Origin of the sequence: Pseudoxanthomonas sp. Root630 (assembly GCF_001427585.1) — a bacterium.
Classification (GTDB): domain Bacteria; phylum Pseudomonadota; class Gammaproteobacteria; order Xanthomonadales; family Xanthomonadaceae; genus Pseudoxanthomonas_A.
Genome location: NZ_LMGY01000003.1, coordinates 57407 through 113140, shown reverse-complemented (window position 1 = coordinate 113140; position 55734 = coordinate 57407). Strand labels below are relative to the sequence as shown.

Below are 55734 nucleotides of genomic sequence, written 5' to 3'. Positions count from 1 at the left end.
TCTGATGGTCCATGACGCGTCGCAGCCTTTGCCGGAGGCCTTGGATAATCCGCAGGTCTTGCCCATATTCACGAGAACCAAGTCCACCTGAGTCCAAGCACCTGGTCCACATGCAACCCGATGATGAGCTGCCAGCACTTCCTCCCGAGCTAACGGAGGAAGAGAAGGATCGCCGGACCCGCGAGGGCTTGGCCGACGTCGACGCTGGGCGGACGATCCCGCACGAGGAGCTGCTGCGATGGGTCAGAGGGCTGTCGAAGCCTTCTTGAGCGTACCCATTGGCTCGGGAGCGTGGAAACCGGGAACACGCCGGATGCCTCAATTGGGAAACAGCTTGTTGCCAAATTGCCTCGGGGCCACCACGTCCTGCTGCTGACCAAGCTCAAGACCCAGCCGAGCGACTGCGCTACGCCGAGATGGCCCTCGCAGCGGGGTGGCGCGGGGCTACGGCTCAAGACGACGGCCCACCAAGAATGCGGCGTGTTTAGGGAGCCTTTTTTCGGACCTGAGGCATCTTGTCGGGAGCAGCCTTAGTTGGAGGCAAGTTGCCGGCACGTATTTGGGGTCCGAACCGACCATCGGTGGATCAACCGGCACCAAGCACGGGGCAACTTGCTTGGCGGTTCTCAGATCACGGGGCAACTTGTAGGAGCCTCAACAAATCTGGGGCGGTTGTTGGACCCAAATGAGGCGATTGCTGGGCGTAGAGGGGGCAGATTCGCTGCGGCAATCACCTAGCAAGCGGGTCCACCAGCCCAGTTCACCCCACAAGCCATTTCGCATAATGCCTATTATGTAAAACTACTGATGCTGCTGATACCAAGCCGCAGCACCCAGCAATCCCAGCTGTCCATGCTCCACACGCCACACCGGTACCTGCTCCAGGCGTTCGGACATCACGCCTTTGTTGAGGTAGCGCGCCAGGAAGTGGCCGTCGTGGAGGAATTGGGGAATGTGCGCGGTGACGCCGCCGGCGAGGTATACGACCTTGGCGCCGAAGATGATCGCCAGGTCGCCGACCAGGCTACCCAGCCAGCCGCAGAACATCTGCAGCGTTTCGAGCGCGAGGCCGTCGCCGGATTCCGCGGCAGCGACCAGCGCGCCCGCGTCGGCATGGACGGCGGTGCCGCCTCGCAGTTCGCACAGGCAGCGGTACAGGTTCATCAGGCCAGTGCCGGACAGCACGTGCTCATTGTTGAGATGGCGGCGCTCGCGCAGCAGCCGGCGCACCACGTCCATCTCAAGATCGTTGCCTGCAGCCAGCGCTGCCTGGCCGACTTCCGTCGCCAGTACGCGTGGTGGATGGCCTTCCATCCATAGCGCCGCGCCCAGGCCCGTGCCGGGACCGATCACCAGCGCCGGCGAGTTCTCGCTGCTTTCGGTGACATGGGTCAGCGGCGACAACGTGTCGCGCGCAAGGACGGGCATTGCGTTGGCGACGGCTTCGAAATCATTGATCAGTCGTACCCACGACAACCCGGCACCCAGGCGTGTCTGTTCAACCGAGACCGCCCACGGCAGGTTGGAGTTGATCAGCCGATCGCCCTCCAGCACGCCAGCGATCGCGACCACGGCGCCCTGGCAGACGCCATCCGCAGCGTAGTCGCGCAGGATCGAGGCGAGGTCCGGATGGTCGGCGCAGGCATACCGGCGGTAGTCGTGGACCTGGTCAGCGTCGGCGCCGTCGGTCCAGCCCAGGCGCGCATAGGTGCCGCCGACGTCGGCAACGATGATCCGGACACGGGCATCTTCCGGAATACGACCCTCAACCACGCCTGCCGGCACCCTGCCCGTCATTACCGTGCCCGCCATCCGAATGCCACGCTGCCCAATGCCGAAGAAACACCGCAAGGATATCGTGTCCCTGCCATGGCGTGGTGCCGCACGGATGAAGCCAAGCCTTGACCCTACGCCAAGGTATGTCCGCCAGCGATGGCGTATCATCCCGCCATGGCCCGATTCGCGCCCCTGTTGCGTGCCCTGCTCTGCCTGCTCCTGCTGGTGAACGGCAGCGTGTCCGCGCACATGGCCGCAAGCAGCGCGCTGGAAGGCGCACCTGCGGCCGCGATGGTCGGCGACGATACGCCCGCGCCGCCGTGTCATGACGACATGGACGACATGGATATGGCGGGCATGCAGGACAGCGGCGACCACCACCCGCAGGGCGACTCACCGGACTGCTGCAAGGCCGGCACCTGCGATGGTTTCTGTGCCCAGCATGCGTCAGCGCTGGTCTGGCCCCTCTGGCCCGGCGCCAGTGCGCCGCTGCAGGCCGGCGCGCCCGACTACACCGCGGACGGCCACGCCTCCGCACGCCTCTCGCACCGGCATCGACCTCCCATCCTGGTCGCCTGACGCCGCACCCGCGGCGCCGCCCGACTTCCGGTCGCCTGGCGCGCACCGGTTCGCGAAAACCACGGAAACCGTCGCACGGGCCACGTTCCCCGCGCCGGATCCACAGGATGAGCTTGCATGAAACACGATGACCCCACAGCGGGGCGCCTGGGCGCGTTCCGCCCCACGCGCCGCCAGTTCGTCACCGGCCTGGCCACCGGCGGTGCCGCGCTCGGCCTCGGCCTGGCACGCCCGCCCGCCTCCGCAGGAACACCCGCGCGCCGCGGCGGCGCCGCGCTCGTCACCGGCACCGATTTCGCGCTGAGCATCGGGGCGATGCCGGTCGACGTCACCGGCCGCACACGGCCTGCGATTACCGTCAACAACAGCCTGCCCGCACCCACGCTGCGCTGGCGCGAGGGCGATACGGTGACGGTGCGCGTCAGCAATCGCCTGCGCGACATGACCTCGATCCACTGGCACGGCATCCTGCTGCCGTCGAACATGGACGGCGTGCCGGGCCTGAGTTTCAACGGCATCGCACCGGGCGAAACCTTCCAGTACCGCTTCCAGGTGAAACAGTCCGGCACCTACTGGTACCACAGCCATTCCATGTTCCAGGAACAGGCGGGGCTCTACGGCGCACTCATCATCGATCCACGCGACCCGCCGCCGTATCACCACGACCGCGAACACGTCGTACTGCTGTCGGACTGGACCGACCTGGAACCCGCGGCACTCTACCGGCGCATGAAGAAAATGCCGGAGCACGACAACTACTACCAGCGCACGCTGGTGGATTTCGTCCGCGATGCGAAGCGCGACGGGCTGACGGAGACGATCGGGGACCGCGGCATGTGGGGCCGCATGCGGATGACGCCCACCGACATCTCCGACATCAACGCGCACACCTATACCTACCTGGTGAACGGCGCGGCACCGTCCGGCAACTGGACGGGCCTGTTCAAGCCGGGCGAGAAGGTGCTGCTGCGTTTCATCAACGGCAGCGCGATGACCTACTTCGACGTGCGCATCCCCGGCCTGAAGATGACCGTGGTCGCCGCCGACGGGCAGTACATCCATCCCGTCAGCGTGGACGAATTCCGCATCGCGGTGGCGGAGACCTTCGACGTGATCGTGGAACCCGCCGGCCAGGACGCTTTCACGATCTTCGCGCAGGACATGGGCCGCACCGGCTACGCACGCGGCACGCTGGCCGTGCGCGACGGCCTGGAGGCACCGGTCCCGCCGCGCGATCCGCGCCCGCTGCTGACGATGGCCGACATGGGCCACGACATGGGCGGACACGGTGCCAGCAAGGGCATGGAAGGTGGCTGCGGCGCCATGATGGGCGAAGGCGGTTGCGGCGCGAACATGGGGGCGATGGACCACGGCGCCCATGGAACCGCACCGTCCGCACCGAACCATCCGGCCAGCGAATCGGGCAACCCGCTGGTGGACATGCAGTCCTCCGCCAGCGATCCGAAGCTCGATGATCCCGGCATCGGTCTGCGCGACAACGGTCGCCAGGTGCTGACCTATGGCGCGATGCGCAGCCTGTTCGACGATCCTGACGGCCGCGAGCCGGGCCGCACCGTCGAGCTGCACCTCACCGGGCATATGGAGAAATTCGCCTGGTCGTTCGACGGCATTCCATTCGCCAGTGCCGAGCCGCTGCGCCTGACGTACGGCGAGCGCATGCGCATCGTGCTGGTCAACGACACGATGATGCAGCACCCCATCCACCTGCATGGTGTCTGGAGCGACCTGGAGAACGCTGACGGCGGCTTCCATCTGCGCAAGCACACCATCGACATGCCACCCGGCACGCGGCGCAGCTACCGCGTGCGCGCCGATGCGCTGGGACGATGGGCCTTCCACTGTCATCTGCTGTACCACATGGAAGCGGGCATGATGCGGGAAGTGAGGATCGAAGCATGAAGACCCTCTCCCCTGCTCCGATACAGTTGGTTTCCGCGCTCGCCTTCGCGCTGGGCCTGGCGACGCCCGCTTTCGCACAACATCACGACCACGCGCAGCACGCGGCAACGGAAGCGCCCAAGCAGGACGAGCACGCCCATCACGACCACGCCGCTATGTCGCAGGCCGAGCCTGCGACGGCGACACCGCGCGAACCGGTCCCGCCGATCACCGCCGACGATCTGGCGGCGGCATTTCCCGATATCGATCACCATGCCATGCAGCACGCCCCGGCATTCAACCGCAAGGTGACGTTCAACCGCCTGGAAGCGTGGGAGGCCGACGAAGGCACCGGTCAAGCCTGGGAAGGCATGGCGTGGTTCGGCACCGACACCGACCGCCTGTGGCTGCGCAGCGAGGGCGAGCGGATGGGTGGCCACACCGAGAGCGCCGAACTCGAAGTGCTGTACGGCCGCAGCGTTTCGCCGTGGTGGGACGTGGTGGCCGGCATGAAGCACGACTTCAAACCCGGCGATGGACGCAGCTGGGCGGCGTTCGGGGTGCAGGGCATGGCGCCGTACCGCTTCGAGGTGTCGGCAACCGCGTACATCGGCGAAGGCGGCCAGATCGCGGCGAACGTGGAAGCCGAATACACGCTCCGGATCACCAACCGCCTGATCCTGCAACCGCTCGTGGAAGTGGACATGGCGGCGAAGGACGATCCTGACCACGGCATTGCCCGGGGTTTCACCGGTGTCGAGGCGGGGCTTCGCCTGCGCTACGAAGCGAGCCGCCGCTTCGCGCCTTACGTTGGCGTCGTGCACGAACGCGCACTCGGCGACACCGCGGATCTACGTCGAGCCGAAAGCGAATCCCCGCGCGATACCCGCATCGTCGCGGGCATCCGGATCTGGTTCTGAGGAAAACGCCATGACCTGTCGCACTCCCCTGCCCCACCTCGCGGCGTTACTGCTCGCCACCACTCTCGCCGCCTGCACGCAGGCGGTACCCACGCCGATGGACAGCGCACCCGCCGCAACGCCCGCACCGGCAGCGCAACGCAAGGCCTCGGAGGTGCAGACGCCGAAGATCACCGTGCATCGCGACGCGTACTGCGGGTGCTGCCATCTCTGGGTCGAGCATCTGCGCAAGGAAGGCTTCGACGTGGAAGATCACGTCGAAGAAGCCATGAGCCCGGTGAAGGAGCGGCTCGGCATCCTGCCCGCGCATGCGTCCTGCCATACCGCCGAGATCGGGGGTTACGTGATCGAGGGCCATGTACCGGCATCGGACATCCACCGCCTGTTGCGCGAGAAGCCGGCCCTCCGCGGCCTCGTGCTGCCCGGCATGCCGATGGGGTCGCCCGGGATGGAGGTGGAAGGCGTCGATGCCCCCTCCTACACGGTGCTCGCACTGCACCGCGATGGCAGCACCGCGCCTTACGCGGAGCATTCGCCCTGATCCGGAAAGGGCGGCACGCGCGCCGCCCCCCCTTGACTCTGGAGCGTACTCCAGGGTGCAGACTGCCGGTACTTCGAGGAGTCCCCGCATGAACATCGGACAATTATCCCGCCGCACCGGCGTCCCCATCGACACCGTGCGGTACTACGAGAAACAGCAGCTACTCCCGCCGCCGACACGAAGCGCCAGCGGCTACCGGCACTACGAAGCCGACGACGTGCTGCGGCTGACCTTCATCCGCCGTGCGAAGACCCTCGGCTTCACGCTGGAGGAGATCCGCGACCTGCTCGCGCTCAGCCGCGCTCATGACGGCGACATGGCCGCCGTCCGCGCTGCCGCGGCCGACAAGCTGGCCGACGTGGAGCAGCGCCTCGCCGAACTGGCGCGCGTGCGCGATGGTCTTCGGACGCTGGTCGATGCCTGCCCCGGTCACGGCGCACTGGACCAGTGCCCCATCCTCTCAGCGCTGGGAGGCGAAGCGTGAGCGGCTCGCATCATCACGGGCATCACGTCGTGACGCCCGAGAAGGCGGCGTGCTGTGGCGGCCACCAGCACGCATCGGCCACGGACGACACCCTCGCCACCGATCCGGTCTGCGGCATGCGGGTGGACCCGGCCACTGCGCTGCACCATGCCGAACATGACGGTGCGTCGTACCACTTCTGTTCCGCCGGGTGTCGCGCCAAGTTCGTTGCCGACCCTGCGCGCTATCTGCAACCTTCGATATCGACGACGCCCGCCGTCGCCCCACCAGGCACACAGTACACCTGCCCGATGCACCCGGAGATCGTGCGCGATGCGCCCGGCACCTGCCCGCTGTGCGGCATGGCGCTGGAACCGATGCTGCCTTCGCTGGACGACGAAGAAAATCCCGAGCTGATCGATTTCCGCCGCCGCTTCTGGTGGACGCTGCCGTTCAGCGCAGCGACCTTGCTCTTGGCCATGGGCGGCATGTACCTCACCGTCATCCCGCCGACCGTGCGTACGTGGCTGGAATTCGCGTTCAGTACGCCGGTCGTGCTCTGGGCCGCGTGGCCTTTCTTCCAGCGTTGGGCGCAGTCCATCCGTCATCGCAGCCCCAACATGTGGACGCTGATCGGCACCGGCGTGGCGGCGGCCTACGGTTACAGCGTGGTGGCCGTGCTGGCGCCACAGGTTTTCCCGCCCTCGTTCCGCGAGCACGGCCACGTCGGCGTGTACTTCGAAGCCGCTGCGGTGATCGTCTCGCTGACCTTGCTGGGTCAGCTGCTGGAACTGAAGGCACGCTCGCAGACGTCCGCCGCCATCCGCGCCCTGCTCGGCCTGGCCCCCAAGACGGCACGTCGCGTGCGCGACGACGGCGATGAAGAAGACATCGACTTGTCGCACGTGCACGTCGGCGACCGGCTGCGTGTCCGGCCCGGCGAAAAGGTACCGGTCGATGGCGTGGTGCTCGAGGGTCGCAGCCACATCGACGAATCGATGCTGACCGGCGAACCCATGCCGGTGGAACGCGGCCCCGGCGACCGGGTGATCGGCGCCACGCTCAATGGCGCGGGCAGCCTGGTGATCCGTGCGGAGAAGGTCGGCAGCGACAGCGTGCTGGCGCAGATCGTGCAGCTCGTCGCACAGGCCCAGCGCAGCCGCGCGCCGTTGCAGCGGCTGGCGGACCGGGTGTCGTTCTGGTTCGTGCTCGCGGTGCTCGGCGCAGCGCTCGCGACGCTGCTGGGCTGGGGTTTCTTCGGGCCGGAACCGTCGTGGACGCACGCCGTGCTCAATGCGGTCTCCGTGCTGATCATCGCCTGCCCCTGTGCGCTGGGCCTGGCCACGCCGATGTCGGTGATGGTGGCCAGCGGCCGTGCCGCGCAGGCAGGCGTATTGTTCCGCGATGCGGAGGCGATCGAGACCCTGCGCAAGGTCGATACGCTGATCGTCGACAAGACCGGCACGCTGACCGAAGGCCGCCCCGCGTTCAAGGCGGTGCATGCGCTGCCGCCATTCGACGAAGACACCGTGCTGCGCCTGGCGGCGAGCCTGGACGCCGGCAGCGAGCATCCGCTGGCGGACGCCGTGGTGCAGGAAGCGCGTCGTCGCGGGATGGCGCTCTCGCCTGCACAGGATTTCGAATCCAGCAGCGGCATCGGCGTCCGCGGACGCGTCGACCGCCATCGCGTCGCCTTCGGCAACACCGTGTTGATGCAGGAAGAAGGTGTATCCGTCCGCCCGCTGCAGGACGATGCTGACCGGATTCGCGAGGAAGGCGGCAGCGTGATGTTCCTCGCCGTGGATGGCATGCCCGCCGGAAGCATCGCGGTGGCCGACCCGATCAAGGCCAGCACGCCGGACGCCTTGCGTGCGCTGCGCGATGGCGGGCTCCGCATCGTCATGGCCACGGGCGATGGGGAACGCACGGCACGCGCTGTCGCGGCGCGCCTCGGCATCGATGAGATCCATGGCGACGTGCGTCCTGCGGACAAGGCTGCGCTGGTGGCGCGGCTGAAGCAGGAGGGCCGGCATGTAGCGATGGCCGGCGACGGCATCAACGACGCCCCTGCCCTCGCCGCCGCCGATGTCGGCATTGCCATGGGCACGGGCACGGACGTGGCCATGTCCAGCGCGCAGGTGACGCTGGTGAAAGGCGATCTGCGCGGGATCGCACGGGCCAAGGCGTTGTCCGAGGCCGCGGTGCGCAACATGCGGCAGAACCTGGCGTTCGCGTTCGCCTACAACGCGCTGGGCGTGCCGGTCGCGGCGGGCGTGCTGGGCCTGTTCGGCGGCCCCCTGTTGTCGCCGATGTTCGCGGCGCTGGCGATGAGCCTGAGTTCCGCTTCCGTGGTCGGCAATGCCCTGCGCCTGCGGCGCGTGCACCTGCCCGGCGACTGAAACGCATGCGGCCGCCCGAAGGCGGCCGCATGTGACCCGTGTGGATGCTTACTTGACCTTCGCGTAGGTGGCCTTGAAGGCCACGCCGCTCATGATCCCGCCCGCATGGCATTCGAAGTTGGTGGCGCTGCGGAACTCGTTCTTCTTGAAGTAACTGACGATGTCGATGACCGCGTTGGCGCCGCGGTCCTTGGCGCCCTCCTGCAGGGCCTTCAACGCCGACAGCGCCACCCAGCGGCAGGATTCGGCATCGGACTTGCCCACGCCATTGGTCTTCTTGTTGGTCACGTCCTCGCCGAAGCGCGACACCACGGTCGGCGTCTTCTGGCCGGCCAGGTAGAAGCGCACGCTACCGTCGATGCCGGCCGCCCTGGCTTCCGGTGAGTTCACCAGTTCCTGGAACGGCAGTTCGACGCGGGTGTCGGCCGCGTTCGCGTGCGGGGTCAGCACGGCCATCGTCAGCAAAGCTGTGGTCAGAAGTCGTTTCATGGTGTTACTCCTTTGTGGGAAAAGAATGGCGCGCTCGCTTCATCTTGCAGGACGCCAGCCGCGATGTTCGGATACCGTGCAGCAGCTGCCGCACGATATCGGTCATTGGATCGGCGGGACGTCCTCTTCCGGGCCGATCTCGATTGCGGCTTGGTCGTCCGCATACTCGATCTTGAAATCGCCCCGACGCAGCCAGGTGGCCGTGTCGGCGGCCAATGCATCGCTGATCTTGCTGAGCGACGAGCACCCGTCGCGGAACATGGTCATCGTGCGCCGATAGGGCTGGTACTGGCCGATGAGCTTGCCGTCTTCGTAGAGCTCGGCGCGGATCATCGCCCACTTGGGGCCCGAGAAGCCGCCACCGTCAGCCGTGCGCATGTGCATGATGCGCACGCGCAAGGTCCTTCCCGGCACCGTGTCGAGGGACGCGTCGGTCAACTCGACCTGCCCCTTGGCATACTCCACGAGATGCGCGGGATACTCCTTCATCCAGGCGCATTCCTCGAACTCGGGATAGCCCTTGTAGCCCGCCCGCAACTCGATCTGGGGCGACGTGCGGATGATGTCGTCGGCAAGTGCTTGGAGGGATACGCTCACCAACCCCAGGCCCAACAACGCGTGACGCAATTTCATGGCGCATCCGCCTCCGCACGGTGGAACACGGGCGACATCTGAATGTCCTGGGCAAGGTTGCGGATCCAACGGTTGTAGTTCCCATGGATTTCGGGTGTGTTTCCCTTGACCCGATAGTTCATCTCCACGCTCGATACGTATTCGATCTTGAAGCCGTTGTTGTCGTAACGAACGGCCACCACGACCTCATGGGTCCGCGGCGCGTAGCGCAGGGTGACGCGCCCCGGCTCGCTTTCCACCATGGTCCAGCCGCGCGTCTTGCCCGCATGGAGGATGGCCGCCTTGATCCGTGCGGCACTGGGTGGAATCCCGTTCGTCGATTCAACCCGCTCGTAGACGGGGATATCCATCGGATCATGCTTGCCAGCGAACCCAGGTGCTGCGGCGAAGGCAAACACGGCCGCGAGCAGCAGCGAAACGAAACGCTTGTCCATCTTTCCCCCTGTGGATGTGGAACGTCAGTCTTTCCAGCGCTTGAAGATGATCGATGTATTGATGCCGCCGAACGCGAAGTTGTTGTTCATCACGTAGTCGGTCTGCAGCTCGCGCCCTTCCCCGGTGATGTAGTCCAGGTCGGCGCAGCGCGGATCGCGCGTCTCGAGGTTCAGCGTGGGGGCGAACCAGCCCTCGCGCATCATCTGCAGCGTGATCCACGCCTCGTAGGCACCGCACGCCCCCAGCGTGTGGCCCACGTAGCTCTTCAGCGAACTGATCGGCATGCGGTTGCCGAACACCGCCGCCGTCGCCGTCGTCTCGGCGATGTCGCCGTGGTCGGTGGCCGTGCCGTGCGCGTTGACGTAGCCGATCACGTCCGGCGACAGGTCCGCGTCCTCGAGTGCGAGGCGCATCGCCTGCGCCATCGTGTCGGCACTGGGCTGGGTGACATGCTGCCCGTCGCTGTTGGTGCCGTAACCGACCATCTCACCCAGGATGGTCGCGCCGCGCGCCAGCGCGTGCTCCAGCTCTTCCAGCACCAGCGTGCAGGCGCCCTCGCCCAGCACCAGGCCGTCGCGGTTGGCGTCGAACGGCCGCGGCGTGCTTTCCGGCTCGTGGTTGCGCACGCTGGTGGCGAACAAGGTGTCGAACACCGCGGCCGCGGTCGCATCCAGCTGTTCCGCGCCGCCGGCGATCATCGCCACCTGCTTGCCGTTGCGGATCGCCTCGTAGGCCGAGCCGACGCCCTGGCTGCCGGAGGTACAGGCGCTGGACGTGGTGTAGACGCGCCCGGTCAGGCCGAAGAACACACCGATGTTCACCGGCGCGGTGTGGCTCATCATCTTCAGGTACGTGGTGGCGTTGATGCCTTCGGTGGTATGCGCGTTGAGCATGCGGCCGAAGTCGCCGATGGCTTCGTGGCTGCCGGCCGACGAGCCGTACGACACGCCCACCTTGCCGCTTTTCAGCACCGGGTGCCCCAGCAAACCGGCCTGTTCAAGCGCCAGTTCGGTGGCGCGCACCGCCATCACCGCCACGCGGCCCATGCTGCGGGTGGTCTTGCGGTTGTAGTGGGCGGGCAGTTCGAACGGCTCGGCCGGCGCCGCGAGGCGCGTGTTGAGACCTTCGTACTTGCCCCAGTCTTCCATGTGGCGCACGGCATTGCGGCACTCGCGCAGGCGCAGGTGCACGCTCTCCCAATCGTGTCCCAGCGGGCTGATGGCGCCTGCGCCGGTGACCACCACGCGTCGATCGATGCGACTCATCCGACCAACCCTCCGTTGACCGAGATCACCTGGCGGGTGACATAGGACGCCTGCGGCGACATCAGGAACGACACCACGGCCGCGACTTCTTCCGGTTTGCCCACGCGCTTCATCGGGATCATCTTCAAGGCTTCGTCCACCACTTCGCCGCTGACCATCTCGGTGTCGATCAAGCCTGGGGCGACGCAGTTGACGGTGATCTCGCGGCTGGCCAGTTCCAGCGCCAACGCCTTGGTCGCGCCGATGATGCCGGCCTTCGCCGCGCTGTAGTTGACCTGCCCGCGATTGCCCACCAGGCCCGACACCGACGACAGCGTGACGATGCGGCCGGGCTTGCGCCGGCGCACCAGCGGCATCACCAGCGGATTGAGGACGTTGTAGAAGCCGTCGAGGTTGGTGCCGAGCACGGCATCCCAGTCCTCGCCGCTCATCGCGGGAAAGGCGGTGTCGCGCGCGATGCCCGCGTTGCAGACCACGCCGTGGTACGTGCCGTGTTCGGCGATGTCGGCTTCGAGCGCCTGCGCCGCAGCGGCGCGGTCGGCCACGTCGAAGGCCAGCACGCGGGCTTCGCGCCCGAACGCGCGCACCTGCGCGGCGACGGCTTCGGCTTCCTCCACCCGGCTGCGGCAATGCACGACCACGTCGAATCCATCCTGCGCCAGCCGCAGCGCTATCGCGCGGCCGATGCCCCGGCTCCCCCCGGTGACCAGGACCGTTGTCTCTCCCCTCATTACTGCGCACTCTCCAGATAGGCCATCGCGTCCGGCGGTTCGAACACCGAGACATTGGCGGTTGCCAGTTCTTCGCCGTCCCCCAGGATGCGGCAGCTGAACATTCCCAGCCCATTGTCGCCCAGCAGCTCGCGCCGCGCCTCCACCCGAAGTAATGCCCCGGCGCGGAACCAGGACACCCGGCTTTCGTACCGGCGCGTACCCAGCAGGAAGCCGATCGAGGGCTCACGTCCGGCCCGCCGCGCATGGCAGCCCGCCCAGGCGGCAATGGTCTGGGCCATGTATTCCACGCCGACCCAGGCAGGGACGCCCTCGTCGTGGCTGAATGGCCCTTCCTCCGGCACGCGCAGTTCGACGGCCACGGTGTCCTCGTCCCAGGACACCAGGCGATCGACCAGGCGCATCGTCCCCCGGTGCGGCACCACGCGTTCGATGTCGTACGGCACGTCCATGCTCATTCCCCTGCGAACACCAGCACCGCGTTGCTGCCCCCGAACGCGAAGGACTGGCTCAACACATGCTTCAGCCGCCCCGGAGCCCGCTCGCCGGGTCCGACGAAGGCGAGCGCCGGCAACGCCGGGTCCGTCGCGCCATCCCACCAGTGCGGCGGCAGCCGATGGCCCGGGTTGTCCACCATCGCGAGCCAGCACAGCCCTGCCTCGATCGCCCCGGCGGCGCCCAGCGTATGGCCGGTCAGCGGCTTGGTGGAACTGACCGGCACCTGCGCGCCCAGCGCGGTGGCCACGGCGCGGCTTTCCATCGCATCGTTCTGCGGGGTCGCCGTGCCATGCAGGTTGACGTAGTCGATCTGGCCCGCGTCGAGACCCGCGCGATCCAGTGCCTGCGCGATGGCCGCGATCGCACCATGGCCCTCCGGTGCGGGCGCCGAGATGTGGTGCGCGTCCGATGTTTCGCCCCACCCGGCCAGCCGCACCGGCCCCGGCTGGCGCGTCATCAGGAACAGGGCGGCGCCTTCGCCGATGTTGATGCCATGGCGATGCCGGGAAAACGGATTGCAGCGCTCGACGGATACCGACTCCAACGCCATGAAGCCGCGCACGGTGAACTCGCAGAGCGAATCCGCGCCACCGGCGATCACCGCATCCACGACGCCCGTGCGCAGCAGGCGCGCTGCGGAGGCCATCGCTTTCGCGCTGGAAGAGCATGCGGTCGACAGCGTCCATGCCGGCCCGCGCACGCCGGCCTCCGCCGCCAGGAAGCGCGACGGCGCGCCGATTTCCTGCTGCACGTAATGGAATCCGGCTGGCCATTCGCCGCGTTGGCGCCAATGCGCCATGGCCTTCTCGGCTTCGCCGATGCCGGACGTGCTGGTACCCACCACGACGGCGACACGCGCCGGCCCATAACGTTCGATGGCCTGCTGCACACCCTCGCGGATCTGCAGGTAGGCGGCACGCAGCAACGCGTTGTTGCGCCCATGCAATTGCACCGGATGGTGATCGAGCGAAGGCAGGGGCGTCACGACCTTGCCCAGCGCGACGCTGCGACCTGCGATCAGCGCGTCGTCCATCGCCACGCCCGCGGGCGCGTCGTCGCGGAACAGGCATTCGCGCACCGCAGCCTTGTCTGCACCCAGGGCGCACACGATGCCAAGGTCGTTCAGGAAAATGGCGTCGCCGTTCAAGGAAGCACGTCTCCGCCGGCCACCGATTCGATCGTCAGATCATAGCCATCGGCCACGTTGCGAACCTGCAGCGTGGTCGCATTCACGCGTTCACGGACGAGCCAGGTGCGCCCCGCATGGAGCAGTTCACGCGTCCCGCCGTTGTCGGACAGCGTCCAGCCGGGCGGCAGCGCGGCGCGCACCGCGTCCGCCGGCCACAAACTGAACTGGACATCGTCCAGCACGCGCTCGCCACGCACCGCCGCCGGCAACCAGGCCGCGCGTTGCTCGGACAGCTGCTCGCCGTCCCATTGCAGGGTGACGCCGGTGCGGCCCATGGCCTGCACCGCCAGCCGGACATCGCGCGCATCGACTTCGAGCAACGCATCGAGTTCGCGCACCTGCGTCCCGAACCGGAATACCAGGCGCTGCTGCAATGCGACCTCCTGCCCGAGCGCCGAGGGTGCGAGCCGCAGCGGCGGCAAGGCGATGCCTGGCTCGCGCACGGGTCGCGACGCGCACGCCGTCAAAAGGACGAACAGCAACAGGGCGATCAGGCGCCGCACAACTGCTCCAGCACCTGCAGGCGGCGCTGCGTTTCGGCGACGTAGGGGTTCTTCCTGTCCCAGGCGTAGCCGGCGAGGATCGAGCAGATCATCCGACGGATGTCCGGCTGCGGATCGGGGTGGAAGATGATCTTCTGGAAACCGCCGGCATACCACGATTCCACGAACCGACGGAACGTCTGCACACCACCCCGCAGCGGTTCGGCGAAGTCCGTCTCCCAGTCCACCTTCTCGCCATCGTAATGACGGCGCAGGCAGTCGCTGGCCAGCTGCGCGGACTTGAACGCGATGGTGACGCCGGAGGAGAACACCGGGTCGAGGAATTCGCCCGCGTTGCCGAGCAGCGCGTAGCCCGGGCCCCACAGCGAGCGCACGTTGGCGGAGTAACCGGTGATCTGGCGCACCGGCAGCACCGCCCATTCGGCGTTCTTCAGCAGGCGCGTCAGATTCGGATCTTCGCCGACGATGGCCTGCAGGCGTTCCAGTTCGGTCCCGGTGTAGCGATCCAGGAAGGACTGCTCGGCCACCACGCCCAGCGAGCAACAACCGTTGGAGAACGGGATGGTCCAGTACCAGACGTCCACGTGTTCGGGGTGCGTGGTGATCAGGATCTTGTTGCGGTCGAAACCCGCATCCGCCGGGATGTGGTCACGTACGTGCGTGAAAATCGCACCGCGTACGGGGAAGTTGGACGGCGATTCGAGCTTCAGCAGGCGCGGCAGCAGACGGCCAAAACCACTGGCATCCAGCATGAAGTCCGCTTCGATCACGTACGCCTCGCCATCGGGCGGCCGCACGGTGACGCGGGGCGTTTCGCCGGGCTCGGCCGACAGTACCTCGTGGCGGTAGCGCACGTCCGCGCCCATGCGCTCGGCACCCTTCGCCAGCACGTGGTCGAAGTCGGCGCGCTGGACCTGGTAGGTCGTGCCCCAGCCCGGCGAGAACTTGTCGCGGAAATCGAACTCGGTGGTGCGTTCGCCGCGCACGAAAGCAGCGCCGTTCTTGTACTGGAAGCCGGCTTCGACCACGTCCTGCAGCAGGCCTGCGGCTTCGATGTACTCCATGCTTTGCGGCAGCAGACTCTCGCCGATGGAGAAGCGCGGGAACTGCTCGCGCTCGACGATCAGCACCTTGCGGCCCTGCTGGCGCAACATCGCGGCGGCGACCGAGCCCGCCGGGCCGGCTCCGATGATGAGGATTTCAGTGCGTTCCGTCTTCATGCGGAAGTGTGTCCGTTCGATGGGGAGGGTGGCGGGGAAGGTTGATCCGGTGCCGGCCGGAACAGCGGCGACAGCAGCCAGACCAGGCCGATGCCGAACAACAGGGTCAAGCCGAAGGCACGCAGCGCCGGTGTCGCCGACAGTCCCAGCAGGCCGAACGACAACCACGTACTCGCGGCACCCACGCAGACCGCCAGCCAGGCGCTGGCATCGCCACGGTGTTCGACCAGGAAGATGCCGTAGTCGATGCCCATGCCGAGCAACAGCATCAGCGCCAGCACGTTGAACAACTGCAGCGGCTGGCCGAGCCAGCCCAGCAGCGCCACGGTCAGCACGCCGGCAAGCAAGGTAGGCGTGATCACGCGCCAGGCCTGCCATCGATAGCGCAGCGCCAGCACACCGAAGACCACCACCACGCCCGCCAGCAGCAGGCCGGTCATCATGCGGCGGTAGTGCTGCAGCAGGCGCGAGATGTCGGCGGTGCGATCGACCCAGCGCACACCCTCGAGGCCTTCCGCCTGCGCGGCGAACGTGGTGAGCGCATCGGGGCGCGACAGGTCGTTGACCATCACCACCGAGGCCATGCCCTGCCCCACCTGTCCCAACCAGAGATGGCGCACCGGCAGTGCGGCCGGCGATGCGATGAATGTCTCGAGATCGAGCGGTCGCGTCGCGAACGCCCCGCGGGTCAGGGTCTCCCCCGTGGCGGCCGCCAGCTTCGCCAGCACCCCGTTTTCGACGCGCGTGGTCAACGCGGCGTCCGCTTGTTGACGTTGCTGCGACGGCAACCAATCGCTGAGCGCGCGGTGTCCGCCGACCTTGTCCTGCGCCTCCGCCTGGTGCAGACGCGCCACCAGTTGCTCTTCGCGCCGCAGCACCTGCTCGGCATCGCGTCCCTGCACCAGATAGAACTGCGCCGGGCTCGGCATGCCCAGCAGACGTCCCACATCGCGCTGCTGCGCGATCAGCGCGGGTGGAGAGGACTGCAGGCTGCGCAGGTCGTCATTGCCATGCACGCGGAGAAGACCCGGCACTGCGATCACGAGGACGATGACCGCGAGCACGATGCCGCTCCGGCGACTCGCCAGGCGCGGCCAGCCCGCCAGCGTGCCGCCCAACCAGCGCGAGAATGCCGTCGTGCGCATCTGGCCCCCATCCAGCCACGGGAAGGCGAAGATCACGGTAAGGAAGGCCGCCGTCAGGCCGACCACCGAGAACAACGCCATCTGGCGCAGTCCCGGGAACGGCGCGAGCCCCAGTGCCAGATATGCCATCGCGCTGGTCAGCAATGCCAGCCACAGGCCCGGCAGCAGGTGGCGCAACAGCGACCAGCGGCGCGCCTTGGGTTCGCCCTGGCGCGAGGCGAACCAATGGATGCCGTAGTCCTCCGCGACGCCCACCAGACTCGCACCGAAGATCAACGTCAGCAGGTGGATCTTGCCGAAGACCAGCACGGTGACCGTCAGCGCCACAGCGCAGCCCACCAACAACGACAGCGCGACGAGCAACAGCGGGCGCAGCGAACGGAATGCCAGCCAGACCAGCAGCAGCACGGCCGCCAGCGAGCCCCAGCCGATGGTGTTGACCTCGCGGTTGGCCTGCACCGCCGCGGATTCCGCATGCAAGGGCACGCCCGCCTTCAATACGCGCAGACCGGGTGCGGCGGCGGTCGCCGCGGCGGACGCTCCATCCAGCAGATCCTGCAGCCTGCGCTCGCCATCCAGCTTGAAAGCGGAATCGCGCAAGGTGAATTGCAGCACGGCCCAATGACGGTCTTCGGCCTGCAGCAACCCGTCGCCATCCAGCGTCATGCCCGATGCCGCCGCCTGGGCCTGCCACCACTGCGGCCACAGGCCGAGCGGATCGCTGCGCCACTCGGTGAGACGCGGCGCCCCCATGGGGCCGTACAGTGCCGCCAATGCCGATTCGGCGAGCGTGTCGACCGGCGTGTTCTCGAGGTGCTGGCGCTGCGCCGCGGTGAGCAGGCGATCGCGGTGCGGCGCCAGCACGTCGCGCGCCTGGGCGAACCAGTCTTCGGGCGAACGCTCCGCCACCAACAGGTCGTTCCCCTTCGTCGCACGGTCCTGCACGAAGGCTTCGAAGGCGTGGCGCGCACGCAGCACGGCCTCCGCGTCGTCCGCCCCGAGCATCACCACGACATCCCGCGAACTGTTGCCGGCGATCCGCCGCGTGGCGTCGGCCACTGCGGGATCGCCCGCATCCTGCGGCAGCAGGGCGAGGATGTCGCTGTCGATGCGCGGCGACTGCCAGAACCCCCATTGGTGCCAGGCCACGGCCACCAGTGCGAGCCACCATGCCAGCGCGAGCCAGCGCCAGCCGCGCAGCCTGCGGTCCGCTTCCGGCGACACCTGCGAGTCAGTCAAACCGGGCCGCCTCGTCGCGCGTCAACGTGGCGGGCGTTTCGCTCATTCCGTCGAAACGCAGGCGGGTGATGTCGCCGTTGGCTTCACGCAGCTCCACTTCGCGCACATAGCGGTCGCCGGCCAGGCGCACCGAAGTGAATGCCTGGGCGAGTTGTCGCGACCGCGGCGACAGCGTCATCCGCCATCCCTTCCCGTCCGTCGGCTCGCTCTTCACGTCGAACGTCGTCGTCAGCGCCTTCATGTCACCGCTCATCAACGCGAACATCATCGCGTTCACGGTACGCAGGCCGGGCTGCTGGCGACCATCGACCTCGACCCGTGCGCTCCCGTCGCGCTGGCGACTGACGATGCGGTCGCGGGTGATGACGATCTCGGAGGGGAATGGCGCCACCGTCGTCCAGACCACGCCCTTTTCGCGCGCCAGTACGAAGCGGCCGGAGGAGCGAAGCGGATTGCGGAAGCCCGCGACCTGCTTCTCCTGCGAAAAACCACCGCGCAGCAACGGCACCTGCGCGACCTGCGTGCGCGCCTGTGCCAGCGGATCGGGCGCAGACGAGTTGGCAGCCTCCCCATGAAATGGGATCACAAGGAAACCCAGGAGGAACAAAGAAACCAGCAGGCGGGGCGACATCATGGCGCGGGGACTCCCAGGCGTTCCCACAGGACCGGGGGGCACTGATACAGCATCTCGCCTGAAGCCGCGTCGACCGCGACCTGCAGCGTATGGGCGCGCGTCAGGACTTCCCCGCTCCCTTCGTCGCGGATCTCGTATTCCATCTTCAGCCGGTTTTCCCACTCGGTGATCCGGGCCGATACGCGCAACGCCTGCATGTACCGCAGCGGGCGGATGTACTTCACCCGCGTATCGACGATGGGCCACATGAAGCCGGATGCCTGCATCTGCGGATAGTCGTAGTCGAAGCGCTGCAGCAGCGCGCAGCGGGCGATCTCCAGGTACTTGAAATAGTGCCCGTGCCAGACCACCTGCATGGCGTCGCAGTCGTGAAAGGCCGGGCTCAGCGCGACCTCGATGCGCAGGTCCTGGCGAGGCTCAGCCGGCATAGACATCCCACCGGGCGGCGCGAATGTCGGTCACCAGCTGGCGGAGTTCGCCGTCGAGTGCGCGGTCTTCCTCGACCAGTGCGATGCGCGCGCAGAGGTCTTCGTACATCGCGGCCGGCGCTTCGCCCAAGGTCGATTGCAGTCCAACGCGCTGGCGCAGGCCCACGGCCTGGCGTGCGGCGATCAGCATGGCGGCGACCACCTGTTCGGTGAGTTCGAGCACGCGCAGGCAATCGCGTGCGGCGATGGTGCCCATGCTGACCTTGTCCTGGTTATGGCATTCGGTGGAGCGAGAGAACACCGAGGCCGGCATCGTCAGCTTCAGCGCTTCCGCCGTCCAGGCCGACACGCTGATCTGCAGCGCCTTCAAGCCATGGTTGATCGCCGCGCGCGGCCCGGTGGCGCCGGACAGGTTGGCTGGCAGGCCATGGTTGTAGCGCGCATCGACGATCAGCGCGAGCTGGCGATCCAGCAGATCGGCGACGTTGGCGACCGTGTTCTTCAACGCATCCATCGCGAACGCAATGTGGCCACCGTAGAAATGGCCGCCATGCAGGATCTGCTCGCGCTCGGGATCGATCAGCGGATTGTCGTTGGCGCTGTTGAGCTCGGTCTCGATCAATTGGCGCAGGAACGGCAGCGCGTCTTCCAGTACACCGATGACATGCGGCGCGCACCGCAGCGAGTAGCGGTCCTGCAAGCGTTGCTCGTTGCGCGGCGGACGGTCGCTGTGCAGGTCTTCGCGCAGGCGTTGCGCGACCCGCGACTGGCCGGGGTGCGGCTTGGCGGCGAACAGCACCGCGTCGAAGTGGTGCGCGTTGCCATTGCTGGCGAGCACATTGAAGGCGGTCAGGCGCGTCGCCAGGCGCGAGACGTACTCGGCACGGTCGAATGCCAGGCACGCGAGCGCCGTCATCACCGCCGTACCGTTCATGATCGCCAGACCCTCCTTGGGCCGCAGCGTCAGCGGCGCCTGGCCGATCTCGGCCAGGACCTCTGCCGCCGGCCGGATGCGGCCTTCGTGCAGCACGTCGCGTTCGCCGCACAGCACGGCCGCGACGTAGGAAAGCGGCGTCAGGTCGCCACTAGCGCCGACCGACCCTTCTGCCGGGATCAGCGGCAACACGTCGTGGCGCAGCAGCCCCTCCAGGCCCTCGAGCAGCGGCAGGCTGACACCGGACATGCCGCGCACCAGCGACGCCAGGCGCGCGGCCAGCACGGCGCGCGTCTCGGTTTCGTCGAGGAACCGGCCGAGTCCGCAGCCGTGGTACGTGTACAGATGATGCGGCAGCTCCGCGACCAGCGCCGGCGGGATGTTCACCGTGCAGGAGTCGCCATAGCCGGTGGTGACACCGTAGATGACGCCTTCCTCGTGCAGCAGGCGGTCGAGGAAGTCGGCCCCCTTGGCGATGCGCGCGCGGAACGCGGGCTCGCGCGACAACACGGCCGGCACGCGACGCTTCGAAAGCGCGACCACGTCCTCGATGCGCAGGGGCGCGTCCCCGAAGACGGGCGCGGCGGATTCATTCATGGCGGGCGTCATGCGTTACCTGATCCCAAAAGGGGTAGAAGTTGAACCAGTCGTACGGCGAATCGCGGACCTGCCGTTCCATCCATGCCGCGAACTGCGCAGCGTAGCGTGCCAGCGCCTCGTCGCGCGATCCGCGTGGCAGCTCGATCCGCTCTGCGAAAGCCTCGAAACGGACGCGGTAACCCTCGCCCGCATGGGTGCAGGCCATGGTGAACACCGGACAGCGCAGCGCGGCGCCCAGCACGTAGGCGCCGATCGGGAACGGGGCCTCATGCCCCAGGAACATCGCTTTCACCGAACGTCCGCCGCGCAACGGCACGCGGTCGCCGGCAATGGCGACGAACTCACCGCGCGCCACGCGCTCGGCGAGTTTCACCGCATCGGCCGGCCCCAGGTCGGTCACCTGCAGCAGTTCGACGCGGCTGCCGGCGTCCAGGCGGCGGATCAGCCGGTTGAAACGTTCGGCGTGCGCGGTATGCACCAGCGCCGTCAAGCGGAAACCCGGCACCTGGTCGGCCATCACCTGGCACAGTTCCAGGCAACCCAGGTGCGCCGTCACCAGCAGCCCGCCCTCGCCCGCCTTCACCCGTGCCAACACACCCTGGCGTTCCATCGTGACCTTGGCGACGGGGTAGCGCTGGCCAAGCGCCAGTATCTTGTCCAACAGCGTTTCGGCGAATACCGCGAAGTGCCGCAGGCTCTGGAACGTACCCGGGCGCCGCGGCGGCACGCCGAGATGGCCGTGCAGGCGCGCCAGGTACTGGCGGGAGGCGCGGCGCGCCGTGCCATTGGTCAGCCAGTGCACGAACACGACGGGATACACGCAGACGCGGAACGGCCAGCGCCCCAGCCAGCGGTGCACCGCGCACAGCAGCAGGATGCCGCGCACGGAGGTGGATTCGCCGATGTCGGCCCAGTGGTGGGAACGATCACTCACGCGCGCGCACCCGCCCGCTTGCGCGCCAGCAGGCGCGGTAACCGCCAGACCATGCCGAAGAACAGGCGTGTGTGCATGCGGCTGATCCGCACGTTGTCGCGCCAGACATCGAAGTGGGATACGCCATCCAGCGGGTATGTCACCCGCGTGGGGCGGTTGCGCACCTCGATGGCGCGCCAGAACAGCCGCACCAACACTTCCACATCGAAATCCATCCGTCGGCCGATGGTTTCTTCGTCGATCAGGCGCAACACCGGCGGAAGCGGGTAGACACGGAAGCCGCACATCGAGTCGCGGATCGTGAACGACAGCGTGTTGATCCAGACCCACACGTGAGTCAGGTAACGGCCATAGAGCCGTCCCTTCGGCACGCTCGCGTCGTACAGCGGGACGCCACAGATGATCGCGGCCGGGTGCAGGCGCGCTTCCTCGAGGAAGCCCGGGATGTCGCGTGGATCGTGCTGGCCATCGGCGTCGATCTGCAGCACGTGCGTGTAGCCCGCCCTGCCTGCCTCGCGGAACCCCGCCAGCACGGCCCCGCCCTTGCCCTGGTTCACCGACAGCCTCAGGAGCTTCACGTCCGGCGCATGCGACGCGGCCAGGCGTTCCAGCGCTCGCGCGCAGGATTCACCCGAGCCATCATCGACCAGCAGGCACGGCGCGCCGGACGCACGTACGCCGTCCACCATCGTCGCGATGGCGTGTTCGTGGTCGTAGACCGGGATCACCACGAGCGGACGGAAACCGTTCGCTGCAGCCATGGCTTCATTCCCCATCGGCGAACACCACGCGCCCGCTGGCATGCGGACCGTGCTCCGAGGTGTAACGGAACACCAGCGTGCTGCGCTCGGCCTGCCATTCCAGGTCCAGGTGGATCAGGTCGCCAGGCCGTGCGACGCGCTGGAACTTCAGCGCCTCCATGCGAAGGAACCGCGGTGGCAACGGGAACGCCTCGCGCGCCAACTGCACGGCCCAGTCCAGCTGTGCGACCCCCGGCAGGATCGCCGCCTGGGTGAAGTGGCCTTCGAAGACCGCCAGCGATGCATCCAGCGGCAATTCCACCTGCGCACGCGCAGGCTCGCGCAGCGTCCAGCGCGCCTCGGGACGTTCGGGACGGAACAGCGCGGTCAGCGCCGCCTCGGTCACCTTGCCTTGCGCATTCGTCGGCAGCGCGGCCACGAAACGCCATCGTCGCGGACGCGTCACCGCATCCTGCGCACCGGCGAGGTGACGCGACAGCGTGTTCGCCAGTGCTCGACGGCCCGTCGCATCGTCGGGAAGCGGAACGCTCGCATCGACCACGACCACCGCCGCCAACGCACTGCGACTCCCGCCGAGCAACAGCACGCGGGCCTCGCGGACGGCCGGATGGGCCTGGATCTGCCGCTCGAGCGCATCCAGCGAGACCCGCCGTTCTTCCACCTTCACGATGCGATCGGCGCGACCGAGCAGACGGAAGCCGCCCGCGCCATCGGCCTCGGCACGATCCTGACTGCGCCACCAGGCCTGTTCGGCCAGGTGCGGCGAACGCACGTCCAGTACGCCGTCCGTGAGCTGCCATTCCACCCCAGGCAGCGGCTGCCAGGCGGGCTGCTCCTGGTCCCAGCGGCGCCAGGCGATGCCTCCGGTCTCGCTGCTGCCCAGGATTTCCGTCGGCGGTACGCCGAGCAAGCGGGCGACGTCATGGGCGGCCTCGGCAGGCAGTGCGCCCCCGGACGAAAACACGGCACGCAGGCGACCATGCAACGACGGCCAGTCCAGTTGTGCCGGCAGGCGCTTCAGGTGGGCCGGACTGGCGACGAGCACCGCGTCGTGGCCCTCCATCGCCGCGAGCAGGTCCTCGGGGAAGAAGGCGCGCGGCACGATCGCGCGCCCGGCCGCCAGCGGCCACAGCACGCGGAACAGCAGGCCATAGATGTGCTGGTGCGAGACGGTGCCATGGATCGCGACGTCATCCAGCCCTGCGCCGAGCGCGGATTCCAGCGCCCGCACTTCGGCATCGAGCTGGCGCAGGTGCTTCTCGATCGCGGCCGGCTCACCCGTACTGCCGGAGGTGAACACCACCAGCCGGGTCGATGCCGGGTCCAGGGGCACGAGCACCCCGCCATCGGCGTCGATTCCGCAAATGGCGGACGCGCCGGGCCAGTCGCCCGCAAACCCGTCCACGCGCGACTGCAGACCGCGCTTGCGTGCCAGGCAACGCGTCACCCGGCAGAACGACCGTCTTACCGGCGTGCCAGGCACCGAACAGGGCCGAGGCGAAGCGTGTGGCGTCATCGAAATGAAGCGCGAACGTCGTGCCCGGCAGCGCGCGGAACGCCGCATGCCAGCGCAGGAACTCGCGATGGAACGCAGCGTGGTCGACCACGCTCCCGCCGCTGCGCGCGAAGGTGCGCCCAGGCAACGGCTGCAGCGCAACGTCGGCGAGCGGGCGCCACTCAGCCATGCGAATGCCTCGCCCGTACACGGCGGCGTACCAGCCATTCCACGCTGAACAACGCACCGATCAGCACGTAGGCGATCAGACCGTTGTACAGCGCCCATGCCCGGTCGGACATCCACAGCGCGGTTGCGACCGCCAGCGCGCCGTTGAAGACGAAGAACACGCACCACACCTGGGTCACCCGCCGCGTATAGGCGACACCGGAAGGCGGCAGGTCCGGCTCGGTCATGCGGGCGATGCGCTCCACCGCCGACGGCGGAAAAGCCAGGCTCGTGGCGAACACGGCCAGCATCACCGCGTTGACGAGTGCGGGATACAGTTTCAGCGGAAGCGCCGCGTTGGAGACCGTGGCCAGCAGGGCGAGCAGCGCCGCGCCTGCCGCGGCCACAAGCCACACGGCCTGCCGCGTCGCGACCGCGCGCAGCAGTGCGAGCGCGAGCAGCAGTACCGCCAGCCAGCGGGGCTCGAAACGGCCCATGGCCCAGTACACCACCAGGGGGTACGCCACCGACAGCACCACGAAGATGGCCGCGCCTATCCGGGACACGGGGCGGCCTGCGTCAGGCGGCTTCGTCGCGGATCAGTCCATACAGCACGTCCACGATGTCCTGCACCGTGCGCACCGACTTGAACGCATCCGGCTGGAGGTTCCGTCCCAGCAGAGGCTTGAGTTGCACGATCAGGTCGACCGCATCGATGCTGTCGATGTCCAGGTCGTCGTAGAGCCTCGCCTCGGGCGTGATCCGCGCCGGTTCGATCTCGAAGCTGTCGTGCAGGATCGTGACGATCCGTTCAAAAAGTTCGTTCTTGGTCATCTTGCCAGTCCTGCCGCCGCTCAGGCCTTGCCTTGGGCAACGACGAAATCCGCCAGTGCCCGCACGCTGGCGAAATGCCGGCGGGTCTCCTGCGAGTCGGCCGACAGGCTGACCCCATAGCGCTTCTGCAGCGCCAGTCCCAGTTCGAGGGCGTCGATCGAATCCAGGCCCAGGCCCTCCACGAACAGCGGCGCGGTGGTATCGATGTCGTCCGGGGTGATGTCTTCCAGCGACAACGATGAAATGATCAATTCCTTGATCTCGTGCTCAAGTGCCTGCACGCGATGGATCTCCCGCAAAATAGTTGGCCAGATAGTCCGTGAGTCGCCGGGCTGCCAGCGCCTCTCCCCCCGCCGACGGATCCCCCCCCTCCGTTCCGTTCAGGAACGGGGCGATCGACAGGTCTCCCTGAACATCGATCACCATATGGAACCGCATCGGCGGCACACGATACCACTTCTCCCCTTTCCCCAGCGTCAGCGGTGTGCAGCTGATACGCACCGGCGTGACGTCCAGGGCTCCGCGCACCGCGATGTTCGCGGCGCCGCGCTGGAGCTTGAGGGGCTGCCCCGGCGTGGTCCGCGTGCCCTCGGGAAAGATCACCAGCGTTCCGCCCGCCCGCACCGCGGCGATGCAGTCCTCGACCAGCCCTGCACCGTCGTCGTTGGACACGTAACCTGCGGCCCGAACCGGCCCCCGCATGAACGGATTGCGCGCCACCGCCGACTTCACCACGCAATCGGCATTCGGCAGCAGCGACACCAACAGGACGACATCGATCAGCGTAGGGTGATTGGCAAGTACCAGAAGCCCGTCGCGCGCCAGCCGCTCGCGCCCACGTATCTCGTAGGTCATGACGCCCAACTGTCGCATCAGTTCGACGTGGGCGGCGAAGCTGCGCTGCACGATGCGGCGGGACCAGCGGCGACGGCGCACCGGGTCGCGCACCAGCCACAGCAGGGGCGGAAGCACCAGCACGCCCAGGATCAGGCCACCCACGCCGAACGCAAGGAAGCTCAGGCCCGTGCCTGCCACCCGCCATGCATGGTCCAGTCGCTCACGCATCGCGTCGCCATTGCCAGCGCACACCGTCGCCGCACCATGTCAGGCGCGGCTCGCGTGCCAGCAGGAATCGCAGCATGTCCAATCCATGGGGAAGCGGAGCCGGCGTGTCATCGCCCTCGTCCGCAGCCCAGGCCAACCGCAGGGTCGGAAAGGCGGGATCGGTAGCCACCAGTCGCCAGCACCACGCGAACCCCGCGTCCGGTTCGTCCGCAAAGCCGGCATAGACCGGCGGCAACGGCGCGTCGTAAACGACCAGCAACACCTCGGGTGCGCCATCGGCGAGCAGCGCCGCCGCTTCGATGAACGCGGTCTCGACGGTGGCCATGCCACCCGCCGTCGCCACGTAATTGCCGCGCTCGCCCCGCAGGATGGAATACAGGGCCGCGATGGCGTTGTGCACCGACAGGCCGAAGGTCGTCGGCGACGGCGAGTCGCCCGCCACCAGGGCCTCCAGCAATTCCATGGAGCGCGCGACATCGCCGTGCCGGGATGCGAAGACCATCGGCACACCGCCTTCTTCCGCCCCCTGGCACCAGAACGCCGTCTGGATCGCCATGCGCCCCAGCCGCTCGATCCGCCGGCGCTGCATGGCCGGCACTTCGGACAACGCGGGCGTTTCATCTCCCGTCGGCAGCCACGGCGCCTGCGCCCACGCGGACCATGCCGCCTGGTCCACCAGACCCGGCGCCCACGCCGCCCACTCCTTCACCGACAAACCGATCATGCGCCTTGCGTGGTCCCGTCTTCTTGAACGTCGTATTTCACCTGCATGCGGGAGCGTTCGCCAGTTGTGAAATTTTTGGTGATGAAAGCTTGCGCATCGGAAGGAGGCTGGCTATTATTCCGCTCCTGCCAGCACGTGGGGCCATAGCTCAGCTGGGAGAGCGCCTGCATGGCATGCAGGAGGTCGGCGGTTCGATCCCGCCTGGCTCCACCAATTTCCGGACAATAGGCCGTCCGGGATGAAAATCTGGCGAAACTTTTCGTGTGTCCCCATCGTCTAGAGGCCTAGGACATTACCCTTTCACGGTAGCGACCGGGGTTCGAATCCCCGTGGGGACGCCAACTTTGCGAAGTATCCGGGGCTACCGAAAGGTGGCCCCGTTTTTTTTGCCCGTCTGCTTTGCGCGCGCTCGGATTGAAGTAGCATCGACGCGGGGAACCAGGGGACCACAGGGATGCCATCGAACGCTTGCGTCGTCTGCGGACGCGACAGGAGCGAAGTGACGGGCGCGTGCCCGCATTGCGGAGCGCCGCCGCCCGTGCCGCTGTCGCCCCCCGATTTCGGCAAACTCGTTTTCAACCAGCCTTCCCGATCATTCAAGACATCCCCGCCGAGAACCGGCTGGCGCCGCTGGGCATGGCCGGCGGGCATTTCCGTTGTCGCCGGCGCGCTCGTGATTGCCATGATCGCCGGCCTGATCCAGGTCGGCGCCAAGGTCGAGCGCAACCGGAAGGCCGACGAAGCGGCACTGCGGGAAATGCAGGTCGCCTACGAAGCACGCAAGGCCTCGCTGAATGGCCAGCCGACTGCAGATGCGCCCATCGAAGCGCCGCCAGCGGATGAAGGAACGTTGTTGCAGCGCGCCGCCGCGATCATGACCAAGTTCCAGCGCCAGGCCAGCGCCGCGGACATCGCCTACATGCAAACGCTCGCAGGCCTGCAACTGGAGCAGGTGCTGTCGCCGCAACGGTTGACCTCGCGGGAAGGCATCGCGCGGAATCGCGCTGCGCTGGAGCAGGCGCAAGCGGGCCTGCGCGAGTACGACGCGGCGAGCAGCGCACGGCTTGCGGCGTTCGAGGCCGAGATCATGGGACTGAAGGACGCGCGCGGATTCGCGGCCTTCGCGCGTGGCTTCGAGGCCCAGCGCAAGAAGACCTACGCACGCAACGCGCGTGCACTGACCAACCAGCGACAGATGTTCGACGCGGCCCTGGCGGTCACCGAGTTCATGGCCGGGCGCGTCCACAGCGCACGGGTGGAGGGCGACGCGCTGATGTTCCAGACGGACGCCGAGGTGACGGAGTACAACCGCCTGATCGGCGCAGTGCACGCACTCGCGGCAGAGGAGGAGCGCATCCGTGCCGAGACCATGGCGTCGCTGGACGAGCATGCCGAGAAGGCCCGGACGCTGAAAGTCGGGCCCTGACGCCGCCAGCCGCTCGGATGACGCGCGTGCGCCCGGCCGCACGCGGCCTTCATCGCGGGCCGTGCCTCACCCCAGCTATATCGAAGTTAGCACTAGATGAGCGTCGGTGAAGCGCCGCGAAGACGCCCGCCACCTTCAGGCGGATCTCGCGCCTCACGGCTGGGTACCGTCGGCGATCGACCCGGGCTCGAACCCCGGAGAACACCCCTCTTTTCGACGATCCGGAAGTGGTGCTTCTTGTCGCCGGTACGGGGGCACCCGATCGTAACGCCGCTTTCGCAGGCATTTACAAGAATCTGACGATGGACGGCGTAGAAGCGGAGGTGCCCCGCCATCGCGTCGTCGTTGGCCGGGCGCACGTCCTGAGACAAGTGCAGTCGAAGCTGGTGCCCCCTTGCCCGGAGCCTGCCGTCATGACCCACGATTCGCTTACAGACGAACTGCTTTCCCAACTGCCCATCAATCGGGATACACGCTGGACCGCCGGGTCGCTGGGCCTGGACGAAGCCGCTTTCGACGCGGTCGCCCAGCGACTGCTCGAACTGGAAACCGTCGGCGCGGTCGACGTGATGAATCTTTCACGGGACGCGAGCAACGGCCTGCGCCGATTGAACGCCATCCGCTTCATGCGGGTGGCCTGACGCCCTGGATTCAGGCGATGGCGCGCGCCGCCTCGACGGGGCGCAACGTGGCCACGCCATGGCCCTGCTCACCGAGGTACTCGAGCCACTTGCCGAGGAAGGTGTTCATCCGCATGCGATGGCTGATGACTTCCGCCGGCGGCGGATACAGCCCGATCACGTCCTGCCAGCGGCGGCCGACATAGCAGTGCGTCGCTTCGGCCTGGTGTGCGTCGCGGTACAGCCGCACGAAGGCCGAAGGGTCGGGCTCGCCGGTCAGCGGATCGCACAGGTCGTAGGTCAGCCTCAGCTCCACCGTGTAGCGATGGGTTTCGATGACTTCCAGGCGGACATCCAGCCCGTCGCCAATGGAAGACACGTACAGGCCGGGCGCCAGGTGTTCCGGGGCGAACAGCCGCAGCAGCCGCGCGTGGTTCTCCGCATACAGCGCCATCAGCCAGCCGAATCGGCTGAGCCGGGGGATGCGTGCGGTGCGGGCCAGGGCCTGGGACATGGCTCGATCCTACACGCGTAAATCCCTGCGCGGCAGCATTGACGCCCGCCATCGTGCGGCCTAAGTTAAGGATCTGCCGCCCGTGGATTTCCGGGCCGGCGCCGCACCCTCCCCGCTCAATACATCTCGCGCTGCAGGCCCAGCGTGGACAGCACCTTGCTCGAGATTTCCTCGATCGACTTGTTGGTGGTGCTCAACGTGGGCAGGCGTTCCACCTGGAACATCGCTTCCGCCGCTGCGACTTCGCGCTTGCAGGTCTCCAGCTTCGAATAGGTCGAGTTCGGGCGACGTTCCTGCCGGATCTGCTGCAGCCGCTCCGGGTCGATGGTCAGCGCGAACAGCTTGCGGCGATACGGACGCAGGCGCGCCGGCAGGCGATCGGTTTCCAGGTCGCCGTCGGTCAGCGGGTAGTTCGCCGCGCGCACGCCGTAGTGCAGCGCCAGGTAGACGCACGTGGGCGTCTTGCCCGCACGCGACACGGCGACCAGGATCACGTCGGCCTCGTCGTAGCTCACCGCCATGCCATCGTCGTGGGTCAGCGCGAAGTTCATCGCGTTGATGCGGCGGTGGTAGGTCTCGAAATCCACCAGGCCATGCGCCTGTCCGACGCGCGACTGGCGCTGCTCGCCCAGTTCGCGCTCCAGCGGCTCGATGAAGGGCGCGAACACATCCAGCATCAGCGCGCCGCTTTCCGCGATGAGCGCGCTCAGCGCCGGATCCACGCAGGAGCTGACCACGATGGGCCGCGCGCCCATCCGCTCACCCGTGCGACGGATGCGGTCCGCGGCGTCCCGCGCCTTCTCCTCATCGTCCACGAAGGACAGCCGGTCGGTCTGGAACCGCATTCCCGCGAACTGGGTCAGCAGGCTGTGGCCGATGGTCTCGGCCGTGATACCGGTGCCATCGGATACGTAGAACACCGGGCGCAGTTCAGACATGGCCACTTTCCCCCTGCTTCACCATGGAAACCCCTGTCAAATCAAGCTTGTCTGCAATTGGTATGCACTGCATCATATCGCTTCTTCCCCCTAGACACGGCCCCACGCCGGCGGTCCTCGGCGCGGTGCGGTCCATTTCGGAGCAATGCGCTTGAACGAGAACATCCTGTGGCTGCACGAGCTGCGCCTGGCCGATCTGGCCCGCGTCGGCGGCAAGAATTCGTCGCTGGGCGAGATGATCGGCCACCTGGCCAACCTGGGCGTCTCGGTGCCGGGCGGCTACGCGACCACGGCGGAGGCCTTCAAGGCGTTCATCGCCCACAACGATCTCTCCAAGCGCATCTTCGACAAACTGGCCACGCTGGACGTGGAAGACGTGCCCGCCCTCACCGCGGCAGGCAAGGAAATCCGCGGCTGGGTGATCGATGCACCGCTCCAGCCCGACCTGGACGCCGACATCCGTGCCGCCTACGCCAAGCTCTGTGCCGACAATGGCGGCGGTGACATCGCCGTTGCCGTGCGCTCGTCGGCCACCGCCGAAGATCTGCCCGACGCCAGCTTCGCCGGCCAGCAGGAAACCTTCCTCAACGTCACCGGCGCCGACGACGTCGTGCACAAGGTCAAGGAAGTCTTCGCCAGCCTCTACAACGACCGTGCCATCGCCTACCGCGTGCATCACGGCTTCAAGCACGAAGACGTGTTCCTGTCCGCGGGCGTGCAGTTGATGGTGCGCTCGGGCGTGGGTGCATCCGGCGTGCTGTTCACCCTCGACACCGAATCCGGCTTCCGCGACGTGGTGTTCGTCACGTCCTCCTTCGGCCTGGGCGAGATGGTCGTGCAGGGCGCGGTGAACCCCGACGAGTTCTACGTCTACAAGCCCACCCTGAAGCAGGGCAAGCCGGCGATCCTGCGGCGCGCGCTCGGCAGCAAACTGCTGCGCATGGTCTATTCCGACGTGCCGGGCGAACGCGTGAAGATCGAAGACACGCCGGCCGACCAGCGCGGCCGCTTCTCGATCAGCGATGCCGACGTACAGGAGTTGTCGAAGCAAGCGCTCGTCATCGAGCAGCACTACGGCCGCCCGATGGACATCGAATGGGCGAAGGACGGGGTGACCGGCAAGTTGTTCATCGTGCAGGCCCGCCCGGAAACGGTGAAGTCGCGGGCGAAGGCCACGCAGATCGAACGCTATGCGCTGGAGAAGCGCGGCGACGTGATCGCCGAAGGCCGTGCCATCGGCCAGAAGATCGGCAGCGGCGTGGCCCGCGTGGTGCGCTCGCTGGACGACATGGCCCGCGTGCAGCCCGGCGACGTGCTGGTGGCCGACATGACCGACCCCGACTGGGAGCCGGTGATGAAGCGCGCCAGCGCCATCGTCACCAATCGTGGCGGCCGCACCTGCCACGCCGCGATCATCGCGCGCGAACTGGGCGTGCCCGCCGTCGTCGGCACCGGCAACGCGCTGGACCACATCACGGACGGCGTCGAAGTGACCGTGAGCTGCGCCGAGGGCGACACCGGCTTCATCTACGCCGGTGCCCTCCCCTTCGAGCGCACCACCACCGATCTCGCCGCGATGCCGGCCGCGCCGCTCAAGATCATGATGAACGTCGCCAACCCCGAGCGCGCGTTCGACTTCGGTCAGCTGCCCAATGCCGGCATCGGCCTGGCGCGCCTGGAAATGATCATCGCCAGCCATATCGGCGTGCACCCGCTGGCCCTGCTGGACTACGACCGCCAGGAACTGGACGTCCGCAAGAAGATCGATGCCAAGACGGCCGGCTACGCCGACCCGGTGAGCTTCTACGTGGACCGGCTGGCCGAGGGCATCGCCACCATCACCGCTTCGGTCGCGCCGAATCCGGTGATCGTGCGCCTGTCGGACTTCAAGTCGAACGAGTACGCCAACCTCATCGGCGGCAGCCGCTACGAGCCGCATGAAGAAAACCCGATGATCGGCTTCCGCGGCGCCAGCCGTTACGTCGATCCGTCGTTCGAACCCGCTTTCGCGCTGGAGTGCCAGGCCGTGCGTCGCGTGCGCGACGAGATGGGCCTGGACAACCTCTGGGTGATGATTCCGTTCGTCCGCACGTTGGAAGAAGGACGCAAGGTCATCGACGTGCTCGCGAAGCACGGCCTGCGCCAGGGCGAGAATGGACTGAAGATCATCATGATGTGCGAGGTGCCGTCGAACGCGCTGCTCGCCGAGGAATTCCTCGACATCTTCGATGGTTTCTCGATCGGCTCGAACGACCTGACCCAGCTGACGCTCGGCCTGGACCGCGATTCCAGCATCGTCGCCAACCTGTTCGACGAGCGGAACCCCGCGGTCAAGAAGATGCTGTCGATGGCGATCAAGGCCGCGCGCACCAAGGGCAAGTACATCGGCATCTGCGGCCAGGGCCCCAGCGACCATCCGGACCTCGCGGAATGGCTGATGGCCGAGGGCATCGAGTCGGTATCGCTGAATCCCGATACCGTCGTCGACACCTGGCTGCGCCTGGCGAAGACCAAGGCCGGCTGATGCCGCAGGCGACCGTCTTCACGTGAAGACGGTTAACATCGCCTCATGTCACTGCACGCCCCTGATGGGGCGTGCCGTTTTTCAGGAGCCCCGATGTCCGTCCCCGCCAAGACCCCGCCCGCCCTGCCCGAGATTCCGACCGAGCCCGCTGCGCTGATGCAGGAATTGCGTGGCATCGATTGGTTGCAATTGCTGGAGACATGGGGCCTCAAGCTGCTGGCCGCCGCCGTCATCTTCCTGGTCGGCATGTGGCTCGCCAAGCGGCTCAGTCTGGGTCTGGAGCGTGTACTTAGTCGCACCCATGCCGATGCGACGCTGGGCGGTTTCCTGCGCCGCGCAAGCTATGCCGCGATGATGGTGCTGGTCATCATCACTGCGCTCACCTCGCTGGGCGTGAACCCGACCTCGATGCTGGCGGTGCTGGGTGCGGCCGGCCTGGCCGTCGGCCTGGCGCTGAAGGATTCGTTGTCCAACATCGCCTCGGGCGTGATGCTGATCGTGCTGCGCCCGTTCCGCGATGGCGATTTCGTGCAGGCAGCGGGCCTGGAAGGCATCATCGAGGAAGTGCGCATCTTCCAGACCCGCATGCGCACGCTGGACAATCGCCTGATCGTGCTGCCGAACAGCCTGATCACCACGGCGCCGATCATCAATTTCACCGCCAAGCCGAGGCGCCGCATCGACATCCCGGTGGGTGTAGGCTACGACGATGACCTCAAGCAGGCCAAGGCGATCCTGCTGAAGCTCGCGCAGGACCATCCCCACGTGCTGGACGAACCCGCGCCGAGCGTGATCGTCAGCAAGCTGAGCGAGAGCAGCGTCGACCTGATCCTGCTTGCATGGACGAAGACCAAGGACTTCGGTGAGACCAAGAGCGACCTGATCGAGGCCGTACGCACCGAGATCATCGGCCAGGGCCTCAACATCCCCTACCCCCAGCGCGACCTGCACGTGTATCACCACAACGGCGATGGCACGCCACTGGGCGACATCATCACCAAGGGTGTCGTCGACGATGGCGACGTGGCCAAGCCGGCCACGTAATCGCCTTCCGGCTTACTCGCCGGCCAGCGCGGCCATGTGCTTGCGGTAGTGCCGCAGTTCCTCGATCGAATCGCGCACGTCGCTCAGGGCCGTGTGGCTGGCCTGCTTGCGCACGCCTTCGAGCACCTGCGGCGCCCAGCGGCGCGCCAGTTCCTTCAGTGTGCTGACATCCAGGTTGCGGTAGTGGAAATACTTCTCCAGCCGCGGCATCAGCCGGTGCAGGAAGCGCCTGTCCTGGCAGATCGAATTGCCGCACATCGGCGACGCACCGGCGGGCAGCCACTCGTGCAGGAAGGCCACCGTGCGCGCCTCCGCCTCGCCGATCGTCACCTGGCTCTCGACCACGCGCTGCCATAGGCCCGACTTGCCGTGCTGGTTGCGATTCCAGTCGTCCATGGCCTCCAGCACCGCCACCGGGTGGGCGATCGCGAACTCCGGCCCTTCGGCCAGCACATTCAACTTGGAATCGGTGACCACCGTGGCGATCTCGAGGATGGAATCGCGATCGGTATCGAGCCCGGTCATTTCAAGGTCGATCCAGATCAGGCGGTCGTTGTTCGCGTTTTGGGATGCCATGCACCTGTCCGTGATGGGAGCGGCCGGGGAATCCCGCCACTGGAATGCGGGCGAGCCGCATCATGTCATGATAACGCAGCCTCTTCCTGCGACCGGCCCATGAATCCCTCGACCGATCACGCCGTCCTCACCGCGATGCTGGCGCCGGCCTTCTTCCTGACGGCCACCGCATCGCTGCTGCTCTCGGCCAACAACCGCCTCGCCCGCATCATAGATCGCGCACGCACGCTGCTGCGCGAACTGGCGGACGTGGAGGACGACGCGGAACGCGGCCTGCTCGAGAAGCGCATCGGCCTGCAGCGCCTGCGCAGCCTGATCATCCTGCGTGCGGGCCAGTTGCTTTACACCGCGATCAGCTGCTTCGTCGGCACCAGCCTGGCGGTCGCGGTGGACACGTTCACGGGACACCGGCTGGGTTCGCTGCCGACCTGGCTGGCTGCGCTCGGCGTGGTCGCGATGCTGGCGGCCAGCCTGCTGCTCGCGCGCGAGTCGACGCTGGCGGTCACCGCGATCAACGAAGAGATGGATCACCGCAAGGTGAAGCGGAAGATGCCCGCTTCGACGGCCTAGACCAGCGGCCGTCCGCGCTTCGCGCGGAAGTAGTTGGTCAACCGGCGCCCCGCGTCCTCGCCCAGCACGCCGCCTTCGACCTCGATGCGGTGGTTGTGGCGCGGATCGGCGATCAGGTCGAATACGCTGCCGCACGCGCCCGTCTTGGGATCGGCGGCGCCATAGACCACGCGCGCCACCCGTGCATGCACCATCGCCATCGCACACATGGCGCAAGGTTCGAGGGTGACGTACAGCGTGCTGCCTACGAGACGATGGTTGCCGAGCGCGCGGCCCGCTTCGCGCATCGCCACGATCTCGGCATGCGCCGTGGGGTCGTGGTCGAGGATGTTGCGGTTCCAGCCTTCGCCCAGCACCTGTCCGTCGGCGCCCACCAACAGGGCACCGACCGGGATTTCATCGAACTCGCGCTGGGCACGGTCCGCCAGGGCGAACGCGTGCCGCATCCAGTGCTCGTCGTCGTGGCCAGCCATCACTCCCACTCGATGGTGGCCGGCGGCTTGCCCGAGATGTCGTAGACCACGCGCGAGACGCCGCGCAGTTCATTGATGATGCGGTTCGAGACCGTGCCAAGGAAATCGTACGGCAGGTGCGCCCAGTGCGCGGTCATGAAATCGATCGTCTCGACCGCACGCAGCGCGATGACCCACTCGTACGCACGCGCATCGCCCACCACGCCCACCGACTTGACCGGCAGGAATACGGCGAACGCCTGCGAGGTCTTGTCGTACAGATCGGCCTTGCGCAGCTCGTCGATGAAGATCGCATCGGCCTTGGCCAGCAGGTCGGCGTATTCCGGCTTCACTTCGCCCAGGATGCGCACGCCCAGGCCGGGACCCGGGAACGGATGGCGGTACACCATGGTGCGCGGCAGGCCGAGTTCGACGCCGAGGCGGCGCACTTCGTCCTTGAACAGCTCGCGCAGCGGCTCCACCAACCCCAGCTTCATGTGCTCCGGCAGGCCACCGACGTTGTGGTGGCTCTTGATGACGTGCGCCTTGCCGGTCTTGCTGCCGGCCGACTCGATCACGTCCGGATAGATCGTGCCCTGCGCCAGCCACTTGGCGTTCTTCAGCTTGTTCGATTCTTCCTCGAAGATCTCGACGAACAGGTTGCCGATGATCTTGCGCTTGGCTTCCGGGTCGGCAACGCCTTCCAGCGCCTTGAAGTAGCGGTCAGCCGCATTGACGCGCACGACCTTGACGCCCATGTGCTCGGCGAACATCGCCATCACCTGGTCGCCTTCCTGCCAGCGCAGCAGGCCGGTGTCGACGAACACGCAGGTCAGCTGGTCGCCGATCGCCTTGTGCAGCAGCGCGGCCACGACCGACGAGTCCACACCGCCGGAAAGGCCGAGGATCACCTCGTCCGAGCCGACCTGGTCGCGCACGCGGGCGATCTGGTCGTCGATGATGTTGGCGGCCGTCCACAGCGTCTTGCAGCCGCAGATGTCGGCGACGAAGCGCCGCAGCAGCGTCTGGCCCTGCTTGGTGTGCGTCACTTCCGGATGGAACTGCACGCCGTACCAATGCTTCTCTTCCAGCGCCATCGCCGCGACCGGAATGCGGTCGGTGGTCGCGGTGATCGTCCAGCCCGGCGGCGCCTGCGCGACATGGTCGCCGTGGCTCATCCACACGTCGATGCGCGGCTCGCCCTGGTGGTCGCTCAGGCCGCCGAGCAACGCGTCGTGCGCCACCAACTGCACTTCGGCGTGGCCGAACTCGCGCGCGTCGGCGGCTTCCGTCGCGCCACCCAGCTGTGCGGCCAGGGTCTGCATGCCGTAGCAGATGCCCAGGATCGGCAGGCCGCTATCGAATACCTGCTGCGGTGCGGCCGGTGCGCCGTGCTGGGTCGTCGATTCCGGGCCACCCGACAGGATGATGCCCTTGGCGCCGAATTTCGCGATCTCCTCCGGGTCGTGGTCCCACGCCCAGATTTCGCAGTAGACGCCGATCTCGCGGATGCGACGGGCGATCAGCTGCGTGTATTGCGCGCCGAAATCGAGGATGAGGATCTTGTCGGTGTGGATATTCGTCATGGTGTCCTGCAGCTGTAAACGAAGAAGGGAAACGCTGGCGTCTCCCTTCTCTGGCAACGATCAGCCCATCCGGTAGTTCGGTGGCTCTTTGGTGATCTGCACGTCGTGGACGTGGCTCTCGCGCTGGCCGGCGCCCGTGATGACCACGAACTTCGGCTTGCTGCGCATGTCCTCGATGGTCGCGCAGCCCACGTAGCCCATCGTGGCGCGCAGGCCGCCGACCAGCTGGTGGATGATGCCGCCGACCGAACCGCGGTACGGCACGCGGCCTTCGATGCCTTCCGGCACGAGTTTGTCGGCGTCGCTGGCGTCCTGGAAGTAGCGGTCCTTCGACCCCTTCTCCATCGCACCCAGGCTGCCCATGCCGCGGTAGCTCTTGTAACTGCGGCCCTGGAACAGTTCGACTTCGCCCGGTGCTTCCTCGGTGCCCGCGAACAGGCCACCGATCATCACCGTGGAAGCACCGGCGGCGATCGCCTTGCCGATGTCGCCCGAGTAGCGGATGCCGCCGTCGGCGATCAGCGGAATGCGGTCCTGCAAGGCTTCGGCCACCATGTCGATCGCGGTGATCTGCGGCACGCCCACGCCGGCCACCATGCGGGTGGTGCAGATCGAACCCGGGCCCACGCCGACCTTCACCGCGTCGGCACCGGCATCCATCAATGCGAGCGCAGCGTCGCCGGTGACGATGTTGCCGCCGATGACCTGCAACTGCGGGAAACGCTTCTTGACCCAGCTGACGCGATCCAGCACACCCTGCGAATGGCCATGCGCGGTGTCGACGATGATGACGTCCACGCCCGCAGCCACCAGCGCTTCAATGCGCTGGTCGGTATCGCCACCCACGCCCACCGCGGCGCCGACGACCAGGCGGCTGGCGCTGTCCTTGGCGGCGTTGGGGTTGTCGGTCTTCTTCTGGATGTCCTTGACGGTGATCAGCCCGCGCAGGTCGAACGCGTCGTTGACCACCAGCACCTTCTCGATGCGGTGCTTGTGCAGCAGCTGCAGCACTTCGCCGTCGCTGGCGCCTTCGCGCACGGTGATCAGGCGATCCTTCTTGGTCATGATGTGGCGGACCGGATCGTCGAGCTTCGTTTCGAAGCGCATGTCGCGGCTGGTGACGATGCCGACCAGTTGGCCGCCGTCCACCACCGGCACGCCGGAGATGTTGCGGGCGCGGGTGAGCTTGAGCACTTCGGCGATGGTGGTCTCGGGCCCGACCGTGAAGGGCTCCTTGATGACGCCGGCTTCGAACTTCTTGACCTTGGCCACTTCCGCGGCCTGCTGCTCGACGGTCAGGTTCTTGTGCAGGATGCCGATGCCGCCCAACTGTGCCATGGCGATGGCCAGGCGGGCCTCGGTGACCGTATCCATGGCGGCCGAGACGATCGGCAGCTTCAGCCGCAGGTCGCGCGTCAGGCGCGTCTCCAGGCTGACATCCTTGGGCAGGACGGTGGAATGGGCGGGGACGAGGGAGACGTCGTCGTACGTCAGTGCTTCAGCCTGGATGCGCAGCATCGGCGGGCCCGGATAGTTGGGGAAGCGCGATATTGTACCGCACAACGGCGCCCGATGGCCTGCGTCGGACGGTCGCGGATGGAACGGCCCGGTGCCGTGGCCGCAACGCTGCGAGCGCCTCAGGCGCCCGCTTCGGCCGCTTCGAGGGTGTTCTGCATCAGCGTGGCCACGGTCATCGGCCCGACGCCACCCGGGACCGGCGTAATCCAGCTGGCGCGTTCCACGGCCGCATCGAAGCCCACGTCGCCGACCAGTCGGCCGTCTTCCAGCCGGTTGATGCCGACGTCGATCACCACGGCGCCCGGCTTGACCCATTCACCCGGGATCAGGCCCGGCTTGCCCGCCGCCACCACCAGGATGTCGGCGTCCCCCACCCGGGCCTGCAGGACCTCGCGGGGGGTGAACTTGTGGCAGCTGGTGACCGTGCAGCCGGCGATCAACAATTCCAGCGCCATCGGCCGGCCGACATGGTTGCTGACCCCCACGATCGTGGCATTGCGGCCGCGGACCGGCTGGTCGGTATAACCAAGCAACGTCGTGATGCCGCGCGGCGTGCACGGACGGAGGCCGAACTGGCGCAGCGCCAGGTGGCCGACGTTGGCCGGATGGAACCCATCCACGTCCTTGCGCGGGTCGATGCGCTCGATCAGGCGGGTGGCGTCCGGAATGCCGGGGAGCGGCAGCTGGATGAGGATGCCGTGGATCTTGGGATCGGCATTCAGCTGGTCGATCAACGCCAGCAACTGCGCCTCGGACGTGCCGGCTGGCAGGTCATGGTCGAAGGCCTCGATGCCGACCTTCTCGGCCGCGCGGCGCTTGTTGCGCACGTAGACGGTCGATGCCGGATCGCCGCCCACCAGCACCACCGCCAGGCCTGGCCGCGTCAAGCCGCCCGCGACACGCGCGTCCACCCGGACCTTGAGTTCGTCCAGCAGGTTCTCGGCGATGCGGCGGCCGTCCAGGATTCGGGCAGTCATGGGAACGTGGGGTGTAGAGTCGGCGCGTATTGTCCCCGATTCCGGCATGGGTGTCTGTGGAAACTGCGCCACGCACGCACCGGACACCGTTTCGAACACCGGTTTCGCGACCGACATCGCTCCCTTTCGCTGCTCCCTGGAACCACCCTCGATGACCGACACCACTGCCCTGGAGGCCGCCGCCTTCCGTCGCCTGCTCAAGCACCTCAACGAAGATCGCACCGATGTGCAGAACATCGACTTGATGATCCTCGCGGGTTTCTGCCGCAATTGCCTCGCGGACTGGTACCGCGAAGCCGCCGACGCGGCAGGCGTGGCGATGGACAAGGAGCAGGCCCGCGAACATATCTATGGCATGCCCTTCGCCGACTGGAAGGTGCGCTACCAGCGCGAGGCGACGCCCGAGCAACTGGCCGCGTTCAAGGCCGCGCAGGAGCGGCATGGGTAGGCCGCAACGGATGCTGGCCTGGGCCGCAGGCGCCCTCCTCGCGACATATCTCGCCCTGTGCGCCCTGCTCTACCTGCAGCAGCGGCGACTGATCTATTACCCGCAGTTCACCCGGGTGGACGCCACGCAGACGGATTTCGCCCTGCCACGGTCCGGGGCGGTGCTGCGGGGATGGGTCGTGAACCCCGGTCAACGCGACGCCGTGCTGTACTTCGGCGGCAACGCGGAATCCGTGGACGCCAACCGCGAGGCATTCACCCGTGCGCTGCCCGCGCACACGGTCTACCTGGTGGCGTATCGCGGCTATGGCGCCAGCGACGGTGAGCCGACGGAAGCCAGCCTGCTTGCCGACGCGCTGGCCCTGCACGATGAGGTCGCCAGGCGGCATCCCGCCGGCGAGGTGGATGTGGTCGGCCGCAGCCTGGGCAGCGGCGTGGCCAGCTACGTTGCGTCCGAGCGCAAGGTGCCGGCGCTGGTGCTGGTGACGCCGTTCGACAGCCTGGCCGCTGTCGCCCAGGCGCATTACCCGATGTTCCCCGTGCGCCTGTTGCTCAAGGACCGATACGATTCACGTGCGTGGTTGCCGCGTCACCAGGGAAAACTGCTGGTCCTACGGGCAGGTCGCGATACCGTCGTACCACCCCCGCATACAGACCGGCTGCTCGATGCCTTTCCGGGGCACGCTGACGTGGTCGACTTCCCCACCGCCGGCCATGACGATCTGTCGCTGGATCCGGCCTACGACGCGGCGCTCACGACGTTCCTGGAACCCCGCAACCCCTGAGCGTGCCGGCTATTCCTCTTCTTCCTCGCCGATGATTTCGGCGGCCTCCTCGTTGAGCGCCTTCGCTTCGCGCTTGGGCTTGGTGAACGGCGTCGGCGTGGGCTTGGTGTGCTTGGCGTTGCCATACAGCGCCGGGATGCCGGACCGCAGGTCGCCGCCGGCGATCTCGAGTTCCAGGCGCTCGGCATCGCGCCTGCGGATTTCCAGCGCGATGGTCTCGGCATCCTCGCGCGCGATGCCCACGCTCATCAGCGCCGCCTTGCCGAACTCCACCGCGGATTCGAACGTCTCGCGGATCTGGTAATCGACCCCTGCGCCGATCAGCGCCAGCGAATGCTCGCGGTCGAACGAGCGCACCAGCACCTGGGCCTGCGGGAACTCGTGCTTGACCAGTTCCACGATGCGGCTCGCCGCATCCTTGTCGTCGATGCAGATCGCGATGGACTGCGCCGTCTGCGCACCGCAGGCGCGCAGCACATCGAGCCGGGTGCCGTCGCCGTAGTAGATCTTGAAGCCGAATTCTTCGGCGCTGCGGATCATCTCGATGTCGGTGTCGATGATGGTCACGTCCACGTCGCGCGCCAGCAGCGACTGGCTCATCACCTGGCCGAAGCGTCCGAACCCGATGATCAGCACGCTGCCGGACAGGCCCTTGGCTTCCTCGATACCTTCCATCGATGGCGCGTCCGGGTGGGTGAAGCGGCGCAGCAGCAGCACGAACAGCGGGGTCAGCGCCATCGACAGCACCACGATGGCGGTGAGGTTGGCGTTGACCGTCGCATCGATGATGCCGGCCGCGGCCGCGGCGGCGAACAGCACGAAGGCGAACTCGCCGCCCTGCGCCATCAGCACGGCGCGATCCAGGGCTTCGGCATGCGGACTGCGTGTCACCCGCGCGACGACGTAGATGCAGGCCGCCTTGACCACCATCATCGCCAGCACCGCGCTGACGATCAGCGGCCAGTTGCTCGCCACCACGCCGAGGTCGAGCGCCATGCCCACGCCGAGGAAGAACAGGCCCAGCAGGATGCCGCGGAACGGCTCGATGTCGGCTTCGATCTGGTGGCGGAAGGTGGATTCCGACAGCAGCACGCCCGCCAGGAACGCGCCCATCGCCATCGACAGGCCACCCAGTTGCATCAGCAGCGCGGCGCCCAGCACGACCAGCAACGCCGCCGCTGTCATCACTTCGCGCGCCTTGGCTGCCGCCAGCACGCGGAACAAGGGATTGAGCAGCCAGATGCCCGCGGCGATCAGGCCGGCCAGCGAGGCCACGCCGATGCCGATGGCGATCCAGCGCGACCCTTCTTCCGGCTGCACCACCTGCGGCGACATGAAGGCGACCAGCACCAGCAGCGGCACGATCAGCAGGTCTTCGAACAGCAGGATGGAGACGACCTTCTGCCCATGCGGCAGCGCCACGTCGCCCCGCTCGGCCAGCAATTGCATCACCACGGCCGTGGAGGTCAGCACGAAGCCCATGCCCCCGATGAACGAGACGGCCAACGGATAGCCGAAGGCCAGCCCCACGCCCGTCAGCAACACCGTGCATACCGTGATCTGCAATGCACCCAACCCGAAGATCTGCTTGCGCAGGCTCCACAGGTGGCTGGGCCGCATCTCCAGCCCGATGACGAACAGGAACATCACCACGCCCAGTTCGGCGACGTGCAGGATGGATTGCGGGTCGTTGAACCATTTCAGGCCGAACGGACCGATCGCGAGGCCGGCGGCGAGATAACCCAGCACCGAGCCCAGGCCCAGGCGCCGGAAGATCGGCACCGTCACCACGGCCGCGCCCAGCAGCGCGACGACACTCACCAGTTGGCTGGCACCGGATTCTGCACTCATGCCGCGAGTCTACCGGATGTCGCCGGACGCGATTGTCTCAGCCGTGCTGCATCGGCAAGGCGCGGTGCCCGCTGCGACGGTAGTACGCGCCCCACACCGTGACCAGCAGCAGCACGGCGGTGGTCGATGCCCCCGCCGCCAGCAGGTTGATCCGCGGGAGCAACGGCCACGCAACGACCAGTGCTCCCATGCCGAGCAGGTGCGACAACGGGAAGCGGCCATAGACGACGCGCTTGAACAGCGCGTTGCCGAACAGGTAGACCAGCGGGCCACCGATCAGTACGGCCGCGTACTTGGGCGACACCGGATCGAGCGGATGCGCCACCACCAGGTCGTCCGCGACCGCGCTGACGATGACGCCGGCGATCAGCAGCACGTGCACATAGTGGAAGTAGGCACCAAGGCGCCCCGGATCGTCGGAATGCTCGATCACATGCGCGGCGTCGCCGCTGGAGGTGTCGAAGTACATCCACCACATCGCCACGCAGCCGACGAAGGAGACGGCGAACGCGACCCAGACGGCGAGCCCGGGATGGTGCGCATGCGCGAACGACGCGCCGGTGGCCAGCACGGATTCGCCCAGCGCGATGATGACGAACAGTTGGCAGCGCTCAGCCAGGTGGCCGCCGTCGATCGTCCAGTCGGACGTCTTCGAGCGCCCCAGGCCCGGCACCGGAAAGCCCGCCATCGGGGATGCGTACTCGCAGGCGACCGCCAGCAGCCACAGCGTCAGTCGCGTGGTGCCTTCATTGAGCCCCCCGGCGATCCAGAAAGCGGACGACACCAGCAACCAGCACAGGATCCGCAGGAAGTTGGGCGTCAACGCATGGTCGCGGCCGAGACTGCCCAGCACGAACAGCGTGCGCCCGACCTGGATGGCGACGAAGCTGATCGCAAACAACAGCCCACGCTCACCGAAGGCGTCGGGGATCGCGGCGGATACCAGCAGCGCCAGCCCCATCAACACCATCAGCATGGTGCGGATGACGAGATGCTCGGGATTGAACCAGTTGCTCACCCAGGCGGTGTATTGCCAGCCCAGCCAGACCGCGAACCAGAGCGTCGCGGTCTGCAGCACGCCCAGCGGCGTCAGGTGTTCGAGCAGGTGATGGGACAGCTGGGTGACGGCGAAAACATAGACAAGGTCGAAGAACAGCTCGACGTTGCCGACTTTCGCCGGCTGGCCGGGTGTACGCAGCAAGGGATGGACAGGTGCGATCAAGGGATGCTCCCGGGTGGAATGGAGCGTCAGCGCGCCCGCGCCTTCCACGCCAACAGCCATCCCGCCGCCACCGGCACCGCGAAGATCAGCAGTTGGATCGGCAACTCTTCCTGCAGCGAGTAACCATGGGACATGCCGGTACGCAGGTTCCACAACACGACGACCAGCCATCCGACGGTGAACAGCGCCGCGACCAGGCGCCGCCTGCCGGCGCCCGCCGACCACAGGGCGATTCCCACGATCACCAGCCCGACAACGATGAGGATCAGGGTCCGCATGGTGGTTGCTCCATTTGAGTTGGGCGCGTTCGCCCACGGTAGCGCAAAGGCGACCCGGGGGTGGAGGGGACGACAAGGCCCCTCCCCCTTTTCCCTTACTTGGTGGTGTAGCCGCCGTTGATGAGGATCGTCTGCCCGGTGATCCACCAGCCATCGCTCACCAGATGGCGGATGAAGGGCACCACGTCCTGGATGTCGGTCAGCCCTGTCTTGCTGAAGGGCGACAGCGCCGCGGCGGTCTTGTGGTACGCCACCGCGTCGGCCCCTTCCGCCGGATAGAAGAACGGCGTATCCATCGGGCCTGGGCCGATCGCGGTCACCGAGATGCCACGTGCGCCGAATTCCTTCGCCGCCGCGCGGGTGAAGTGCTCCACGGGCGCCTTGGTGCCCGCGTACGACGCATAGAACGGCGTGAACGCGCCCAGCAGCGAGGTGACCAGCGTGACGACCTTGCCGTTGTCGTTGACGTGCCGCCCCGCCTCCTTGAGGAAGAAGAATGCGGCCTTGGCGTTCACTGCGGACATCTCGTCGTACTCGGCTTCGCTGATGTCGGTGATCGGCTTCTTGAGTACCTTGCCGACGGTGTTGATCGCGATGTCGGGCTTGCCCACCGCCGCGACCGCGTCGGCGAACAGCGTCTCCACGCCCGCCGCCGTGGTCAGGTCGCCCTGCAGTGCCACGCCGCGCGCACCGGCATCGCGGATCGCAGCGAGGGTCTGTTCCGCGTCGGCACGGCTCGCGTCGCTGTTGTAGTGGATGGCGACGGCGGCCGCACCGTGTTGCGCGAGGTCGCGGGCAATCAGGCCGCCAAGGTTCTTGGCGCCGCCGGCAATCAGGGCGACTTTGCCCTGGATGGAATGATCGGTCATGGGAATGCTCCTGGCAGGGGACGGAACCTGGCGGCGGCGCCCCGGTTCGATGCACCGGTGGGCAGAAGCGGCGAGGCGCGTCTAAGATGCGGTGGAAGCACTCCGGCGGGCTTTCATGATGTCCCATCCGCTATCAAATTCTCCGGCCTCGACCCGCAGTGTCGGACCGCATGAGGCCATGCCGCAGACCGGCGACCAGGAACCCGGCCAGACGCCGCAGTACCGCGTGCTGGCGCAGGCACACTGGTCGGGCGTGGAACTGCTGCTCTGCAAGGAAGACATCCGGCAGCGCACGCTGTGGGCCATCGATGAGCCACGGCACACCGTCATCGTCCACCTCGGCGGCACGATGCGCGAACTGGATACCGAAATCGATGGGGTAGGCGCCACCCATACGCCCCCTTCCCCGGGCGACATCTGGCTGGTCCCCGCAGGAAAGCGCTACGCCAGCCAGGCTGCGGGACAGGTCATCACGTATGCCGAGCTGCGCGTCTCGCCGACGGCGGATGTGGACGTGGGTGCGGATCGGCGCGCCACTATCGACGGCCTGATGCCCCGGCTGGGGCATCGCGACGAGTTCCTCCACTACAGCGTCGCGCGGCTGGGACGGCTGAGCCAACAGGACGATGACCTGTCGGCCATGATGGCCGAGCGCCTGCAACTGCTGCTACGCCAGCACCTCTATGACGGTTACCGGCTCCCTGCCGTGCCGGTGACGGCGCCGAGCTCGCTGTCGGCCCATAACGCGCGACAGCTGAGCGACCACATCGAGAACGCGCTGGGCCAGCGCATCGCGCTGTCCGACCTTGCCACGCTCGCCGGCATGAGCGTGCACCAGTTGCTGATCGCGTTCCGGCGCACCTTCGGCACCACGCCGGCGCAGTACATCCTGGCGCAGCGGCTGCGCCGGGCGCGTTGGTACCTGCTGAACCGCAACGACGACATCACCGATATCGCGCTCGCCTGCGGTTTCGCCAGCCACAGCCATCTGAGTGCCGCGTTCAAGCGGGACACCGGCATCACGCCGCGCCAGTTCCGCGACGGCTTGCGGATGCGTCCGCTGGACTGATTACCCGGCGCGGCAGAACGCCGCGTAGTCGATGTAGCCGGGGAAAGGCGTTCCGGCGGCGCACACCGGGCAATCCGGGTCATGGCGCAGGCGTGTTTCGCGGAAGCGCATCGACAGCGCATCGAACTGCAACAGGCGCCCAGCCAGGGAGTCGCCGACGCCGAGCAGCAGCTTCACGACCTCGGTGGCCTGCAGCAGCCCGATCACGCCCGGCAGTACGCCCAGCACACCGGCCTCGGCGCAATTGGGCGCGAACTCGGGCGGCGGTGGTTCCGGGAACAGGCAGCGATAACACGGAAGCTCGCCGCGATGGCGCCCGGCATCGAACACGCTCACCTGCCCTTCGAACCGCTGCACCGCACCGTACACCAACGGGATACCCAGCTTCACGCAGGCATCGTTGAGCAGATAGCGCACCGGGAAGTTGTCCGCACCGTCCAGCACCACATCCACGCCTTCCAGCAGGCGTTCGACGTTCCCGGCGGTGGCGCGCGCCTGTAAGGCTTCGACCTGCGTGCGGGGGTTGAGCGCGCCCAGCGTCGCTTGTGCCGAGGCCACCTTCGGCTCGCCGATGCGCGCCTCGGTATGCAGGATCTGCCGCTGCAGGTTGCTGCGGTCCACCACATCGTCGTCAGCCAGCCGCAGGTGACCCACGCCCGCTGCCGCCAGGTAGAACGCGGCCGGCGAACCGAGCCCACCGGCGCCGATCATCAGCACCCGCGATCGTTCGAGCCGCCGCTGCCCTTCCACACCGACTTCCGGCAGCAGCAGGTGCCTCGAGTAGCGTTCGTTGAAATCCATCGCATCGGCCGGCAGTTCGGGCCGCACGAGCGGACGCCCTTCTTCCTGCCAGCGCGATGTTCCGCCCGCCACCGAGGCCAGCCGCGAATAACCTGCGGCCTCGAGCGCGCGCGCCGCGTCCAGGGAGCGGCCGCCCTTCTGGCAGATCAGCACCACGGCGGCATCCTGTTGCGGCACGTAGTGCGCCGGAGACGCCAGCAGGTCGGCCTTGGCGACGCCGCGTGCGCCAGTTGCCTGTCCGCTCGCACGTTCGTGCTCTTCGCGTACGTCGATGAAGATGGCGCCGTCGGTCAGCCACTGGGCGACATCGGCGGGGGTGATTTCCTGGATCGGCATGCGGGGATTATCACGCACCGCATGGGCGCTGGCGGTGCTCCGGGTGGAACGCGGTGTCGCCGTCAGTACGGCAGCACGTCGACGATGTCGCCTGCGGCGTAGTCGCGAGCGCCTTCCGGCAGCACGATCAGGGCGTTGCTGTCCGCGGCCGCACGCAACTGGTGGGACGCATCGGCGGTGTTGGGCAGGACCCGCAAGCCCCCCGTGCCATCGGGCGCCAGCTGGCCCCGCAGGAACTCGAGCCGGGCATGTTCCTTGCGCCAGGGAGCGCCCAGTCGCGCCTGCCAGGCGGGCCGCGGGTCATCGCGGCCCTGCAGGCTGTCCAGCAAGGCACGCCCCAGGGTCAGGAAGGTAGCCAAGGTCGACACCGGATTGCCCGGCAGGCAGAGGAACAGCGCGCGATCCCATTGCCCGAACAGCACGGGCATCCCCGGCTTCATGCGTACCTTCCAGAACACGATGCGGCCGTGGGCGTCCAGCAGGCCGGGAAGATGATCCTTCTGCCCCGCCGACACGCCGCCGCTGGTGATGACGACATCGAACGCGGAGGCCGCATCGGCCAGCATCACCTGCATGCGCTCCGGGTCGTCAGGCAGCGTGGGCCATGCGGTGGGCTCAAGGCCTTCGGCGCGCAACAGCCCCATGAGCAGGTCGCGATTGCTGTTGTAGACCTGTCCGGGCAACAGGGGCAGCCCGGGCTCCACCAGTTCGTCGCCCGTAGTGAAGACCGCCACGGTCGGTCGCCTCGCGACCGTCAGCGTGGCCAGCCCCAATGCAGCCGCCAGACCAGTCCGCGCAGGCGTCAGCACCTGGCCCGCGCGCATCACGTCCGCGCCGGCCTGGACATCCTCGCCCACGCGCCGCACGTCTGCACCACGCGAGAGTCCGGCCGGTATTTCCATGCCGCCATCGCGTTCGACGATGTCTTCCCGTATCGCCACCGTGTCGGTGCCGGTCGGCAGCGGCGCACCCGTCGTGATGCGGACGCACTCCCCCGGCCCGACCTGGAGCCCTCCTGCGACGCCGGCGTACTGGGCGCCCACCAGGCGCAACCAGGTGGGGACGCCATCCGCCAGGCTCGCCTGCGCGAACGCCACGCCATCCATCCGGCTGTTGTCGAACGAAGGCAGGTCGATGGGCGCGCGCACGGCATCTGCCAGCACGCGGCCGCCGGCGCGATTGAAAGCGAGGGATTCGGCGCCGGTGCGATGCGAGTGCGCCGTCTCCCGGATCAGCGCGATGGCTTCATCGACGGCGATGCGGGAGGGATACGCGGTCACTTGCTGCGCTTGACGTGCCGGATGAGGCGACGCTTCTTCGCGATCTGCTTCTCGGTCAGGACGTTCTTCTTCCCCTCGTAGGGGTTGGCGCCCTCGCGGAAGATGAAGCGCACCGGCGTACCGACCAGTTTGAAGCGCTTGCGGAAGAAGTTCTCCAGGTAGCGCTTGTACGATTCCGGCAGCACTTTCAGGCGCGTGCCGTGGACGATGAAGGTCGGCGGATTGGCGCCACCGGGGTGCACGTAACGCAGCTTGGAGACATGCCCGCGGATACTCGGCGGCGGATTGGTCTCGTACGCGATCTCCAGCGCCTTGTTGACTTCGCTGGTGCCGAATTCCTTCGTCGCCGAAGCGTGCGCGCGGTGGACTGCCTTGAACAATTCGCGCAGGCCCGAGCCATGCAGCGCGGAGATGCGCACCGCTTCCGCCCATTCGACGAAACCGAGCTTGCGGGCCAGCAGCGCTTCGGCCTGCTCGCGCTGGTAGGCCGTCAGGCCATCCCATTTGTTGATCGCCACGACCAGCGCGCGACCGGCGTCCAGCACCGCGCCCAGCACAGTCGCGTCCTGGTCGGTAACGCCTTCGGTAGCATCCAGCAACAGCACCGCGACCTGGCACTGCTCGATCGCCTGCAGCGTCTTGACCACGCTGAACTTCTCGACCGCTTCTTCCACCTTGCCCTTGCGGCGAAGGCCGGCGGTGTCGATCAGGCGGTACTGGCGACCATCCCGCTCCATGTCGACCGCGATCGAATCGCGCGTGGTGCCGGGCACCTCCGAGGCGATCATGCGCTCTTCACCCAGCAGGCGGTTCACCAGCGTGGACTTGCCCACGTTGGGCCGGCCGACGAAGGCCACGCGCATGCGGTCCGGGTCGTTGTCCAGGCCGACCGTCGCACCCTCTTCCGGCAGGCGCTGATGCACCTCTTCCAGCAGATCGTCGATGCCCTGGCGATGCGAAGCCGAGATCGTGGTGACGTCGGAGAAGCCATAGCGCGCGAAGTCCGCCAGGGCCGTGGACTCGTTGATGCCGTCGATCTTGTTGATGACCAGCAAGGTCGGGCGCGCCGTCTTGCGGAGCCACGCGAGGATTTCATCGTCCAGCGCGGAGGGGCCTTCGCGCCCGTCGACGATGAACAGCACGAGGTCGGCTTCTTCGGCCGCCGCACGCGCCTGGCGCGCCGTGGCGCCGGCCAGGCCTTCTTCCTCACCCGCGATGCCGCCCGTGTCGACCACCAGGAAAGGGGCGTCCTCGTCCAGGCGGCAGACGCCGTAGTTGCGGTCGCGGGTGACGCCCGGCTGGTCGTGCACCAGCGCATCGCGACTGCGCGTCAGCGCATTGAACAGGGTGGACTTGCCGACGTTGGGACGACCGACCAGGGCTACGAGGGGCAACATGGAGAGGCAACCAGATGAATATGAGCGGGGCCGGCACGAGGCGACCGAGGGCCACCGTGGGCACGCGAAGCCGTGCGGCAAGGGCGCGCCATGGTATCGGAATTGGGCTGCGCCCGCGAAAAAGGGCCGTCGAGGCGGCCCTTTTCCGGTCCCGTCGGGCGCGATGGACCGCGCCCCGGGGTGCTTACTTGAAACCGAAGGCCGTCAGGCCGCCTTCCACGTCCTGGACAATCAGGATGCCGTCCGCAACGACCGGCTTGCCGCGGAGGGCCTTTCTGCCCGCACGGGCGCGTCCGGCCACTTCGCCGTTGTCCGTCTTCAGCCAGTGCAGGTAACCGTCGTAATCGCCGACCACCGCATAGTCGCCGTGGATCGTCGGGGCGGTCAGCGAACGGCGCGCCAGCGTCGTGTTCGACCACAGCGAGCCGCCGCTGTACTTGTCCAGCGCCCAGACGGTACCCGCCGGATCGGACACCAGCACGGCACTGCTCGTCACGGCCAAGCCACCCGCGCCACCGTTCTCGCGCTTCCACAGCGGACGACCCGACGGGCCTTCGATGGCAAGGGTTTCTTTCTTGAAGCTGGTCGCGAACACCGTGGTGCCTTCCAGGACGGGAGCACCATCGACGTCCGCCATGCGCTCGAGCTCGCTGCGGCCTTCCGGCGTACCGACGGCCTGCGTCCACATCGGGCGGCCATCGTTGGACGACAGCGCGGTCAGCGTGCCGTCGTCGCTGCCGGCGAACAGGACGCCCGGCCCCGCGACCACCGGCGCGTTGCCGCGCACGGTCAGACTGGGCAGCTCGTGCGTCCAGAACCAGCGGCGCTCGCCCGTATCGGCGCTCAGCGCAGACACACGGCCATCGTTGGTACGGACGAACACCAGACCCTGCGCGATCGCAGGCGCCGAAATCACTTCGTTCGGCACCTTCACCTGCCACTTCTCGGCACCCGTCGAGGCATCGAGCGCGATCACCTGCCCGTCCAACGTGCCTACCGCAACCAGGCCTTCTCCTGCGCCGGGCCCACCGGACAGCCGAAGATCCGACTTGTACTGCCATACCTGCTTGCCGGTCTGCAGATCGAAGGCGCGCACACCACCTTCGACGGCTGCCGCATACACGCGACCGCCATCCACAACGGGCGCCTGTTGCAGGCCGAGACGCTTCTCGCCCTTGCCGGCGTTCGCGCTCCACAACTTGGAGACGCTGACGGTGGGCGTGATGTCGACCAGTTCGGCCGGCTCGGTCGGCTTTTCGTCGGCCTTGCTCCCGAACCAACCCTTGATGGTGCTGCAGCCGCCCAACACGGCCACGAGCATCGCGGCGGTCAGGACGCGCGTCGCGATGGTTCCGTTGCGACGATTCACGCGGCACCTCCCGTCTTGGGCAACGTGCCGCCGGCGTGGACCAGCTTCAACTCAACGATACGGCGCTGGGCAGAGGCCACGTCCAGGGCGGTCAGCGCACGCGTATAGGCTTCCTGCGCTTCCTTGGCCTTCCCGGTCGCGAACAGCGCGTCGCCGCGCACCTCGAGGCTGGAGGCGTCGTCGGCCTTGTCCAGCAGCTTCAGGGCTTCATCGTGCTTGCCGTTGTCGATCAGCAGGCGTGCGAGACGCAGGTTGACCAGCGGGCTCAGCGAGGCATCGGGCGTCAGGCTGCGCAGCGTGGCGATCGCGGCATCGCGCTCGCCGGCTTGCACCTGGGCTTTCGCCAACTGCAGCCCGGCGACGTCGGCGTACACCTCGTTCTCCTTGGTCAGCGCATCGACCGCGGCCTTGGACTGCTTCAGGTCGCCCTTCGCCAGGCCTTCGGCCGCCGCCTGGTAGTTCTGGTAGGCCGCCTCCTTCTTGCCTTGCTGGCTGTTCTGCCACCACTGCCAGCCGAAGATCACCGCCAGCCCCAGAGCCACGCCGCCCAGAAGGCCGGCGCCGTTGCTCCTCAGCCAACTGCGGACGCGTTCGCTTTGTTCGTGCTCGTCGAGCAGATCATCAATCGCCATGCGCTCTCTTGCCCCGTCTCAGGCGGGGTCTTGGTCTAGGTTGGACAGACCCGCGCGCGGGTCAGTCACCGACCGGCGCTAGGGAACCCTCAGAGGATACCGTAAAGCGTGCAACGTTCGCTCGCTGGAACGGCGCCAAGTCCACCGTACTCCCCGCTTGCTGAACCTCGACCGCCGTGGCATCGCCCAATTTGATGCGCCCCACTTCGCCCTGCGCATAACGTCGTTCCTCGCCCGCACGCACCAGCGCCTGCTCCACCTTGCGACCGTCTGGCGCGGTGATCTCGACCCAGCTGTCGCCCTTGAAGGTCAGCGAGAGCCACGACGACGCCGTGCGAGGCATCGGCGCCATCGACGCGACGAAGGGAGCCGCTTGCGGACGCGCCGCGGACTTGGACGGCGCTGCATCATCACCGACCGCAGTGGCGGCCTCCGGCACCACGTCCAGCGAGGCCGTGGCGGCCTCCGGCGCGGGCCCGGATGCGGGTCGCAGCGCCATCCAGATCGGCGTGACGATCACCACCGTCAACACCACATAGATGGCGCGGCGCTTGAAGCTCTCGAAGAAGTACTGCAACTGGGGCGTGTGGCCGTGGCTGACCAGTTCGGCCGGCGGCGCGACCGCCGTCTCCGCCTGGTGCAGGAACGGCTCCACATCCACCTTCAGCAGGCGTCCGTAGCTGCGCAGCTGCCCGCGCACGAACACCGCACCGCCGGACTGGTCCCACTGCCCCGCTTCCAGGGCCTGGACCACCTTGACCGGCATCTTCAGTCGCTGGCTGACATCCTGTATCGACAGGCCGGCCCGCTCGCGCGCCGACCGCAGTGCATCGCCGCACCCCTGCGGCATGCCCCCACTCACCGTTTCCATCATGGCCCTGCGTTTCCCCCGGTTGTGACGTCCCGCGCGTCGGGGAACTCCGCCCGAATGCGCTGAACATATCGACTGGCAGCGGCCTTGTCGCCGAGTCTTTCCTCGATCTGTGATGCGAGTTTCAACACTGCCACGGAGGCGGGCCCCGCAGCCAACCTCCGCTCGACGAAGGCCCGCGCGGACAGGTACTGCTGCCTGCGGAACTCCAGTTCTGCCATCGCGCCGAGCGCGGTCGCGTTGGTCGAATCGCGCGAGAGCGCCTGCCGCAGGTCCCGCTCGGCGCGCTCCGTCTGGCCGGTGGCCAGTGCGCAGTTGCCGGCATTGGCGAGCGCCACTTCAGGCGTGCCATAACCCCGCGCCTGCACCGCCCGGTCGAACCAGACGAGTGATTCGGCTTCGAAGCCGTTCGCGCAGAGCCACGTACCGTAATTGTTCTGCGCGGCGCCCTGTCCCGGCGCGAGTTCCGCCGCGCGGCGATAGTGCTCGCCGGCCGGGCCTGACTGCCCGCGACGGTCCGCAATGACTGCCAGCAACGTCAGGGCGTCCGCGGAGTCCGGCGCCTGCTTCAATGCGGCCCGCGCTTCCTTCTCGGCAGTGTCCAGGTCGCCGGCCTGCAGGCGCTGTACGGAGCGTGCCAGCATCATCTGCACGGATTGGCGACGCTTTACCTCGGGGCTGTCCTTGACGGAGTAGTCCTGGGTCAGTTGCTCGCCGTCCTTGCGTTCCATCTTGGAGCGGACGAAGGTGAATCGGCTGCAGGCGGTGGCCAGCAGGAGGGGGATCAGCAGCAGGCAGATCGCCTTATGCCGCATCGTCGATACCCTGTTCCTGCAGGTGGCGACGGAACTCCGCCTGGCGGCGGGTGCGATCCATCACCTGGCCCTTCAGCTGTCCGCAGGCCGCATCGATGTCGTCGCCGCGCGTGCGGCGCACCATCGTCAGCACCTGCGCATCGAGCAGCAGTTTCTGGAACGCGCGGATGTCTTCTTCCGGCGCCCGCTCGTAGCGGGTACCGGGGAACGGATTGAACGGAATGAGATTGACCTTGCCCGCATCCTTCAGCTGTGCGGCGTTGCTGAACTTGCGCATCAGCTGCGCCAGCTGGCGCGCATGCTCGGGCTGGTCGTTCACGCCCTTCATCAGCGTGTACTCGAACGTGACCGAGTCGCGCTTCTTGTTCGCCCGCAGATAGCGCACGCACGACGCCATGAGTTCTGCGATGGGGTACTTCTTGTTGAGCGGCACCAGCTGTTCGCGCAGCGCGTCGTTCGGCGCATGCAGCGAGACGGCCAGCGACACGTCGGTTTCGGTGGACAGCCGGTCGATCATCGGCACCAGGCCGGACGTCGACAGCGTGACGCGCTTGCTGGCCAGGCCGTAACCCAGGTCGTCGCGCATGATGTTCATCGCGCGCACGACGTTGTCGAAATTCAGCAGCGGCTCGCCCATGCCCATCATCACCACGTTGGTGAGGCGACGGTTCTGTGCGGGCACGTTGCCCAGATGGCGCGCCGTCACCCACACCTGGCCGATGATCTCGGCGGTGGTCAGGTTACGGTTGAAGCCCTGCGTGGCCGTCGAGCAGAAGGTGCAGTTCAGGCCGCAACCCACCTGCGACGACACGCAAAGCGTGCCGCGGCTCTTGTCGGGGATATAGACGGTTTCGACGGCATTCTTGCCGTCCACGCCCATGCCCAGCAGCCACTTGTGGGTACCGTCCGACGAGGGCTTGTCGAACACGACCTGCGGCACGACCACCTCGGCATGTTCCTGCAGCTTCGCGCGCAGGTTCTTGCCGAGATCGGTCATCTGCTCGAAGTCGGTGACGTAGCGATGGTGGATCCACTTCATCACCTGGTGCGCGCGGAACTTCTGCTCACCGAGCTTGCCGACGAAGAACTGTTCCAGCCCTTCGCGATCCAGGTCCATCAGGTTCTGTTTCGCAGACACGGGCGCGCCGATGGCCACGGACGGTGCGTCCGTGGCCAGCTTCAATTCGATCGGCGGCAGGTCGTGGCTGCTCATCGCATGTCGCTCAGCGCGAGAACACTTCGGTCGCGGCGAAGAAGTACGCGATTTCGATGTTGGCGTTCTCGACCGAATCCGAACCGTGCGCAGCATTGGCGTCGATCGAATCGGCGAAGTCGGCGCGGATCGTGCCCGGCGCAGCGTCCTTCGGGTTGGTGGCGCCGAGGATGTCGCGGTGCTTCAGCACGGCGCTCTCGCCTTCCAGCACCTGGATGGCGACCGGACCGGAGATCATGAACTCGACCAGCGCGTTGAAGAACGGGCGCTCGCGGTGCACGGCGTAGAAGCCTTCCGCTTCACGACGCGACAGGTGCTTCATCTTCACGGCAACGATCTTCAGACCGTTCTTTTCGAAACGGGCATAGATTTCGCCGATGACGTTCTTGGCGACGGCATCGGGCTTGACGATCGACAGGGTGCGCTCCAGCGCCATGGGGATTATCTCCGTTGGGCGGGCCACGTTACGGCCCAAGGTTAACATGAAAAACCCGCGTCGAAACGCGGGCTTAGACTAGAAAGCGTAGCGAGATTCTAACGTACCGCGTGCCGGTTTGCAGCCCTCGCGGGTCGCGATTGTGCAAAGCAGCATGACTTGCCCGGAGCCACCCCTGACAATGAGTCAAACAAGCGTTTGATTCATTGCCGGAGGGGCCATGGCCAACACCACGCATTTCTCGACCAAGGAACGGATCCTGGGTGCAGCCGAAGAGCTGTTCGCCCAGCACGGGTTCGCGGGCACCTCGCTGCGCCAGGTCACCAGTCGGGCCGACGTCAACATCGCGGCCGTGAACTACCACTTCGGCAGCAAGGAGAACCTCGTCAACGAGGTGTTCCGCCGCCGCATGGACGACATGACCGCTGCCCGCCTGTCCCAGTTGGAGAAGGCGCTGGCCGGGCATCCTGGCGAACTGGCCCCCATCCTGGCCGCGTTCGTCGAGCCGGCACTGGCGCTCGCCCAGGACCGCCACGGCGGCGGCGCCTTCGTCCGGGTGATCGCCCGCGCGTACGCCGAGAAGAACGATGGCCTGCGCCAGTTCCTGTCGGACCACTACGGCCACGTCCTGCGTGAATTCGGCAAGGCGATCGCCGCCTGCGTGCCGGGCCTCAGCAAGGAAGAACTTTACTGGCGGCTGGACTTTTTCTCCGGCGCCCTGACCTACGCCATGGCCGATTTCGGCCTGATCAAGCGCCCCACGGGCGTCACGGAAGCCGCGCATCGTGAGCGCGCCGCCCGCGAACTCATCCGCTTC

General features: G+C 67.2%; 59 protein-coding genes and 2 tRNA genes (2 of these 61 only partly in view). 18 read left to right on the top strand and 43 right to left on the bottom strand.

Features of this window, described 5'->3' with window-relative positions:
* Window positions 1-91: the final stretch of an SseB family protein gene (locus ASD72_RS04140; RefSeq protein WP_056878714.1), read on the top strand. 671 nt of this gene lie to the left of the window's left edge; 91 of the gene's 762 nt are visible here — the last part of the coding sequence; its start codon lies beyond the left edge, outside the window; the stop codon is at window positions 89-91.
* 710 nt (window positions 92-801) lie between these two features.
* Here the strand turns inward: ASD72_RS04140 and ASD72_RS04135 are convergent.
* Complete coding sequence (locus ASD72_RS04135) at window positions 802-1812, bottom strand: glucokinase (protein ID WP_235577931.1); 1011 nt, start codon at window positions 1810-1812, stop codon at window positions 802-804.
* A gap of 138 nt (window positions 1813-1950) precedes the next feature.
* Here ASD72_RS04135 and ASD72_RS04130 point away from each other — a divergent pair, with 138 nt between their 5' ends.
* From ASD72_RS04130 to ASD72_RS04105, 6 genes are all read left to right on the top strand, one after another.
* On the top strand, window positions 1951-2355 hold the full coding sequence (locus ASD72_RS04130; protein ID WP_056878712.1) for a CopL family metal-binding regulatory protein: 405 nt from the start codon (window positions 1951-1953) through the stop codon (window positions 2353-2355).
* A gap of 117 nt (window positions 2356-2472) precedes the next feature.
* Window positions 2473-4275 (top strand): copper resistance system multicopper oxidase, encoded by a 1803-nt coding sequence (locus ASD72_RS04125; RefSeq protein ID WP_056878711.1) that lies wholly within the window; start codon window positions 2473-2475, stop codon window positions 4273-4275.
* Window positions 4272-5174: a copper resistance protein B gene (locus ASD72_RS04120; protein WP_081420127.1), complete on the top strand. Its 903-nt coding sequence runs from the start codon at window positions 4272-4274 to the stop codon at window positions 5172-5174. The genes ASD72_RS04125 and ASD72_RS04120 overlap by 4 nt, the downstream gene beginning before the upstream one ends.
* Before the next feature lie 10 nt (window positions 5175-5184).
* Window positions 5185-5715, top strand: a complete 531-nt coding sequence (locus ASD72_RS04115; protein ID WP_200948825.1) for a DUF411 domain-containing protein — start codon at window positions 5185-5187, stop codon at window positions 5713-5715.
* Between the two features lie 88 nt (window positions 5716-5803).
* Window positions 5804-6199, top strand: a complete 396-nt coding sequence (locus ASD72_RS04110; protein ID WP_056878709.1) for a heavy metal-responsive transcriptional regulator — start codon at window positions 5804-5806, stop codon at window positions 6197-6199.
* Window positions 6196-8577 (top strand): heavy metal translocating P-type ATPase, encoded by a 2382-nt coding sequence (locus ASD72_RS04105; protein ID WP_255357628.1) that lies wholly within the window; start codon window positions 6196-6198, stop codon window positions 8575-8577. Before ASD72_RS04110 ends, ASD72_RS04105 begins: the two co-directional genes overlap by 4 nt.
* A 48-nt stretch (window positions 8578-8625) precedes the next feature.
* Here the strand turns inward: ASD72_RS04105 and ASD72_RS04100 are convergent, their stop codons facing one another.
* The 22 genes from ASD72_RS04100 to ASD72_RS21385 form a co-directional block, all read right to left on the bottom strand.
* Complete coding sequence (locus ASD72_RS04100) at window positions 8626-9066, bottom strand: hypothetical protein (protein ID WP_056878708.1); 441 nt, start codon at window positions 9064-9066, stop codon at window positions 8626-8628.
* Between the two features lie 102 nt (window positions 9067-9168).
* Complete coding sequence (locus ASD72_RS04095) at window positions 9169-9699, bottom strand: hypothetical protein (RefSeq protein ID WP_056878707.1); 531 nt, start codon at window positions 9697-9699, stop codon at window positions 9169-9171.
* The gene (locus tag ASD72_RS04090; RefSeq protein ID WP_056878706.1) at window positions 9696-10133 is read right to left on the bottom strand and encodes a hypothetical protein; all 438 of its coding nucleotides are present in this window, start codon (window positions 10131-10133) and stop codon (window positions 9696-9698) included. Before ASD72_RS04090 ends, ASD72_RS04095 begins: the two co-directional genes overlap by 4 nt.
* A 24-nt stretch (window positions 10134-10157) precedes the next feature.
* Entirely contained in the window at window positions 10158-11399 is a 1242-nt protein-coding gene (locus tag ASD72_RS04085) for a beta-ketoacyl-ACP synthase (RefSeq protein WP_056878705.1), read from the bottom strand.
* A complete protein-coding gene (gene fabG, locus ASD72_RS04080) occupies window positions 11396-12130 on the bottom strand; it encodes a 3-oxoacyl-ACP reductase FabG (protein ID WP_056878704.1) in 735 nt (244 codons plus the stop codon). Before fabG ends, ASD72_RS04085 begins: the two co-directional genes overlap by 4 nt.
* The gene (locus tag ASD72_RS04075) at window positions 12130-12582 is read right to left on the bottom strand and encodes a hotdog family protein (protein WP_056878703.1); all 453 of its coding nucleotides are present in this window, start codon (window positions 12580-12582) and stop codon (window positions 12130-12132) included. The genes fabG and ASD72_RS04075 overlap by 1 nt, the downstream gene beginning before the upstream one ends.
* Before the next feature lie 2 nt (window positions 12583-12584).
* The gene (locus ASD72_RS04070) at window positions 12585-13775 is read right to left on the bottom strand and encodes a beta-ketoacyl-ACP synthase (RefSeq protein ID WP_056878702.1); all 1191 of its coding nucleotides are present in this window, start codon (window positions 13773-13775) and stop codon (window positions 12585-12587) included.
* Window positions 13772-14320, bottom strand: coding sequence for a DUF3261 domain-containing protein (locus tag ASD72_RS04065; RefSeq protein ID WP_056878701.1), 549 nt, complete (start codon window positions 14318-14320; stop codon window positions 13772-13774). The genes ASD72_RS04070 and ASD72_RS04065 overlap by 4 nt, the downstream gene beginning before the upstream one ends.
* Window positions 14308-15540: an NAD(P)/FAD-dependent oxidoreductase gene (locus ASD72_RS04060; protein ID WP_056878700.1), complete on the bottom strand. Its 1233-nt coding sequence runs from the start codon at window positions 15538-15540 to the stop codon at window positions 14308-14310. The genes ASD72_RS04065 and ASD72_RS04060 overlap by 13 nt, the downstream gene beginning before the upstream one ends.
* A complete protein-coding gene (locus ASD72_RS04055) occupies window positions 15537-17924 on the bottom strand; it encodes an MMPL family transporter (RefSeq protein WP_056878699.1) in 2388 nt (795 codons plus the stop codon). Before ASD72_RS04055 ends, ASD72_RS04060 begins: the two co-directional genes overlap by 4 nt.
* The gene (locus ASD72_RS04050) at window positions 17917-18555 is read right to left on the bottom strand and encodes an outer membrane lipoprotein carrier protein LolA (RefSeq protein WP_056878698.1); all 639 of its coding nucleotides are present in this window, start codon (window positions 18553-18555) and stop codon (window positions 17917-17919) included. The genes ASD72_RS04055 and ASD72_RS04050 overlap by 8 nt, the downstream gene beginning before the upstream one ends.
* Window positions 18555-18986, bottom strand: coding sequence for an acyl-CoA thioesterase (locus ASD72_RS04045; RefSeq protein WP_056878697.1), 432 nt, complete (start codon window positions 18984-18986; stop codon window positions 18555-18557). The genes ASD72_RS04050 and ASD72_RS04045 overlap by 1 nt, the downstream gene beginning before the upstream one ends.
* Window positions 18976-20517: an aromatic amino acid ammonia-lyase gene (locus ASD72_RS04040; RefSeq protein WP_056878736.1), complete on the bottom strand. Its 1542-nt coding sequence runs from the start codon at window positions 20515-20517 to the stop codon at window positions 18976-18978. The genes ASD72_RS04045 and ASD72_RS04040 overlap by 11 nt, the downstream gene beginning before the upstream one ends.
* Entirely contained in the window at window positions 20510-21454 is a 945-nt protein-coding gene (locus ASD72_RS04035) for an acyltransferase (protein WP_056878696.1), read from the bottom strand. Before ASD72_RS04035 ends, ASD72_RS04040 begins: the two co-directional genes overlap by 8 nt.
* Window positions 21451-22215, bottom strand: coding sequence for a glycosyltransferase family 2 protein (locus tag ASD72_RS04030; RefSeq protein WP_155944457.1), 765 nt, complete (start codon window positions 22213-22215; stop codon window positions 21451-21453). Before ASD72_RS04030 ends, ASD72_RS04035 begins: the two co-directional genes overlap by 4 nt.
* Before the next feature lie 4 nt (window positions 22216-22219).
* On the bottom strand, window positions 22220-23554 hold the full coding sequence (locus tag ASD72_RS04025; RefSeq protein WP_235577930.1) for an AMP-binding protein: 1335 nt from the start codon (window positions 23552-23554) through the stop codon (window positions 22220-22222).
* 338 nt (window positions 23555-23892) lie between these two features.
* A complete protein-coding gene (locus ASD72_RS04020) occupies window positions 23893-24444 on the bottom strand; it encodes a hypothetical protein (protein WP_056878694.1) in 552 nt (183 codons plus the stop codon).
* Between the two features lie 13 nt (window positions 24445-24457).
* Window positions 24458-24712: an acyl carrier protein gene (locus ASD72_RS04015; protein ID WP_056878693.1), complete on the bottom strand. Its 255-nt coding sequence runs from the start codon at window positions 24710-24712 to the stop codon at window positions 24458-24460.
* A gap of 20 nt (window positions 24713-24732) precedes the next feature.
* The gene (locus tag ASD72_RS04010; protein ID WP_056878692.1) at window positions 24733-24993 is read right to left on the bottom strand and encodes a phosphopantetheine-binding protein; all 261 of its coding nucleotides are present in this window, start codon (window positions 24991-24993) and stop codon (window positions 24733-24735) included.
* A complete protein-coding gene (locus tag ASD72_RS04005; protein WP_056878691.1) occupies window positions 24980-25777 on the bottom strand; it encodes a lysophospholipid acyltransferase family protein in 798 nt (265 codons plus the stop codon). Before ASD72_RS04005 ends, ASD72_RS04010 begins: the two co-directional genes overlap by 14 nt.
* Complete coding sequence (locus ASD72_RS04000; protein WP_056878690.1) at window positions 25770-26501, bottom strand: beta-ketoacyl synthase chain length factor; 732 nt, start codon at window positions 26499-26501, stop codon at window positions 25770-25772. Before ASD72_RS04000 ends, ASD72_RS04005 begins: the two co-directional genes overlap by 8 nt.
* On the bottom strand, window positions 26498-26671 hold the full coding sequence (locus ASD72_RS21385; protein WP_235577929.1) for a hypothetical protein: 174 nt from the start codon (window positions 26669-26671) through the stop codon (window positions 26498-26500). The genes ASD72_RS04000 and ASD72_RS21385 overlap by 4 nt, the downstream gene beginning before the upstream one ends.
* Between ASD72_RS21385 and ASD72_RS03995 the strand changes: the two genes are divergently transcribed.
* From ASD72_RS03995 to ASD72_RS20820, 4 genes are all read left to right on the top strand, one after another.
* Window positions 26639-26714, top strand: a tRNA-Ala gene (locus ASD72_RS03995). The genes ASD72_RS21385 and ASD72_RS03995 overlap by 33 nt on opposite strands.
* A 52-nt stretch (window positions 26715-26766) precedes the next feature.
* A tRNA-Glu gene (locus ASD72_RS03990) sits at window positions 26767-26842 on the top strand.
* A gap of 341 nt (window positions 26843-27183) precedes the next feature.
* Complete coding sequence (locus tag ASD72_RS03985) at window positions 27184-27927, top strand: DUF3053 family protein (protein WP_056878689.1); 744 nt, start codon at window positions 27184-27186, stop codon at window positions 27925-27927.
* A 230-nt stretch (window positions 27928-28157) separates the two neighbouring features.
* Window positions 28158-28568 carry a hypothetical protein gene (locus ASD72_RS20820; RefSeq protein WP_155944455.1) on the top strand — a complete coding sequence of 137 codons (411 nt, stop codon included), beginning with the start codon at window positions 28158-28160 and terminating at the stop codon, window positions 28566-28568.
* A 10-nt stretch (window positions 28569-28578) separates the two neighbouring features.
* Here the strand turns inward: ASD72_RS20820 and ASD72_RS03975 are convergent, their stop codons facing one another.
* Window positions 28579-29061, bottom strand: coding sequence for a DUF1249 domain-containing protein (locus ASD72_RS03975; protein ID WP_056878687.1), 483 nt, complete (start codon window positions 29059-29061; stop codon window positions 28579-28581).
* A 116-nt stretch (window positions 29062-29177) separates the two neighbouring features.
* On the bottom strand, window positions 29178-29999 hold the full coding sequence (locus ASD72_RS03970; protein ID WP_056878686.1) for a pyruvate, water dikinase regulatory protein: 822 nt from the start codon (window positions 29997-29999) through the stop codon (window positions 29178-29180).
* Window positions 30000-30150: 151 nt separating this feature from the next.
* On the opposite strand from ASD72_RS03970, the gene ppsA reads away from it, so the two are divergent.
* Entirely contained in the window at window positions 30151-32523 is a 2373-nt protein-coding gene (gene ppsA / locus ASD72_RS03965) for a phosphoenolpyruvate synthase (RefSeq protein ID WP_056878735.1), read from the top strand.
* Between the two features lie 93 nt (window positions 32524-32616).
* Window positions 32617-33567 (top strand): mechanosensitive ion channel domain-containing protein, encoded by a 951-nt coding sequence (locus ASD72_RS03960; RefSeq protein WP_056878685.1) that lies wholly within the window; start codon window positions 32617-32619, stop codon window positions 33565-33567.
* Window positions 33568-33579: 12 nt separating this feature from the next.
* On the opposite strand, the gene orn is transcribed toward ASD72_RS03960, so the two are convergent.
* Window positions 33580-34143: an oligoribonuclease gene (gene orn, locus ASD72_RS03955; RefSeq protein ID WP_056878684.1), complete on the bottom strand. Its 564-nt coding sequence runs from the start codon at window positions 34141-34143 to the stop codon at window positions 33580-33582.
* 99 nt (window positions 34144-34242) lie between these two features.
* Between orn and ASD72_RS03950 the strand changes: the two genes are divergently transcribed.
* Window positions 34243-34713: a DUF2721 domain-containing protein gene (locus ASD72_RS03950; protein WP_056878683.1), complete on the top strand. Its 471-nt coding sequence runs from the start codon at window positions 34243-34245 to the stop codon at window positions 34711-34713.
* Here ASD72_RS03950 and tadA read toward each other — a convergent pair.
* The 4 genes from tadA to folD all read right to left on the bottom strand — a co-directional run bounded on the left by tadA (window position 34710) and on the right by folD (window position 39246).
* Window positions 34710-35186 carry a tRNA adenosine(34) deaminase TadA gene (gene tadA / locus ASD72_RS03945; RefSeq protein ID WP_056878682.1) on the bottom strand — a complete coding sequence of 159 codons (477 nt, stop codon included), beginning with the start codon at window positions 35184-35186 and terminating at the stop codon, window positions 34710-34712. The two genes, ASD72_RS03950 and tadA, sit on opposite strands and share 4 nt — an antisense overlap.
* Complete coding sequence (guaA, locus tag ASD72_RS03940) at window positions 35186-36751, bottom strand: glutamine-hydrolyzing GMP synthase (protein ID WP_056878681.1); 1566 nt, start codon at window positions 36749-36751, stop codon at window positions 35186-35188. The genes tadA and guaA overlap by 1 nt, the downstream gene beginning before the upstream one ends.
* Window positions 36752-36811: 60 nt before the next feature.
* Entirely contained in the window at window positions 36812-38269 is a 1458-nt protein-coding gene (gene guaB, locus ASD72_RS03935; RefSeq protein WP_056878680.1) for an IMP dehydrogenase, read from the bottom strand.
* Window positions 38270-38388: 119 nt separating this feature from the next.
* A complete protein-coding gene (gene folD / locus ASD72_RS03930) occupies window positions 38389-39246 on the bottom strand; it encodes a bifunctional methylenetetrahydrofolate dehydrogenase/methenyltetrahydrofolate cyclohydrolase FolD (RefSeq protein ID WP_200948824.1) in 858 nt (285 codons plus the stop codon).
* Between the two features lie 151 nt (window positions 39247-39397).
* On the opposite strand from folD, the gene ASD72_RS03925 reads away from it, so the two are divergent.
* Together ASD72_RS03925 and ASD72_RS03920 are read left to right on the top strand one after the other, a co-directional pair.
* On the top strand, window positions 39398-39694 hold the full coding sequence (locus ASD72_RS03925) for a DUF1244 domain-containing protein (RefSeq protein WP_056878679.1): 297 nt from the start codon (window positions 39398-39400) through the stop codon (window positions 39692-39694).
* Window positions 39687-40478 (top strand): alpha/beta hydrolase, encoded by a 792-nt coding sequence (locus tag ASD72_RS03920; protein WP_235577928.1) that lies wholly within the window; start codon window positions 39687-39689, stop codon window positions 40476-40478. Before ASD72_RS03925 ends, ASD72_RS03920 begins: the two co-directional genes overlap by 8 nt.
* A gap of 9 nt (window positions 40479-40487) precedes the next feature.
* On the opposite strand, the gene ASD72_RS03915 is transcribed toward ASD72_RS03920, so the two are convergent.
* The 4 genes from ASD72_RS03915 to ASD72_RS03900 all read right to left on the bottom strand — a co-directional run bounded on the left by ASD72_RS03915 (window position 40488) and on the right by ASD72_RS03900 (window position 44698).
* Entirely contained in the window at window positions 40488-42329 is a 1842-nt protein-coding gene (locus ASD72_RS03915) for a monovalent cation:proton antiporter-2 (CPA2) family protein (protein ID WP_056878677.1), read from the bottom strand.
* A 37-nt stretch (window positions 42330-42366) separates the two neighbouring features.
* On the bottom strand, window positions 42367-43551 hold the full coding sequence (locus ASD72_RS03910; RefSeq protein ID WP_056878733.1) for a low temperature requirement protein A: 1185 nt from the start codon (window positions 43549-43551) through the stop codon (window positions 42367-42369).
* Between the two features lie 26 nt (window positions 43552-43577).
* Window positions 43578-43829, bottom strand: a complete 252-nt coding sequence (locus tag ASD72_RS03905) for a hypothetical protein (protein ID WP_056878676.1) — start codon at window positions 43827-43829, stop codon at window positions 43578-43580.
* A 95-nt stretch (window positions 43830-43924) separates the two neighbouring features.
* On the bottom strand, window positions 43925-44698 hold the full coding sequence (locus tag ASD72_RS03900) for an SDR family oxidoreductase (protein ID WP_056878675.1): 774 nt from the start codon (window positions 44696-44698) through the stop codon (window positions 43925-43927).
* 178 nt (window positions 44699-44876) lie between these two features.
* On the opposite strand from ASD72_RS03900, the gene ASD72_RS03895 reads away from it, so the two are divergent.
* A complete protein-coding gene (locus ASD72_RS03895) occupies window positions 44877-45767 on the top strand; it encodes an AraC family transcriptional regulator (protein ID WP_056878674.1) in 891 nt (296 codons plus the stop codon).
* Here ASD72_RS03895 and moeB read toward each other — a convergent pair whose 3' ends face one another.
* From moeB to ndk, 9 genes are all read right to left on the bottom strand, one after another.
* Window positions 45768-46904, bottom strand: coding sequence for a molybdopterin-synthase adenylyltransferase MoeB (gene moeB / locus ASD72_RS03890; protein ID WP_056878673.1), 1137 nt, complete (start codon window positions 46902-46904; stop codon window positions 45768-45770).
* Between the two features lie 62 nt (window positions 46905-46966).
* A complete protein-coding gene (glp, locus tag ASD72_RS03885) occupies window positions 46967-48184 on the bottom strand; it encodes a gephyrin-like molybdotransferase Glp (protein WP_056878672.1) in 1218 nt (405 codons plus the stop codon).
* Window positions 48181-49581, bottom strand: a complete 1401-nt coding sequence (gene der, locus ASD72_RS03880; RefSeq protein WP_056878671.1) for a ribosome biogenesis GTPase Der — start codon at window positions 49579-49581, stop codon at window positions 48181-48183. The genes glp and der overlap by 4 nt, the downstream gene beginning before the upstream one ends.
* A gap of 184 nt (window positions 49582-49765) precedes the next feature.
* Complete coding sequence (bamB, locus tag ASD72_RS03875) at window positions 49766-50929, bottom strand: outer membrane protein assembly factor BamB (RefSeq protein WP_081420132.1); 1164 nt, start codon at window positions 50927-50929, stop codon at window positions 49766-49768.
* A gap of 17 nt (window positions 50930-50946) precedes the next feature.
* Window positions 50947-51582 (bottom strand): tetratricopeptide repeat protein, encoded by a 636-nt coding sequence (locus ASD72_RS03870; protein ID WP_056878670.1) that lies wholly within the window; start codon window positions 51580-51582, stop codon window positions 50947-50949.
* A gap of 61 nt (window positions 51583-51643) precedes the next feature.
* Window positions 51644-52432 carry a helix-turn-helix domain-containing protein gene (locus ASD72_RS03865; protein WP_235577927.1) on the bottom strand — a complete coding sequence of 263 codons (789 nt, stop codon included), beginning with the start codon at window positions 52430-52432 and terminating at the stop codon, window positions 51644-51646.
* A gap of 20 nt (window positions 52433-52452) precedes the next feature.
* Window positions 52453-53268 (bottom strand): type IV pilus biogenesis/stability protein PilW, encoded by an 816-nt coding sequence (gene pilW, locus ASD72_RS03860; protein WP_056878668.1) that lies wholly within the window; start codon window positions 53266-53268, stop codon window positions 52453-52455.
* Window positions 53258-54481, bottom strand: coding sequence for a 23S rRNA (adenine(2503)-C(2))-methyltransferase RlmN (rlmN, locus tag ASD72_RS03855; protein WP_081420124.1), 1224 nt, complete (start codon window positions 54479-54481; stop codon window positions 53258-53260). Before rlmN ends, pilW begins: the two co-directional genes overlap by 11 nt.
* 10 nt (window positions 54482-54491) lie before the next feature.
* Window positions 54492-54917 carry a nucleoside-diphosphate kinase gene (gene ndk, locus ASD72_RS03850; protein ID WP_056878667.1) on the bottom strand — a complete coding sequence of 142 codons (426 nt, stop codon included), beginning with the start codon at window positions 54915-54917 and terminating at the stop codon, window positions 54492-54494.
* A 220-nt stretch (window positions 54918-55137) separates the two neighbouring features.
* Here ndk and ASD72_RS03845 point away from each other — a divergent pair, with 220 nt between their 5' ends.
* Window positions 55138-55734 carry the 5' portion of a TetR family transcriptional regulator gene (locus ASD72_RS03845; protein ID WP_056878666.1) on the top strand. Its footprint extends 33 nt past the window's final position, so 597 of the gene's 630 nt are visible here — the first part of the coding sequence; its start codon is at window positions 55138-55140; its stop codon lies off the right edge, out of view.

Excerpts from the sequence above, each read along its gene's own strand:
- ASD72_RS03925 (WP_056878679.1), top strand. The coding sequence starts at position 39,398 with ATGACCGACACCACTGCCCTGGAGGCCGCCGCCTTCCGTCGCCTGCTC.
- fabG (WP_056878704.1), bottom strand. The coding sequence starts at position 12,130 with ATGAGGGGAGAGACAACGGTCCTGGTCACCGGGGGGAGCCGGGGCATC.
- ASD72_RS04000 (WP_056878690.1), bottom strand. The coding sequence starts at position 26,501 with ATGATCGGTTTGTCGGTGAAGGAGTGGGCGGCGTGGGCGCCGGGTCTG.
- ASD72_RS04030 (WP_155944457.1), bottom strand. The coding sequence starts at position 22,215 with ATGGCTGCAGCGAACGGTTTCCGTCCGCTCGTGGTGATCCCGGTCTAC.
- ASD72_RS04075 (WP_056878703.1), bottom strand. The coding sequence starts at position 12,582 with ATGGACGTGCCGTACGACATCGAACGCGTGGTGCCGCACCGGGGGACG.
- folD (WP_200948824.1), bottom strand. The coding sequence starts at position 39,246 with ATGACTGCCCGAATCCTGGACGGCCGCCGCATCGCCGAGAACCTGCTG.
- ASD72_RS03950 (WP_056878683.1), top strand. The coding sequence starts at position 34,243 with ATGAATCCCTCGACCGATCACGCCGTCCTCACCGCGATGCTGGCGCCG.
- ASD72_RS21385 (WP_235577929.1), bottom strand. The coding sequence starts at position 26,671 with ATGCAGGCGCTCTCCCAGCTGAGCTATGGCCCCACGTGCTGGCAGGAG.
- ASD72_RS04120 (WP_081420127.1), top strand. The coding sequence starts at position 4,272 with ATGAAGACCCTCTCCCCTGCTCCGATACAGTTGGTTTCCGCGCTCGCC.
- tadA (WP_056878682.1), bottom strand. The coding sequence starts at position 35,186 with ATGGCTGGCCACGACGACGAGCACTGGATGCGGCACGCGTTCGCCCTG.
- ASD72_RS03895 (WP_056878674.1), top strand. The coding sequence starts at position 44,877 with ATGCCGCAGACCGGCGACCAGGAACCCGGCCAGACGCCGCAGTACCGC.
- ASD72_RS04060 (WP_056878700.1), bottom strand. The coding sequence starts at position 15,540 with ATGAAGACGGAACGCACTGAAATCCTCATCATCGGAGCCGGCCCGGCG.
- ASD72_RS04110 (WP_056878709.1), top strand. The coding sequence starts at position 5,804 with ATGAACATCGGACAATTATCCCGCCGCACCGGCGTCCCCATCGACACC.
- ASD72_RS04090 (WP_056878706.1), bottom strand. The coding sequence starts at position 10,133 with ATGGACAAGCGTTTCGTTTCGCTGCTGCTCGCGGCCGTGTTTGCCTTC.
- ASD72_RS04040 (WP_056878736.1), bottom strand. The coding sequence starts at position 20,517 with ATGAATGAATCCGCCGCGCCCGTCTTCGGGGACGCGCCCCTGCGCATC.
- pilW (WP_056878668.1), bottom strand. The coding sequence starts at position 53,268 with ATGCGGCATAAGGCGATCTGCCTGCTGCTGATCCCCCTCCTGCTGGCC.
- ASD72_RS04095 (WP_056878707.1), bottom strand. The coding sequence starts at position 9,699 with ATGAAATTGCGTCACGCGTTGTTGGGCCTGGGGTTGGTGAGCGTATCC.
- ASD72_RS03920 (WP_235577928.1), top strand. The coding sequence starts at position 39,687 with ATGGGTAGGCCGCAACGGATGCTGGCCTGGGCCGCAGGCGCCCTCCTC.
- ASD72_RS04005 (WP_056878691.1), bottom strand. The coding sequence starts at position 25,777 with ATGCGTGAGCGACTGGACCATGCATGGCGGGTGGCAGGCACGGGCCTG.
- ASD72_RS04130 (WP_056878712.1), top strand. The coding sequence starts at position 1,951 with ATGGCCCGATTCGCGCCCCTGTTGCGTGCCCTGCTCTGCCTGCTCCTG.
- der (WP_056878671.1), bottom strand. The coding sequence starts at position 49,581 with ATGTTGCCCCTCGTAGCCCTGGTCGGTCGTCCCAACGTCGGCAAGTCC.
- ASD72_RS04050 (WP_056878698.1), bottom strand. The coding sequence starts at position 18,555 with ATGTCGCCCCGCCTGCTGGTTTCTTTGTTCCTCCTGGGTTTCCTTGTG.
- ndk (WP_056878667.1), bottom strand. The coding sequence starts at position 54,917 with ATGGCGCTGGAGCGCACCCTGTCGATCGTCAAGCCCGATGCCGTCGCC.
- orn (WP_056878684.1), bottom strand. The coding sequence starts at position 34,143 with ATGGCATCCCAAAACGCGAACAACGACCGCCTGATCTGGATCGACCTT.
- ASD72_RS04015 (WP_056878693.1), bottom strand. The coding sequence starts at position 24,712 with ATGACCAAGAACGAACTTTTTGAACGGATCGTCACGATCCTGCACGAC.
- ASD72_RS04125 (WP_056878711.1), top strand. The coding sequence starts at position 2,473 with ATGAAACACGATGACCCCACAGCGGGGCGCCTGGGCGCGTTCCGCCCC.
- ASD72_RS03870 (WP_056878670.1), bottom strand. The coding sequence starts at position 51,582 with ATGGCGATTGATGATCTGCTCGACGAGCACGAACAAAGCGAACGCGTC.
- rlmN (WP_081420124.1), bottom strand. The coding sequence starts at position 54,481 with ATGAGCAGCCACGACCTGCCGCCGATCGAATTGAAGCTGGCCACGGAC.
- ASD72_RS03975 (WP_056878687.1), bottom strand. The coding sequence starts at position 29,061 with ATGTCCCAGGCCCTGGCCCGCACCGCACGCATCCCCCGGCTCAGCCGA.
- ASD72_RS03865 (WP_235577927.1), bottom strand. The coding sequence starts at position 52,432 with ATGCCGCAGGGGTGCGGCGATGCACTGCGGTCGGCGCGCGAGCGGGCC.
- moeB (WP_056878673.1), bottom strand. The coding sequence starts at position 46,904 with ATGCCGATCCAGGAAATCACCCCCGCCGATGTCGCCCAGTGGCTGACC.
- ASD72_RS03970 (WP_056878686.1), bottom strand. The coding sequence starts at position 29,999 with ATGTCTGAACTGCGCCCGGTGTTCTACGTATCCGATGGCACCGGTATC.
- ASD72_RS03905 (WP_056878676.1), bottom strand. The coding sequence starts at position 43,829 with ATGCGGACCCTGATCCTCATCGTTGTCGGGCTGGTGATCGTGGGAATC.
- ASD72_RS03985 (WP_056878689.1), top strand. The coding sequence starts at position 27,184 with ATGATCGCCGGCCTGATCCAGGTCGGCGCCAAGGTCGAGCGCAACCGG.
- guaA (WP_056878681.1), bottom strand. The coding sequence starts at position 36,751 with ATGACGAATATCCACACCGACAAGATCCTCATCCTCGATTTCGGCGCG.
- ASD72_RS04115 (WP_200948825.1), top strand. The coding sequence starts at position 5,185 with ATGACCTGTCGCACTCCCCTGCCCCACCTCGCGGCGTTACTGCTCGCC.
- guaB (WP_056878680.1), bottom strand. The coding sequence starts at position 38,269 with ATGCTGCGCATCCAGGCTGAAGCACTGACGTACGACGACGTCTCCCTC.
- ASD72_RS03900 (WP_056878675.1), bottom strand. The coding sequence starts at position 44,698 with ATGACCGATCATTCCATCCAGGGCAAAGTCGCCCTGATTGCCGGCGGC.
- ASD72_RS04085 (WP_056878705.1), bottom strand. The coding sequence starts at position 11,399 with ATGAGTCGCATCGATCGACGCGTGGTGGTCACCGGCGCAGGCGCCATC.
- ASD72_RS04100 (WP_056878708.1), bottom strand. The coding sequence starts at position 9,066 with ATGAAACGACTTCTGACCACAGCTTTGCTGACGATGGCCGTGCTGACC.
- ASD72_RS04045 (WP_056878697.1), bottom strand. The coding sequence starts at position 18,986 with ATGCCGGCTGAGCCTCGCCAGGACCTGCGCATCGAGGTCGCGCTGAGC.
- ASD72_RS03915 (WP_056878677.1), bottom strand. The coding sequence starts at position 42,329 with ATGAGTGCAGAATCCGGTGCCAGCCAACTGGTGAGTGTCGTCGCGCTG.
- ASD72_RS03960 (WP_056878685.1), top strand. The coding sequence starts at position 32,617 with ATGTCCGTCCCCGCCAAGACCCCGCCCGCCCTGCCCGAGATTCCGACC.
- ASD72_RS04135 (WP_235577931.1), bottom strand. The coding sequence starts at position 1,812 with ATGGCGGGCACGGTAATGACGGGCAGGGTGCCGGCAGGCGTGGTTGAG.